The organism is Croceibacterium ferulae (genome assembly GCF_003660445.1).
GTDB lineage: Bacteria > Pseudomonadota > Alphaproteobacteria > Sphingomonadales > Sphingomonadaceae > Croceibacterium > Croceibacterium ferulae.
Window position 1 is genome coordinate 223,298 of the sequence record NZ_QZVQ01000006.1, and the last position, 55,683, is coordinate 278,980.

General features: G+C 66.6%; 55 protein-coding genes and 2 tRNA genes (2 of these 57 only partly in view). 40 read left to right on the plus strand and 17 right to left on the minus strand.

What is annotated here, in order from left to right; genetic code table 11:
* The 3 genes in view from D5S08_RS08545 to D5S08_RS08555 are tightly spaced (at most 58 nt apart) and all read left to right on the plus strand, a layout consistent with a single transcriptional unit that may run on beyond the window.
* Positions 1–643: the 3' portion of a hypothetical protein gene (locus tag D5S08_RS08545; protein ID WP_241557310.1), read on the plus strand. It extends 149 nt beyond the left edge of the window; 643 of the gene's 792 nt are visible here — the last part of the coding sequence; its start codon lies off the left edge, out of view; it ends in the stop codon at positions 641–643.
* 58 nt (positions 644–701) lie between these two features.
* Positions 702–1,703, plus strand: a complete 1,002-nt coding sequence (gene nadA, locus D5S08_RS08550; protein WP_175578906.1) for a quinolinate synthase NadA — start codon at positions 702–704, stop codon at positions 1,701–1,703.
* 16 nt (positions 1,704–1,719) lie between these two features.
* On the plus strand, positions 1,720–1,977 hold the full coding sequence (locus tag D5S08_RS08555) for a hypothetical protein (protein WP_121117503.1): 258 nt from the start codon (positions 1,720–1,722) through the stop codon (positions 1,975–1,977).
* 17 nt (positions 1,978–1,994) lie between these two features.
* Here the strand turns inward: D5S08_RS08555 and D5S08_RS08560 are convergent, their stop codons facing one another.
* The 4 genes from D5S08_RS08560 to msrA form a co-directional block, all read right to left on the minus strand.
* Positions 1,995–2,774 (minus strand): helix-turn-helix domain-containing protein, encoded by a 780-nt coding sequence (locus D5S08_RS08560; RefSeq protein ID WP_121117505.1) that lies wholly within the window; start codon positions 2,772–2,774, stop codon positions 1,995–1,997.
* 74 nt (positions 2,775–2,848) lie between these two features.
* Positions 2,849–3,865, minus strand: a complete 1,017-nt coding sequence (locus D5S08_RS08565; RefSeq protein WP_121117507.1) for a glycerophosphodiester phosphodiesterase family protein — start codon at positions 3,863–3,865, stop codon at positions 2,849–2,851.
* A gap of 11 nt (positions 3,866–3,876) precedes the next feature.
* Positions 3,877–4,233: an arsenate reductase gene (locus tag D5S08_RS08570; protein WP_121117509.1), complete on the minus strand. Its 357-nt coding sequence runs from the start codon at positions 4,231–4,233 to the stop codon at positions 3,877–3,879.
* A gap of 422 nt (positions 4,234–4,655) precedes the next feature.
* Positions 4,656–5,192, minus strand: coding sequence for a peptide-methionine (S)-S-oxide reductase MsrA (msrA, locus tag D5S08_RS08575; protein ID WP_121117679.1), 537 nt, complete (start codon positions 5,190–5,192; stop codon positions 4,656–4,658).
* A 103-nt stretch (positions 5,193–5,295) separates the two neighbouring features.
* Here msrA and D5S08_RS08580 point away from each other — a divergent pair, with 103 nt between their 5' ends.
* The 11 genes from D5S08_RS08580 (at position 5,296) to D5S08_RS08620 (ending at position 12,703) form a co-directional block, all read left to right on the plus strand.
* Positions 5,296–6,120: a class I SAM-dependent methyltransferase gene (locus tag D5S08_RS08580; protein ID WP_241557311.1), complete on the plus strand. Its 825-nt coding sequence runs from the start codon at positions 5,296–5,298 to the stop codon at positions 6,118–6,120.
* 5 nt (positions 6,121–6,125) lie between these two features.
* Positions 6,126–6,593 carry a DUF4440 domain-containing protein gene (locus D5S08_RS08585; RefSeq protein WP_121117511.1) on the plus strand — a complete coding sequence of 156 codons (468 nt, stop codon included), beginning with the start codon at positions 6,126–6,128 and terminating at the stop codon, positions 6,591–6,593.
* Positions 6,594–6,630: 37 nt separating this feature from the next.
* Positions 6,631–7,482 (plus strand): N-carbamoylputrescine amidase, encoded by an 852-nt coding sequence (gene aguB / locus D5S08_RS08590; protein WP_121117513.1) that lies wholly within the window; start codon positions 6,631–6,633, stop codon positions 7,480–7,482.
* Positions 7,479–7,970 (plus strand): 2-amino-4-hydroxy-6-hydroxymethyldihydropteridine diphosphokinase, encoded by a 492-nt coding sequence (gene folK, locus D5S08_RS08595; RefSeq protein ID WP_121117683.1) that lies wholly within the window; start codon positions 7,479–7,481, stop codon positions 7,968–7,970. Before aguB ends, folK begins: the two co-directional genes overlap by 4 nt.
* Positions 7,971–7,990: 20 nt before the next feature.
* Positions 7,991–8,066, plus strand: a tRNA-Lys gene (locus tag D5S08_RS08600).
* Positions 8,067–8,269: 203 nt separating this feature from the next.
* Positions 8,270–8,929: a hypothetical protein gene (locus D5S08_RS08605; RefSeq protein WP_126665519.1), complete on the plus strand. Its 660-nt coding sequence runs from the start codon at positions 8,270–8,272 to the stop codon at positions 8,927–8,929.
* A 42-nt stretch (positions 8,930–8,971) separates the two neighbouring features.
* Complete coding sequence (locus D5S08_RS08610) at positions 8,972–9,586, plus strand: hypothetical protein (protein WP_121117517.1); 615 nt, start codon at positions 8,972–8,974, stop codon at positions 9,584–9,586.
* 426 nt (positions 9,587–10,012) lie between these two features.
* The gene (locus D5S08_RS08615) at positions 10,013–10,606 is read left to right on the plus strand and encodes a hypothetical protein (protein ID WP_126665520.1); all 594 of its coding nucleotides are present in this window, start codon (positions 10,013–10,015) and stop codon (positions 10,604–10,606) included.
* Positions 10,607–10,629: 23 nt separating this feature from the next.
* A complete protein-coding gene (locus D5S08_RS16415; protein WP_126665521.1) occupies positions 10,630–11,202 on the plus strand; it encodes a hypothetical protein in 573 nt (190 codons plus the stop codon).
* A 2-nt stretch (positions 11,203–11,204) separates the two neighbouring features.
* Positions 11,205–11,867 carry a hypothetical protein gene (locus D5S08_RS16420; protein WP_126665522.1) on the plus strand — a complete coding sequence of 221 codons (663 nt, stop codon included), beginning with the start codon at positions 11,205–11,207 and terminating at the stop codon, positions 11,865–11,867.
* Positions 11,868–12,157: 290 nt separating this feature from the next.
* Positions 12,158–12,703: a recombinase family protein gene (locus D5S08_RS08620; protein ID WP_121117521.1), complete on the plus strand. Its 546-nt coding sequence runs from the start codon at positions 12,158–12,160 to the stop codon at positions 12,701–12,703.
* Positions 12,704–13,083: 380 nt separating this feature from the next.
* Here the strand turns inward: D5S08_RS08620 and D5S08_RS08625 are convergent, their stop codons facing one another.
* Positions 13,084–14,700, minus strand: a complete 1,617-nt coding sequence (locus D5S08_RS08625) for an MFS transporter (protein ID WP_241557313.1) — start codon at positions 14,698–14,700, stop codon at positions 13,084–13,086.
* Between the two features lie 444 nt (positions 14,701–15,144).
* Complete coding sequence (locus D5S08_RS08630; RefSeq protein ID WP_126665523.1) at positions 15,145–16,875, minus strand: tyrosine-type recombinase/integrase; 1,731 nt, start codon at positions 16,873–16,875, stop codon at positions 15,145–15,147.
* A gap of 150 nt (positions 16,876–17,025) precedes the next feature.
* On the opposite strand from D5S08_RS08630, the gene D5S08_RS08635 reads away from it, so the two are divergent.
* On the plus strand, positions 17,026–18,450 hold the full coding sequence (locus tag D5S08_RS08635) for a UvrD-helicase domain-containing protein (protein ID WP_121117525.1): 1,425 nt from the start codon (positions 17,026–17,028) through the stop codon (positions 18,448–18,450).
* A gap of 3 nt (positions 18,451–18,453) precedes the next feature.
* On the opposite strand, the gene pelA is transcribed toward D5S08_RS08635, so the two are convergent.
* Positions 18,454–19,743 (minus strand): pectate lyase, encoded by a 1,290-nt coding sequence (gene pelA / locus D5S08_RS08640; protein WP_206610304.1) that lies wholly within the window; start codon positions 19,741–19,743, stop codon positions 18,454–18,456.
* Between the two features lie 189 nt (positions 19,744–19,932).
* Between pelA and D5S08_RS08645 the strand changes: the two genes are divergently transcribed.
* The 4 genes from D5S08_RS08645 (at position 19,933) to D5S08_RS08660 (ending at position 28,822) form a co-directional block, all read left to right on the plus strand.
* A complete protein-coding gene (locus tag D5S08_RS08645; RefSeq protein ID WP_241557314.1) occupies positions 19,933–22,209 on the plus strand; it encodes a hypothetical protein in 2,277 nt (758 codons plus the stop codon).
* On the plus strand, positions 22,206–23,594 hold the full coding sequence (locus tag D5S08_RS08650; protein WP_241557315.1) for an oligogalacturonate lyase family protein: 1,389 nt from the start codon (positions 22,206–22,208) through the stop codon (positions 23,592–23,594). The genes D5S08_RS08645 and D5S08_RS08650 overlap by 4 nt, the downstream gene beginning before the upstream one ends.
* Positions 23,595–23,828: 234 nt before the next feature.
* On the plus strand, positions 23,829–26,561 hold the full coding sequence (locus D5S08_RS08655; protein ID WP_162301944.1) for a TonB-dependent receptor: 2,733 nt from the start codon (positions 23,829–23,831) through the stop codon (positions 26,559–26,561).
* 23 nt (positions 26,562–26,584) lie between these two features.
* Positions 26,585–28,822: a glycoside hydrolase family 88 protein gene (locus D5S08_RS08660; protein ID WP_206610305.1), complete on the plus strand. Its 2,238-nt coding sequence runs from the start codon at positions 26,585–26,587 to the stop codon at positions 28,820–28,822.
* 39 nt (positions 28,823–28,861) lie between these two features.
* Here D5S08_RS08660 and kduI read toward each other — a convergent pair whose 3' ends face one another.
* Both kduI and D5S08_RS08670 read right to left on the minus strand, forming a co-directional pair.
* The gene (gene kduI / locus D5S08_RS08665) at positions 28,862–29,698 is read right to left on the minus strand and encodes a 5-dehydro-4-deoxy-D-glucuronate isomerase (protein ID WP_121117533.1); all 837 of its coding nucleotides are present in this window, start codon (positions 29,696–29,698) and stop codon (positions 28,862–28,864) included.
* Positions 29,699–29,852: 154 nt separating this feature from the next.
* Complete coding sequence (locus tag D5S08_RS08670) at positions 29,853–30,566, minus strand: FadR/GntR family transcriptional regulator (RefSeq protein WP_121117535.1); 714 nt, start codon at positions 30,564–30,566, stop codon at positions 29,853–29,855.
* Positions 30,567–30,738: 172 nt separating this feature from the next.
* Here D5S08_RS08670 and D5S08_RS08675 point away from each other — a divergent pair, with 172 nt between their 5' ends.
* From D5S08_RS08675 to D5S08_RS08700, 6 genes are all read left to right on the plus strand, one after another.
* On the plus strand, positions 30,739–32,049 hold the full coding sequence (locus D5S08_RS08675) for a glycoside hydrolase family 28 protein (RefSeq protein ID WP_121117537.1): 1,311 nt from the start codon (positions 30,739–30,741) through the stop codon (positions 32,047–32,049).
* A 54-nt stretch (positions 32,050–32,103) separates the two neighbouring features.
* Positions 32,104–32,177 (plus strand) — tRNA-Gln (locus D5S08_RS08680).
* Between the two features lie 82 nt (positions 32,178–32,259).
* The gene (locus D5S08_RS08685) at positions 32,260–33,180 is read left to right on the plus strand and encodes an LOG family protein (protein ID WP_121117539.1); all 921 of its coding nucleotides are present in this window, start codon (positions 32,260–32,262) and stop codon (positions 33,178–33,180) included.
* A gap of 132 nt (positions 33,181–33,312) precedes the next feature.
* On the plus strand, positions 33,313–33,573 hold the full coding sequence (rpsT, locus tag D5S08_RS08690) for a 30S ribosomal protein S20 (RefSeq protein WP_121117541.1): 261 nt from the start codon (positions 33,313–33,315) through the stop codon (positions 33,571–33,573).
* Positions 33,574–34,014: 441 nt separating this feature from the next.
* Positions 34,015–35,496 (plus strand): chromosomal replication initiator protein DnaA, encoded by a 1,482-nt coding sequence (dnaA, locus tag D5S08_RS08695; protein ID WP_421757455.1) that lies wholly within the window; start codon positions 34,015–34,017, stop codon positions 35,494–35,496.
* Between the two features lie 23 nt (positions 35,497–35,519).
* Positions 35,520–36,269 carry a HesA/MoeB/ThiF family protein gene (locus D5S08_RS08700; protein WP_175578907.1) on the plus strand — a complete coding sequence of 250 codons (750 nt, stop codon included), beginning with the start codon at positions 35,520–35,522 and terminating at the stop codon, positions 36,267–36,269.
* Here the strand turns inward: D5S08_RS08700 and D5S08_RS08705 are convergent.
* Positions 36,258–36,959 carry an NAD-dependent deacylase gene (locus D5S08_RS08705; RefSeq protein ID WP_121117545.1) on the minus strand — a complete coding sequence of 234 codons (702 nt, stop codon included), beginning with the start codon at positions 36,957–36,959 and terminating at the stop codon, positions 36,258–36,260. The genes D5S08_RS08700 and D5S08_RS08705 overlap by 12 nt on opposite strands.
* A 35-nt stretch (positions 36,960–36,994) precedes the next feature.
* Between D5S08_RS08705 and dapB the strand changes: the two genes are divergently transcribed.
* Genes dapB through D5S08_RS08725 form a run of 4 tightly spaced genes read left to right on the plus strand, consistent with a single transcriptional unit; the run spans position 36,995 to position 39,921 of the window.
* Positions 36,995–37,723 carry a 4-hydroxy-tetrahydrodipicolinate reductase gene (gene dapB / locus D5S08_RS08710; protein WP_121117547.1) on the plus strand — a complete coding sequence of 243 codons (729 nt, stop codon included), beginning with the start codon at positions 36,995–36,997 and terminating at the stop codon, positions 37,721–37,723.
* Positions 37,720–38,400, plus strand: coding sequence for an endonuclease III (gene nth, locus D5S08_RS08715; protein ID WP_121117549.1), 681 nt, complete (start codon positions 37,720–37,722; stop codon positions 38,398–38,400). Before dapB ends, nth begins: the two co-directional genes overlap by 4 nt.
* A 28-nt stretch (positions 38,401–38,428) precedes the next feature.
* Complete coding sequence (locus D5S08_RS08720) at positions 38,429–38,851, plus strand: hypothetical protein (protein WP_126665525.1); 423 nt, start codon at positions 38,429–38,431, stop codon at positions 38,849–38,851.
* A gap of 59 nt (positions 38,852–38,910) precedes the next feature.
* A complete protein-coding gene (locus D5S08_RS08725) occupies positions 38,911–39,921 on the plus strand; it encodes a cation diffusion facilitator family transporter (protein ID WP_121117553.1) in 1,011 nt (336 codons plus the stop codon).
* Here D5S08_RS08725 and thiD read toward each other — a convergent pair.
* Genes thiD through glmM form a run of 3 tightly spaced genes read right to left on the minus strand, consistent with a single transcriptional unit; the run spans position 39,890 to position 42,227 of the window.
* Positions 39,890–40,663, minus strand: a complete 774-nt coding sequence (gene thiD, locus D5S08_RS08730; RefSeq protein WP_121117555.1) for a bifunctional hydroxymethylpyrimidine kinase/phosphomethylpyrimidine kinase — start codon at positions 40,661–40,663, stop codon at positions 39,890–39,892. The genes D5S08_RS08725 and thiD overlap by 32 nt on opposite strands.
* Entirely contained in the window at positions 40,660–40,890 is a 231-nt protein-coding gene (locus tag D5S08_RS08735) for a DUF1272 domain-containing protein (RefSeq protein WP_121117557.1), read from the minus strand. Before D5S08_RS08735 ends, thiD begins: the two co-directional genes overlap by 4 nt.
* Positions 40,887–42,227, minus strand: a complete 1,341-nt coding sequence (gene glmM / locus D5S08_RS08740; RefSeq protein WP_121117559.1) for a phosphoglucosamine mutase — start codon at positions 42,225–42,227, stop codon at positions 40,887–40,889. The genes D5S08_RS08735 and glmM overlap by 4 nt, the downstream gene beginning before the upstream one ends.
* 84 nt (positions 42,228–42,311) lie before the next feature.
* Between glmM and D5S08_RS08745 the strand changes: the two genes are divergently transcribed.
* The gene (locus D5S08_RS08745; protein WP_121117561.1) at positions 42,312–43,607 is read left to right on the plus strand and encodes a dicarboxylate/amino acid:cation symporter; all 1,296 of its coding nucleotides are present in this window, start codon (positions 42,312–42,314) and stop codon (positions 43,605–43,607) included.
* On the opposite strand, the gene D5S08_RS08750 is transcribed toward D5S08_RS08745, so the two are convergent.
* From D5S08_RS08750 to D5S08_RS08760, 3 genes are read right to left on the minus strand one after another with little or no spacing between them, the layout of a single operon-like run.
* Positions 43,604–44,782 carry an AI-2E family transporter gene (locus D5S08_RS08750; RefSeq protein ID WP_241557316.1) on the minus strand — a complete coding sequence of 393 codons (1,179 nt, stop codon included), beginning with the start codon at positions 44,780–44,782 and terminating at the stop codon, positions 43,604–43,606. The genes D5S08_RS08745 and D5S08_RS08750 overlap by 4 nt on opposite strands.
* A 19-nt stretch (positions 44,783–44,801) precedes the next feature.
* Positions 44,802–45,431, minus strand: coding sequence for a sigma-70 family RNA polymerase sigma factor (locus D5S08_RS08755; RefSeq protein WP_121117563.1), 630 nt, complete (start codon positions 45,429–45,431; stop codon positions 44,802–44,804).
* On the minus strand, positions 45,428–45,628 hold the full coding sequence (locus D5S08_RS08760) for a NepR family anti-sigma factor (protein ID WP_121117565.1): 201 nt from the start codon (positions 45,626–45,628) through the stop codon (positions 45,428–45,430). The genes D5S08_RS08755 and D5S08_RS08760 overlap by 4 nt, the downstream gene beginning before the upstream one ends.
* Before the next feature lie 242 nt (positions 45,629–45,870).
* Here D5S08_RS08760 and D5S08_RS08765 point away from each other — a divergent pair, with 242 nt between their 5' ends.
* The 9 genes from D5S08_RS08765 (at position 45,871) to yihA (ending at position 53,092) form a co-directional block, all read left to right on the plus strand.
* Positions 45,871–47,634, plus strand: a complete 1,764-nt coding sequence (locus D5S08_RS08765; protein ID WP_121117567.1) for a CHASE domain-containing protein — start codon at positions 45,871–45,873, stop codon at positions 47,632–47,634.
* A 44-nt stretch (positions 47,635–47,678) separates the two neighbouring features.
* Positions 47,679–48,455 (plus strand): molybdate ABC transporter substrate-binding protein, encoded by a 777-nt coding sequence (gene modA / locus D5S08_RS08770; RefSeq protein ID WP_175578912.1) that lies wholly within the window; start codon positions 47,679–47,681, stop codon positions 48,453–48,455.
* A gap of 7 nt (positions 48,456–48,462) precedes the next feature.
* A complete protein-coding gene (modB, locus tag D5S08_RS08775; RefSeq protein ID WP_421757457.1) occupies positions 48,463–49,152 on the plus strand; it encodes a molybdate ABC transporter permease subunit in 690 nt (229 codons plus the stop codon).
* Entirely contained in the window at positions 49,142–49,795 is a 654-nt protein-coding gene (locus D5S08_RS08780; protein WP_121117571.1) for an ATP-binding cassette domain-containing protein, read from the plus strand. Before modB ends, D5S08_RS08780 begins: the two co-directional genes overlap by 11 nt.
* Before the next feature lie 71 nt (positions 49,796–49,866).
* Positions 49,867–50,001: a 50S ribosomal protein L34 gene (rpmH, locus tag D5S08_RS08785; protein ID WP_039096731.1), complete on the plus strand. Its 135-nt coding sequence runs from the start codon at positions 49,867–49,869 to the stop codon at positions 49,999–50,001.
* Positions 50,002–50,021: 20 nt separating this feature from the next.
* Positions 50,022–50,402 (plus strand): ribonuclease P protein component, encoded by a 381-nt coding sequence (gene rnpA, locus D5S08_RS08790; RefSeq protein ID WP_121117573.1) that lies wholly within the window; start codon positions 50,022–50,024, stop codon positions 50,400–50,402.
* Complete coding sequence (gene yidD, locus D5S08_RS08795) at positions 50,399–50,632, plus strand: membrane protein insertion efficiency factor YidD (RefSeq protein ID WP_121117575.1); 234 nt, start codon at positions 50,399–50,401, stop codon at positions 50,630–50,632. The genes rnpA and yidD overlap by 4 nt, the downstream gene beginning before the upstream one ends.
* Before the next feature lie 52 nt (positions 50,633–50,684).
* A complete protein-coding gene (yidC, locus tag D5S08_RS08800) occupies positions 50,685–52,433 on the plus strand; it encodes a membrane protein insertase YidC (RefSeq protein ID WP_121117577.1) in 1,749 nt (582 codons plus the stop codon).
* A complete protein-coding gene (yihA, locus tag D5S08_RS08805) occupies positions 52,433–53,092 on the plus strand; it encodes a ribosome biogenesis GTP-binding protein YihA/YsxC (RefSeq protein ID WP_121117579.1) in 660 nt (219 codons plus the stop codon). The genes yidC and yihA overlap by 1 nt, the downstream gene beginning before the upstream one ends.
* A 10-nt stretch (positions 53,093–53,102) precedes the next feature.
* On the opposite strand, the gene D5S08_RS08810 is transcribed toward yihA, so the two are convergent.
* Positions 53,103–54,905 carry a bifunctional diguanylate cyclase/phosphodiesterase gene (locus tag D5S08_RS08810; protein ID WP_162301945.1) on the minus strand — a complete coding sequence of 601 codons (1,803 nt, stop codon included), beginning with the start codon at positions 54,903–54,905 and terminating at the stop codon, positions 53,103–53,105.
* 235 nt (positions 54,906–55,140) lie between these two features.
* On the opposite strand from D5S08_RS08810, the gene D5S08_RS08815 reads away from it, so the two are divergent.
* On the plus strand, positions 55,141–55,683 hold the 5' portion of the coding sequence (locus D5S08_RS08815; protein ID WP_121117583.1) for a glutathione S-transferase family protein. It continues 117 nt past the right edge of the window; only the first 543 of its 660 coding nucleotides appear in the window; the start codon lies at positions 55,141–55,143; the stop codon falls past the right edge of the window.

Genomic DNA, 55,683 nt, shown 5'->3' on the forward strand with positions numbered 1-55,683 from the left:
GCCACCCTATGTCCATGCCCATGCGCTGCTGTTCATGGGTTGGGTGTTGCTGTTCGTGACGCAGGCCTGGCTGGCGGCGAGCGGGCGGGTGACGCTGCATCGGCCGCTCGGCTGGGTGGCGGTCGGCTGGGCGCTGGTGATGGTGGTGGTCGGCACGACGACGACGATCTTCTCGGTGCAGCGTGGCTTTATCCCGTTCTTCTTCACGCCGGCGCAGTTCCTGGTGCTGAACCCGCTCAGCGTGCTGGTGTTCGCCGGGCTGCTGGTCGCGGGCTTCGTGAAACGGCGGGACCGGCTGTGGCACCCGCGGCTGATCCTGTGCGGGATGGCGGCGATCATGGGCCCCGCCTTCGGTCGCCTGCTGCCGGCGCCTTTGTTCATGTATTCGATGGTGTGGGCGATCTTCATCGGCATGATCGCCTTTCCCCTGATCGGCGCCGCGCGCGACCGGATCAAGCGCGGGCGGGTGCATCCGGCCTGGCTGGTCGGGCTGGCGGCGCTGGTGCTGATGCAGCTGGGGATCGAGACGATCGGCCACAGCGCCTGGGCCGCCGGATTGCACGGGCAGGTGACGGCCGGCACGCCTGGCGCCGCGTTGGACCCGCTCGACTATCCGCCCCCACCATTCCCCGTCGCGCCGTGATGCGGCGGCACGGCAAAGCCGCATTGCCGCCGCCCCCTGCGCACCCTATCTGCCGGGCATGAGCCTGCTGACCCCCATGCCCACCGGCACCGATTTGCGCGCCGAGATCGAACGCCTGCGCAAGGAGCGCAACGCCGTGATCCTGGCGCATTATTACCAGAAGCCGGAGCTGCAGGACCTGGCCGATTTCGTCGGCGACTCGCTGGAGCTGAGCCGAAAGGCGGCGGACACCGATGCGGAGGTGATCGCGTTCTGCGGCGTGAAGTTCATGGCGGAGACCGCCAAGATCCTCAGCCCCGACAAGATCGTGGTCCTGCCCGACATGGAAGCCGGCTGCAGCCTGGAGGATTCCTGCCCACCGGAAAAGTTCGCCGCCTTCCGCGCGCAGCATCCCGACCATATCGCGCTGACCTACATCAACTGCTCGACGGAGGTGAAGGCGTTGTCCGACATCATCGTCACCTCCTCCAGCGCGGAAACCATCCTGTCGCAGATCCCGCGCGACCAGCCGGTGATCTTCGGGCCGGACCGGCATCTGGGCGGCTACCTGAACCGCAAGTTCGACCGCGAGATGCTGCTGTGGCCGGGCGTGTGCATCGTGCACGAGGCCTTCAGCGAGCGCGAGCTGCTGAAGCTGAAGGAACAGCACCCGGACGCGCCCGTCGCCGCGCACCCGGAATGTCCGCCGCATATCGTCGACCATGCCGACATCGTCGGGTCGACCAGCGCGATCCTGCAATATGCCAAGACCTTTGCGGGCGACACGCTGATCGTGGCGACCGAACCGCACATCATCCACCAGATGCAAAAGGCGCTGCCGCACAAGAACTTCATCGGCGCACCGGGGGCGGACGGGAACTGCAACTGCAACATCTGCCCCTACATGGCGCTGAACAACCTGGAGAAGCTGTACCTCTGCCTGCGCGACCTGACCCCGCGCGTGGAGATCGAGGAAGGCTTGCGGATCAAGGCGAAGCGCAGCCTCGACCGCATGCTCGACATGGCCAGCGGTACGATCGGCCTGGGTGATCTGGGTCGCGTAGGCGTCCCGCTGCCCTGAGCGGCGGAAGCCGGCGATGTCCGACGACTACGCGCATGGTCAACGCGACGGGCTCCGGCTGGCCCTGTCCATCCTGGCGGCCGAGGAGGCCAAGTGGGAGGCGCTGCTGGGCGAAAGCCGGTCGTGGAGGACCAACGCGACCCGGCAGGTGCGGCACAAGACCCTGCAGGTGGCGCAGACCCGGGTGCAGACCGCACTGAACCGCCTGCAGCCGAAGCAAGACGCTTCGATGAATGACGAGCTTGCGTCGGCGCTGGAGAAGGTCGGGCTATAAATCGCTCGACCGGCCGATCAGTCGATCATCACGCCCACCACATACCAGCCGCCATTCTCGCGATTGAGCGTGACGGTCTCGGTCCGGGTTTCCCCGTCGGCGAAGCGCGTGCGGAACTTGACCATCTCCACCCCCTGTGGTGGCGTGGGTACGTTTTCCTGGCTGAGGAATGTCCGGGAGATCGCCTGGCCGAGTGGCGCGCGGACATCGTCGGACACGGCGGCCCAGCTTTCCAGGCTGTTCAGCCCGCGAAACGCCGCCCCGAACGCGCGATAGCTTTCGTCCCAGCGACCCTGATCCAGCAGCACCAGGAACGCCTGCGCGGTGCTCACCACTTCAGCGTCAGGCGCCTCCTGCTCTGCCGTTGGTGGTGGTGCCTGCGTCGAGCCGGCAGGGACAAGGGTGGCGAGGGCCAGCAGGGCAAGAGCAAAGGTCATGAGCAGCACTCCGATAGTGACCGGGCGCAGACGGCGCGCCCGAGCGCCGCCAACCGGCGCTGTCTGCTGATCACCTGCGGATGGGACGGGGTCCTCCCCGATTTCGTTGTATCCATCCGAATTGTCTGTCGGCCGGGCGGGATCGGCGCCTTCGGCCTGCAGCAGCAGGCGGGCGGCCTCCCGGCTGCTGGACACCGCCAGCTTGCGCCGTGCGGCACGCAGCCGCTCGTTGATCGTGTGGACCGACAGATCCAGGCTGCGCGCGATGGATTTGGCATCATGACCGCGCACGATCAGGCGCAGGGTCTGCTTCTCCTTCTCGGTCAGCGTCGCGAAGCCGTCATTCACCTGCGTGCCCATCCGCTCCGGGGTATGTCAGCCGCATCGGCGCAGCTACCCCCAAAAACTTGTACTCGCAGGTGCAGGGTCCGGTCTTACCGTCTGGCCGCCAGCGCCTCGGCCGGATTGTCGGTGAACACCGCATCCACGCCGGCGGCCGCCAGCATCGCCCACAATGCCGCCAGATTGCCCGCCGCCGCCGGATCGTCGCCCCGGCGCAACGCCGTTGGCAGGAACTGGTTCTCCCGCCGCAGGGTCCAGCCATGCACCGCCAGCCCCGCCTCGTGCGCCGCGGCCACCAGCGGGGCCGGGGTGCCATCCGGCTGCAGCAGCAGCGACAGCTCCGCCCCCAGCACATCGGCATGGCGGGCCACCTCGGCCAGGCCCTCCGGCGTCAGCATGGCGGCATAGGGCCGGTCGGGCCGATCCGCCGGCGCGCCGCTCGCGCTCACCAGCTGCACCAGCCTCAGCCCGGTCAGCCCGTCCAGCCGCGCGATCGGGCCGACCTCGAAGCACTGGATCAGCGCCGCATCATCGGCGTCGCTATATCCTGCGCCGGCCAGCTCCGCCGCCGCCAGCGCGGCGATGTCGTGGCCCTGCGTCAGCAGGAAGCCGGGATGCTTGATCTCCGGTACCAGCCCGATCGTGCGCCCGGTCTCCGCCTCCCGCGCGCGAACCAGCGCGATGATCTCGGCCAGGGTGGGTATCTGGTACAAGCCGTCGAAGCGCGCATTGGCGGGGCGCAGCTGCGGGATCCGTTCGCGGGCGCGCAGGGTGCGCAGCTCCGCCAGGGTGAAATCCTCGGCGAACCAGCCGGTCAGCTCCACCCCGTCGATGACCTTGGTGGTGCGCCGCGCGACAAATTCGGGGTGGTCGGCCACGTCGGTCGTGCTGCCGATCTCGTTCTCGTGCCGGGCGACCAGCACGCCATCGGCCGTCACCACCAGGTCGGGCTCGACGAAATCGGCGCCGGCATCGATCGCCCGGTCATAGGCGGCCAGCGTGTGTTCCGGCCGTTCCCCGCTGGCGCCGCGATGGGCGATGATCAGCGGTGCTGCCGTTCCTTGCGCCTGTGCGGCACCGGGCAGCATGGCGCTGGCAGCCAGGATCATCGCCGCTATCCTCAAGTGTCACCGGTGTCAGGAAAGGCCCGTTCCCATTCGACCGGATCGAAGCCGACCAGCACCTTGCCGCCATGCACCGCCACCGGCCGGCGGATCAGCGAAGGTTGCGCGGTCATCAGGCCCAGCACCTTGCCATCGTCCAGATCGGCACGCGCCGCCTCGTCCAGCTTGCGGAAGGTGGTGCCGCGGCGGTTCAGCAGCGCATCCCAGCCGACCTTCGCCGCCAGTTCGGTCAGCAGCGCCGGGGGCGCCCCTTCGCGCTTGTAGTCATGAAAGGTGTAGCCGATCCCACGCGCGTCCAGCCAGGCGCGCGCCTGCTTGACCGTATCGCAATTCGGAATTCCGTAGACAATCATCGTGCGCCCTCCTGCCCGGCCACTATGGCCTCTGCGTGACACCGGCAATCCGGGAAGATTGCGGATGCGCGGAACTTCCGATCCATTTTCCTACAACCCCCCGGTTGGCCTATCACCGGCCCATGCCCGGATGCCACGCCCTGTTTGCCGCCACACGCAGGCGGCCCGCCATGACACGCCTGTCCGCCAGGCTGACGGATCGGGCGTTCAAGGTGACAGCTTGCGCGGCCACGATGACGCATCGCCGCGCGATAACGACACTGGCGTTCCGCAAAGATGACAGCGCCTGTCCGCTAGGCGTCAGTATCATGCGGCAAGTTCACGCGCCCCGCCGCCAAGGGAACGCCGGAGCCGGCCAAGATGGCGGCGTACGGCGTCACCCCTGTAACCCCCGGCCGTCCGGGCCAGGGGTTGGCGATGATTCAGGCTTCCGTCTTCACCCGGTTGGCGAAGCTCTTGCGCAGCTTGGCCAGCTTGGGCGGGATCACCGCCTGGCAGTATGGATTGCGCTGGCCTTCGCCGTCCCAATATTCCTGGTGGTAATCCTCCGCCGGGTACCATTCCGCCGGGCCTTCCAATGTGGTCACCGCCATGGTGCCGTGGCCGGCATTCCAGCGGCCGATCGCGGCCTCCGCATCGGCGCGCTGGGCATCGTCCAGCGGGAAGATCGCGCTGCGATACTGGGTGCCGACATCGCCGCCCTGCCGGTTCAGCTGGCTGGGATCATGCGTTTCCATGAACATGTCCAGCAGCTGGGCATAGGACAGCACGGCGGGATCGTAGGTCACGCGGATCGCTTCCGCATGCCCGGTCGTGCCGCTGCACACCGCCTTGTAGGTGGGATCGGCCACCGTGCCGCCGATATAGCCGCTTTCCACTTCGCTGACCCCGATCACGTCGCGGAACACCGCCTCCGTGCACCAGAAGCAGCCGCCTGCCACGATCGCCGTCTCGCTCATAACCTTGTCTCCTTGCATTCCTCCCGCAGATGGGGGGCGCCAAGCCGCTTGTCATCTGTCCGGCGGCGGGTAGTTTCGCGCCACGCCTTTGGGGAGCTGCCTGATGAAGAACCTGATGCTTGCCGCACTTGCCGGCCTGATGCTGCCTTCGCTGCCAGTCATGGCGCAGGGCACCCCGGCCATGGAACAGGTGCTGGCCGATGCCCGCCGGGCAGAGGACACGGCACGCGACCGCTATCGCCATCCGGCCGAGACGCTGGCGTTCTTCCAGGTGCAGCCGGGCATGAGCGTGATGGACTTCATGCCGTCCAGCGGCTGGTACTCGCGCGTGCTGATCCCCTTTCTGGGGCCGCAGGGCACCTATATCGGGCTCGATCCGCGGATTGCGCCCGATGCCACCGGCTACATGGCGACGATGCGCGACACCGCCACGCGGCTGCCGCGACAGGCGGCGGAATGGACGGGCGAGGGCGGCGCCCGCGTGGTCGGCGCCAATCTGGACACCGTCCCGGCCGAACTGGACGGCACGGTGGACCGCGTGCTGGTCTTCCGCGAACTGCACAATATCCGCCGCAACGACTGGACGCACCAGCTGCTGAGCACCGCACGCCGGCTGCTGAAGGATGACGGCATGGTCGGCATCGTGCAGCACCGGGCAAAGGCGGACGCGCCGGCCGAATATACGCAGGGCGCAAACGGCTATCTGCGCGAAAAGGACGTGATCGCGCTGATGGATTCCTACGGCTTCGACCTGGTCGCGCAGAGCGAGGTCAACGCCAATCCCAAGGACAGTGCCGACTGGGAAGGCGGCGTGTGGACGCTGCCTCCCTCCTATCGCGGTGCGGGCGAGGATGCGGCGCGGCGGGCCGAGCTGGATGCGATCGGCGAAAGCGACCGCATGACCCTGCTGTTCCGCAAGCGGGCCTGACGGCGATGCGCGCACTCCTGCCCCTCGTTGCCGCCCTGCTGCTGCCCGGCTGCGTGATCGCCAGCGAAACGGTCAACGCCCCCGCGCACCTGTCCGACGCCACGGTGCTGGATGCGATCGAGGCGGAGATGGAGCGCACCGCGGCGGGCTGGAACAGTGGCGACATGGACCTGTTCCTGTCCGTCTATTCCCCGTCGCGGCAGACCAGCTTCGTCACCGACAAGGGCCTGCTGCGCGGCGTGCCGGCGATGCAGGCCATGTATGAACAAGCCTACGATTTCAGCGACGTGGCGAAGCGCGGCACGCTGTCCTTCGAACGGCTCGACTTCCGCCCGCTCGGCCCGTCGCATGCGCTGTATGTCGCCCGCTACACGCTGACGAAGCCCGGTGCGGCGCCGGCCAGCGGCGTGACGAGCCTGGTGTGGGAACGCTATGCCGAAGGGTGGCGGATCATCGCCGACCACAGCGGCTGACTTGCCTGGAACGGATGCTCCACCTACCTGCGCGCCCATGACCAGCATCACCGTCGCCGCCCTGCAATTGCAGCTCGATCTCGAGGCCGAGCAGGACAACATCGCCGCCGTCTCCGCCCTGGTGGAACAGGCGGCCGGTGAAGGCGCGCAGGTGATCCTGCCGCCCGAACTGTTCGCCGGCGGCTATTTCTGCCGGGAGGAGGACGAACGCTTCTTCGCCCTGGCGCGCCCCACGGCGGAGCATCCCAGCGTGAAGGCCATGCAGCAGCTGGCCGCGAAGCTGAAGGTGGCGATCCCGACCAGCTTCTTCGAGCGGGACGGGCACCACCATTACAACACGATGGCCATGATCGATGCGGAGGGGCAGATCATGGGCACCTACCGCAAGAGCCACATTCCCGACGGGCCGGGATATGAGGAGAAGTACTATTTCCGCCCCGGCAACACCGGCTTCAAGGTGTGGGACGTGTTCGGGACACGCATCGGCGTGGGCATCTGCTGGGACCAATGGTACCCGGAAACCGCGCGCTGCATGGCGCTGATGGGGGCAGAGCTGCTGTTCTACCCCACGGCGATCGGCAGCGAGCCCTATGATGCCAGCTTCGACACCAGCCGCATGTGGCGCCGGGCGATGGTCGGCCATGCGGTCAGCAACTGCATGCCGGTGATCGCCGCCAACCGGATCGGCTGCGAGGCGGGGCAGACCTTCTACGGCCATTCCTTCATCACCGACGAATGGGGCGATCTGGTCGCATCCTACGAACGGGAGGAGACCGGCGTGCTGGTGGCGGAGCTGGACCTGGCGCGCGCGGCGAAGCACCGGGCGGGCATGGGCTTCTTCCGCGACCGGCGACCGCAGCTGTACGGCCGGATCGCGGAGGACGTCTGAACCACACCTACCTTCTCGCGCTCGGTTCCAACCAGCGCCATGCGCAGATGGGGACCCCGCGCGCCGTGCTGGCTGCGGCGATGGAGGAACTGGCCGCGCTGGGCACCGTCACCGCGCGCTCGGCCGTGATCGACAGCGCGCCGGTCGGCCCGTCGCAGCGGCAATATGCCAATGCGGCGCTGGTGCTGGAGACGGAGCGGCTTCCGCCGGCGCTGCTGATGGTGTTGCAGGCGATGGAGCAGGATTTCGGCCGGGTGCGCCGGGGCCAGCGCTGGCGTGCCCGCGTGCTGGACCTGGACATCGTGCTGTGGAGCGGCGGAGCCTGGAACGCTCCCGGCCTCACGGTCCCGCACCCGCTGTTTCGGACCCGGCCGTTCGTGCTGGCTCCGGCGTTGGCGATCGCCGCCAGCTGGCGCGATCCGGCGAGCGGCCTGACCTTGCGCCAGCTGCACGCCCGCTTGACCCGCCCCCGCCCCCTGCCTAGGTGACGCAGCCGCCCAAGCGGAGCGGGCCCTTAGCTCAGTCGGTAGAGCAACTGACTTTTAATCAGTAGGTCGCTGGTTCGAACCCAGCAGGGCTCACCATCCGTTGTTTTTCAACAACTTAGGCGACAAGCGCAACCCATTGTCACGCACCTTTGTCTCGCACTGCTATGGCGACTGCACCTAATCGAAAAACCAGCCCCCGTCGGCGAGTCACACGCGAGAACAAGCGACTAAGCCGCGACCGCAAAATCTTCGGAATTCTGCGACGTTCGGTAGCGATCGCCGAGCACAAACACGCGGTCGTGAACGAGCCTGTCGAGCCCCTATCAGTATTCTATGGGAAGCAAGAGCTGCCATGGGACCTGACGCCATTCCCCATAGGGATACAGGAGAACGGCAAACCTATGCCTCAATGGGAAGACCTGTCCCAGTGGATGAAGGTAATGGTAGCCACCATGCTTGGTCACCAATGGGACCTGCTCACTTTCAACATCCACCTGCACCCTGAACTTGAAGCAAAGCTCGTTGCCTCCGGTCGGCTGCGTGAGAAACTGGCGGAGCGGGTAAGAAAGCAGCTCACCAGGGCGGTGGGCAAGCGTGAGTTCTTCTTCGTCATCGAAGGAGCAAGGAAAGGGACAGGGCAGCCGGTCATTCTGCACATGCATGGCGCGGTGTGCGCATACAGCCCCAGAGAACAGCAAGTGCTTGAGGAAGCGCTCGCCCGTGCGGCTGGTCACAACATCGCTGGCCGTGCACAGACGTTCAGGGCAGTAAACACCAAGTGGTTCGAAGTGATCAGGGTCGCATATGTTGATTACCTGTTTAAGTTCGGAAACAAGTTTGACTCGCGGCTTGATGAGCGCCGACTGGTCATGTCGCAGCCTATGACCGCTGCGGCGCGCGGACTATGGGTCGACATAACCCGACCCGAGCTCCGCTGCGGCACAGCGGCAATGCCGTAACGTTCACAGCCCGAGATCTTCCACCGCGATCCAAAGTTCCCCATGACGAACCCACCCGCGCTCAGCGCAGCGCTCAGTTACACCTTGTGTATCAGCAAGCAGCACAGGGAGCGCATGATCTTGGAAATGAACCTCTACGAAGCAGAGATGGTGACCGAGAACGGCAGCGAGCAAATCAACGTCGTTGCTCCGTCGCACGAAAGATCGATCGACTTCATCAGGGAATACTATAGACAGACCGGCGTGCGAGTGACCAAGATTGTCACGCGGCGTATCGACACCGAGCTGAAGGGGCGTGATCGACTGCGCCTCGACGACCTGCTTCACACGGCTCCAATTTGTTTCGCCGCCTACTGTCCGCCCATCGGCTGGTTGGCTGACCAGACGGCCACGTTACCGCTCCGCCTCTTCAAGATTGAGGTCTCCGGTAAGCTCGCCGATTTCGTGGTCGCGCCCAACACGGACGTCGCGTCGGCTGTATGGGCAGCATCGCTTATGCCCTTCGAAGGTGAAGTCCGCCAGTTTAACATCCTCGACGGTGCCCTCGGGCTGACGGAGCACCAGCGGAAGTGCCTCAGTTCGGTGCTGGGGTTCGGCCCCGCTGGCATCGCGACTTGGGACGGAGAGGAAGGCTGGACGGTCAGGTCACCAGGTTGATCGGTCGACCGTGCCGTAAATTCAAAGACCACTTCACGACGAGGCGGTCAGTCGCGCTTGGCACCGTCTCCTGGTGGGGGGGCAGCGCCGGCATCTTGGCAGCTATGAGCGCACGGCTGCCTGGTGTGCTCTCGAACTGGCGCAGCAGCTTATTCTTGCTATCCTACTCTATCGCGTAAGGAGTTTGACCTAGGCGGGGCTGCGCTACGATGGAACATTGGCTCTTGGCAGCCGTGCTACTAAGGACCAGCTTGGGTCAGCAGATCCCCGGGGGAATAACCGTTGATAAAGTTGCAGGCAGACAGCGTTCAGGCAGTTGCGTTCCTCCAGCCAAACGCACCACAGGATGACGCGCTTCGGCTCTGGGAGAGGGTATTTCCAGGCGACAGCCCAGATGGTTTTCAGCGGGCAGCAAGCTCTCCAAGCTTGGAGACCAATGCTTCGGGTCAACGAGATAACCATTCGGTCATGGTGAAGTCGCAAGTTGGTCGAATCGACTGCGTCCTTACCGCGACGGGTGAACATGCGAATGTCCCTTCCGGCGGGCCGCCTCGAATCAATGATGTAGAAGCCGCCACCGCATTAGCATCGAGCTATCTCTACAAATTAACTGGACACTTGAAGGTGATCCGGGTTGCGCTGGTGCTCGATCTGGCCACCACTGTGCAGCGTGGCTCTGAAATCGCTGCTATGAAGGACTTGGTTCACCCGCTTCATCTGCCAGACCAGTCGATCGATGTTGTCCTGCAATTCAATGTTCGTAGGCCGTTCGAACTAGCACCGGGTCTTATGAACCGGCTGGTCACCTGGACGTCTGGTCAAGTTGGATACGTGCAAGTGACGCCAGGTGTTATGATGGGCACACCCATGGTCATGACACCTTACGTCGGACTAAAAATCGATGCAAACTCGGCTCCTGAAACTCCTTTCGACCAGTCGCACTTAGAAAAGGTCATTGAGGAGCTGCAAAGCGAGTGCCTAGCTATTTATGTCGAAGGTGCGTCGAGGTTTCTGACATGACACAGGAAGCTATCAGCTCAAGCATGAGTGCCTTCATTCACTCGGTAAGCGCCTCCCAGAAAACTACGGGGTCGGCTCGCCCGTTCATTCGGTCTGCGCGAGAAGTCTTGTCCAAGGACATAGAGATCCTCTCCGGCACTTACCGCGTGCATAAAAGAATGCTCGATGCGACGTCGAACTCTTCAGAGAGTGCGCGTCCGGTGTGCTTCATCGTTATGCACGAGTCTCCCCTCGTCAAGAATTTTAGCAGCTCATCCAGCAACATGTCTCTGATTGCGGCTCGATACTATAACCATTTAGAAGGCCAGCTTCAGCAACTTTCTACAAATGCTGATCCAGATGCGGCAATCGATAGGGGTGCTGTCTCTTCGGCTATCGAGGTTTTGGCCGAGCTGAAAAATCGCGATTTGGCGCCACCTGCACTTTCCTGGCACGGCGGTGACGCGGTTGTCATGCTATGGGCCTTAGGAGATACTACTTACGCTATTACTGTAACCGATGACGAAGTAGGTTACACAGTTCGACGAAATAGAAAAACTTTGAAATTGGCTGACTCGATATCTTTGGCGCAGTTTAAGCTCGAAGACCTGCGATAAGAATGACTGTTGAGATAAATGACGGCGATGAGCTCGCGCGCTGTATTATATTTGATCGAGCATTCGAAAACGACATCCATGTCGACGAACTCCTCTGGCAGTTTGGCGCAACAAAGGCTGATGGTGCCTCTCACGAGTCAGCCGTTCTGCGGAGACTGGCCCCTTATCCTGAGGATGTTCATCGAATAGGGTGCCGAATTGCCGCCTTCCAGAACGAACGAAAAGGCAACCCTCCGCCGGGCCCTGGGCGGCGCTACTACTGCGGGTTCCGTGAGGCATCCTTCGCCTCCTTGCCGAAGGGCGGAGATGGCTACCGCATCGAATACTTGAACGTGCCTGAGAACGGTGAGAAGGCGCACGTGGACGTCGCCCTTTACATCTTAGTCGAGGGAAGGAGCGCGAAAGCGGTGCGACGGACTGAAGCTGGGCTCGCGATTGCCGAGCACTTTGGTCCGCCAGCCCCGCACCAGTGCGAAGTTGACTATGAGGATGCGCAACACCCGTTCGCCTTATATGGCCGCGACTGCCTTGTCTCTGGCCTGAGAGACAGATGGCCGTCGCTGTCACTCCAGGAGAATTCCTCCGTGAGTTCTTCTGACGCAGGAGGCTCTGTCCCAATTTTCGGCGAGCTTGGCTTCGGTGACGGCGAAGCCTCCCCTTTGTAAGCGCCTCGGAGATATGCTCGTCAAGCGCCGATCAGCATTGCCCGCGAGACCGCCGGCATCAGCGCCTCCATCGGCGACGGCACGCTGGTGCTGGCATAACCAGAGTTCAGTGCGCGCCCCTGTTCATGGTCACCCACCATTGCACAAACAAATAAGTTCGTCTGAGTCTCAGCCGAGTATACTCCACTGAGATGATGTCGTGAGACACGGATTGTGTCTCAATAGGGTTGCTTTGATAAACCGGGACAGCTAGAAGCAAAACCTCTAGAACCTACTGAGACACAGGCTTCATGACGACCATCATAGGATACGCTCGCGTCAGCAGCGACGACCAAGATTGCACTATCCAGGAAGAAGCTCTTCGTGCGGCCGGTTGCACTACCGTCCGTAGCGAGAAGCACACCGGAACGACCACAGCTGGCCGTGACGAGCTTGAAACCGTTCTGTCTTTCATGCGGAGTGGTGACACTTTGATGGTCACGAGGATAGATCGGCTCGCCCGGTCAGTCGCTGACCTGGAGCGCATCGTTGCCCAGCTCCGCGAAAAGGGAGCGCATTTGCGTGCCACCGAGCAGCCGATAGATACGTCCACGCCGGCTGGTGTTGCGTTTCTACAAATGCTTGGTGTGTTCGCTCAGTTCGAAACTGCAATCCGGCGTGAGCGACAGATGGAAGGCATCGCTAAGGCGAAGGCCGCTGGCGTCTACAAGGGCCGTAAGTCTTCAGTCGACCCGGTCGCCGTGCGTGCGCTCCATGGTGAAGGTATGGGTGCGACCGAGATTGCCAATCGGTTGGGGATAGGTCGGGCAAGCGTATATCGAGCATTGAATGGTTGACTAGCACCCTGGAGACATTCCCAGCCGGTCCACCTTGGAGGTCCTAGGAGTTGCCGAACACTCCCACCCGGATGGAGCCGAACTGCCGGGGGCGGCGCCTCGATGCCATCCACCGGCGTCAAAGGGCCTAACTTGAACAAACTCTCGTCACCGGTAAGCGTCCGGCCTGACGCGTGTTGCTGACGTTGCATTGAGCGCTGGCCCGATGTCCGCTTTCCGCTCCAACGATCTGTAACCTGCCTTTGCTTCCGTCCCATTGCCACCCATCATGCTTCATTGTCGACTTCCCGTAAGCTGCCAATCGCTCATGTCGCCAGCGCCGCCGGTCGAAGCGTAATGATTGGCTGGGATGGGGCCACCCTGCCGGCCTTGGCCGCTCGCTACACTTCTGCTTCCAACTCCCGTAAGCTTCGACCGCGTGTCTCACGCCCGGCATAGCCGACTAGCCCTGCCGATGCGGCCATGGGCACCAGCAAAGCGAGAGCGGCCCCACCGAGCGTCGGGATAAGGCCGATGAGGGCGAAGCCCTGCACCGCAACGCCACCAAATTTGCTACTGGCCGCGATCAACCCAGTCGCACGGCCACGCACGCCAAGGGGGTAGTTCTCCGCCGCATACGGTAGCAGCACCGCAATCATGCCGTTGCTGCCGACGACCAGCATCGCGATGACCGCGATCAGAAGCGGTGGTGACGAGAGTGTGGTGGCGGGAAGCAGCGCTCCGCCAAGCCCCACCAGCGTGAGCACGATTGTTCCGACCAGCGTCCATTTGCTGCTCCATCGGCTGTAGAGCAGCGCTGCAACCATGATCGTTGGTAGCGCTACGAGTGCAGAACTGGCGATAATCCCGCTGGCGAGCTCCGCGGTAAAGCCGCGATCCTGGAGATCGGACGGGAGCCAAAGCAGCAGTCCGAAAGTCACAAAGCTCCACGAGAGCGCGGAGATCACCAGCGCTGCCGTCAGTTGTCCGTGATGCTGAGCTGCGGAAGCGGCGTCCTGCGGCACCGGGGCCGCCGGACGCCGCACAATGCCGAACCGGTGCGCCATCTGCGCCAGCTCCGCCTCGCGCCCTTGCTCCAGCAGAAAACGTGGGGACTCTGGGATCCACCTTGCCAGCGCTAGGAGCAGCAGCCCGGTCGGAAATCCCTGCAGCCACAGGCTTCGCCAGCCAAACGCCGGCTCAAACAGGTGAGCTGCTCCGCTGGCGGCAAGGTAGCCGCCGACCAGTCCGGTGCCGCCCACCAGCACAAGCACCCAGCTGCGATGTCGCGGTGGCATCACTTCGGCCAGCAGGGTGTAGACAACCGGCAGCATGCCCCCGGCAGAACAGCCCATCAGGAAGCACATCAGCAAGTTCCACTCGAACGAGGGCATCGCCCCGCAGATGGAGGTGGAGACAAACAGGATCGTGGACAGCAGAATGGATACGCGCCGGCCATAGATGTCCGCCAGCCAACCCCATACAAACGAACCAATGGTGGTGCCGAGCAGGGCGACGAATGGCAGCATGGCCGCGGACGCCGGAGGGATACCGTATTCGTTGCGCATGCCAGGGAGCACGAAACCGAGCGTCGCAGGCTTCATCGTGTCGATGACAAGGCCCAGCGTCAGGACCAGGAGCACCGTGCCATGCCAGCGGCCAAACGGTGTCTCGTCCGGGGCTTCAAACATTGTTCCGGCATGTGCATCATGCCGGACCCGGTGCTTTGGAAGCGCACCGAAGATCGCTGCAGGCACGCCTAAAAGGATCAGGGCCATGCCAGCATACATCCAACCGTCCATCGGCATGCCGGCTAGGTGATTGCCCATCTGGTGCGCCATAGCGAGCATCGGCAGGTGCAGCGCCACACCGATGCTGATCGCCGCGCAGCCCGCCCAGAATATCGGCCATCGTTCGCCGATTACCGATGCGCGACGCACCGCGTGATTAGATTTCGTCATCATGCTCCCCCCAAGGCGCACTCCTAGCTTGCGAATATCAGCGCGCAAACTGCTCATCGGTTTTACAACAGAACCATGGGCAGCTGGCTGAACGAAGACCAGATCTTACGACTATAAGCAGGAACTGCCTTGGGAGGTTTGGGAGGCAAGGGCCAGGATCGAACGACCTACGCTAGGTCTCGCAAGGCAGCTATGACGTTCAAAGCGCTCAACACCGGACTGTCGGCTAACCAACCAAACATCGCTGTGAAGCTGGCGCTTCGGGTGACCAGGAAGCGGATATACGATTGGGGTGCCTGCCGCAGGACGGTCGTGGGCGGACGCTTACCGTGACCGCGCCTGATGTTCTTTAGCTCCAAGCGGCTGGTTGAAAAATGTTGTGCTGTTGTTGACGAAATCCGCCGGATATTTTCTGCCCATCACTAAGAGCTCGCGAACTCCGCAGAAAACGGCCACTTATGGCTTGCCGCGGAGAATGGCTGCGGTTGAAAACAACAATTTTTAACTTGGCGCTGGTGGTAGCTGCAGTCCATTATAGCGGCATCCGTGCATAGCTGGGTAAGTGTCCGCGATCGGGATCTCGCCGATGTAACGCTGGTCGAGCCCGAGCTTCGCATGGCCAACCACCTCGTGGATGTAGTTCGGGTTTAAGCCATACTCAATCCGCGTCAGGAGCGTCTTGAACGCACCTCTGAACCCGTGGAAGGTGACCTCTTGACGGGCACCAGAGACTAGAATTGCCCCTAGCTGCTGACGCACGACAGTGCGATTGAACGACCGGATGATCCGTCCGTTTGACCAAGCCGTCGCGTTTGCATCCACCTTACCGGCCGGAGGCTCCCAGTCCGCGAAGAGTCGATCGTGACCGGCGGTTGCCTGTCGCTCGACAAAGTCACCAAACCCATGTTCGAGTAGCACATCGAGGATTGGCACGCGGCGCGTGTAGGAGCCCTTCGTCGTCCGGTAGACGTTATCCCGGATCACGATATGAGGATGCTGGTGATCGAGCCGGATCTCAGCGATGCGAAGGCCGCCAAGCTCTCCCGCCCGACATCCGGTGTGCATTGCTAGAACGGGTGCCCAATAGTGCGCTCCCGATAAGCGGTGACTCCCAGCTTCATGTATTTTGGACTGGCTCTCGCATCCGGTGAACCAAGGATGCTGGAGAATCAGCGTCAGCTCGTGAACGTCGAAGCCCCGCTTCGCTGGCATCACAGCTGCCGAGACCGGCTTTGTGAATTTGGTCGCGTCTATGTTGGCCGCGGGATTGGGGCCTGGAACCCTATCGGTCTGGATCGCTAGGTTGATTGCAGCACGCAGGAGACCGATCTTCTTCTTCAGCGTTTCTGGCGAGATCGGACGAGCTACACTGTCGCTGGCCTTGCCGCCCACGGTTCGAGCGCCTTCCGCTCGGCAGAACGCGATAAAATCCTGCCGTGTGAGCTCGTCGAGCGGCATGTCACCGATGATGGCGACGAAGGACGCAAGGGCGCCGTTTGCTTCTCTTATGGTGCGCTCCGCCCGCAGTTGGCCGGTGTAGTCTGCCACTACGTCAGACAAACGCGGTGCAGTCGAGGTCCTGATGCGCGGCCTGTTTGGCAGGGCGCGTCGCTTCCCAGACAGGATGTCGTCGACGTCGTTGTGGCCCGCCAGCAGCCCGTCCCGGACCGCTCTTACAACGAATGCGCGCACTGGTGACCCAGGTGGCGCATCCAGTCTCTCTTGTCGGATCAAAGCCGCTGCACTGTGTTCGACATCCGGCAGGCGTGGGTCGTCAGAGGCTTTTCGGTCGCGCAGAATGGCGCCCATCTCTTGAGCGTCGAAGTCTCGACGTTGCAAAGCGTCCTCAAGCTCCTCGGCGTGGACGCCTCCGAGCTCCGCCAGAGTCATCCTCTGTTCCCAAGGCCGGACGATCGTGTCGCGCATGAAAGCGGTTATTTTAGTGAGCACGGCGGGCGTAACGGGGCGCGTCGCATCGTCCTGCTCTTGGGTGATGAGCGGTGCCACCCCAAGGGCGCTCGCAACCAGCAGCTCGAATCGATTGTGCGCTTCCTCGCTCGACCTCATGGCGACTGCCTGGCTCCTGGTGTCGAGCGATGTTCTGAACAACCTCCGACCGCCAAACTGTCGTTGCCACTCATCCGGCCTATCGATGACCGCCTGCGGCACGCGACGCTCGTAATAGTAGACGCCATTGTCTCTACGCCGGATATAGCGCACGTGATTCGCCAACAGTCCCCTCCTTGTCTCACAGCAATGTCTCGCACTGCGAGACAGAAAGCAGCCACATCTCGGTAGCTTACCGTATTTTTCCCGTCAAATGACGGCGGTGACGAACCCAGCAGGGCTCACCATTCCGGATATGGAGGGCGCGTGGCAGCCATGACGCCCACCGACGAACAGCAAGCCATTCTGGACCGGGCGCCCACCGGCACGATCAAGGTGCTGGCCGGCGCCGGCTGCGGCAAGACATCGACTCTGGTGCGCTATGCGGAGCGATGGCCGGGCAAGGGGCTGTATCTCGCCTTCAACAGCGCCATTGCGCGCGAAGCCGGGGCGAAGTTCCCCCGCAACATCGAGGCACGCACCGCCCATTCCTTCGCCTTTCGCCAATTGGGTCTGGGCGGGCGCAGGCCGGAGCTGGCGAACCGATACCTGGACAAGCACCTGGACGCGTTCGACCCGCTGATCCGCGCCGTGCCGGGCGTGCCGCCGGCCAAGCTGCGCGGCCTGATCCTGGGCACCATCGAGCGGTTCCTGATCGACGAGGGCACCCGGATCAAACACCGGCATTGCGAACTGACGGACAAGGCGCAGAACCGCGCCGTGCGCGAGATTGCGGGGGCGATCGCGCTGAAATTGCTGAATTTTGCCAGGCACGACCTGCCGATCACCCACGACACCTATCTGAAACGGTTCGAGATGAAGCACCGGATCGAAGGCTTCGACTACCTGCTGCTGGACGAAGCGCAGGACCTGAACCCGGTGCTGATCTCCATCGCCCGCAAGGCCGGCATCCCGACGATCGTGGTCGGCGATCCGTACCAGTCGATCTACCGCTTCCGCGGCGCGGTGGATGCGATGAATGCCTTCGAGGCGGACGAGCTGACACTGACGCAGAGTTGGCGCTTCGGGCAGGAGATCGCGCAGGTCGCCAACCGCATCCTGCGGCACAGTTCCAGGCCGCCGCGCCACCGGCTGACGGGCAATCCGGCGATCACGAGCACCATCACGCGCTATGGCGGCCGGGTGGCGATGCAGCCGGGCACCGCGATCCTGGCGCGCACCAATGCGCGCCTGTTCCAGAGCCTCGCCTCCATCGACCGGCCGTTCCATCTGGTGGGCGGCATTCGTGACCTGCACCGGCAGCTGACATCGGCGCATGCGCTGTCGCAAGGGCAGCGCTTCAAGGTCACGGACGAGTCGATCGGCCGGTTCGGCAGCTGGCGGAACCTGGAATATGCCGCCGACCACGGCGATGGGGAAATGCGCCGGGTGCGCGACATCGTCGACCAGCATGGCCACCGATTGCCCGGCCTGCTCGACCGACTGGACGGGCTGCATCGCGATGCCGAGAGCGACGCCCAGATCGTCGTCTCCACCGCGCACAAGGCCAAGGGCCGCGAATGGGACAATGTGATCGTGCTGGACGATTTCGACCCGCCGGCGGATCTTGCGGCCCGGCGGCGGGGCGATGCGAAGAAGACGGTCGATACCGACCAGCAGATCAACCTGCTCTATGTCGCCTGTACCCGTGCGCGGCGGCGCCTGTACCTGGCGCCACCGCTGCATGATGCGCTGGCCTGAGGCTTACTTCCGCCAATCCTCATAGGCGTCCAGCGCGCGCTGCGGCTGCGTGACCCACCAGCTATAGCCGTTGCGGCGCCCTTCGGAGATGTTGTTAACATCATCGTGAATGGTGCGGTCCTTGTCGCCGAAGATCGGCTGGCCCGTCACGATGTCGTAATTGCGTGACCACAGCGGCCCGGCGCCTTCGCGCGGGAACAGCTTGCGCCCTTCATTGCCCACGCGCTCCCACGCATAGCCCCGCACCGCGGCGGATTTCAGCCAGGCGATACCTCCTTCGATCGCCGCGCGGATCTCCGGGGTGGGGTCGGGCCGGCTCATCAGGAATTCCAGGATGTCCGTCGTTTCGCCACTCGCGATGGAGCGCGGCTCGTAATTGCGGGCGGAGATCGGCTCCAGCGTCAGCGGATCGACCTGCTGCGGCCAGCCCAGCAGTGCGCCATCACGGCGCACCTGCGCCGCCAGAATCAGGTCGATCCCCTTCTGAACGGCGATGCCAGCCTGCTGGCGCAGGCGCTGCGGCACGAAGTCATACTGGTCCTGCTGCGCCACTTCGCCCAGCAGCGACGCCGCCTTGGCGACCGCATTGTCGTTGAAGGTGATGCCGTCGTGGAAGCCGCCTTCCAGCGGCCAGTTCTGCGGCCAGCCCCCATTGGGATATTGCGCCGCCAGCAAATATTCGACCCCGCGCACGAAGCTGGCGCGATAGACGTCGCCGTCTGCCCGCGGCAGCGCGGCGGCGACGTGCTGGAGGAAGCGCATTTCCGTGGTGGTGGCATCATTGTCGAGCGAGCCGACAAAGGTCCAGAAGCGGTCCGTCGGCGCATCGAAATTGGCCGGATCCTGCGCCATCGTCTCCGCATCATTGGCGTAGCGCTGCCCGGGCAGGCGCGGCGGGCCGGTGCGGTCCTGGTTCTTGCTCCACCCGCCGGCAGGGGTCTGGAAGCTGACGATCGTGTCGGCGATGGCCCGCGCCTCGGCCGAGCGGTACCAGCGCGCAGGCTGGTCCAGCGGCATGGTCTTGCTGCCGCCGCCTGCGGCCACCGGCGGGGGCGGCGGGGTCTGGCCCGGGGCCAGCTCGGCAGGGAGCGACTGCCGGTCGATCTCCATCTGCAGGCGCGATCGCAGCAGATAGGCGCGCCAGACGGCCTGCTGGTCATCGGGCAGGGTGCTGATCCGCGCTTCCGTCAGCGGCAGGGCCGGCTGGTTGATGGCGATGACCTCCGCATGCGCCACCCCGCCCGTCAGGGCGGAGGCGGCGAGGCAAAGGGCGATCAAGGGGCTTTTCTTCAAGGCTCTCTCCACATGGCAGTCCGGCGAGCGAGCGGTTCCCCCGCTACTTGTCTGATCGGATCCGGATGGTTCGGACCCGAAACAAGACCACCGGTGTCAATCAGGGTCTTACATGTCATATAACTTGATGCAATAGTGCGTGCTGTATTCAGGATGCGGCAAGCGACCGTGCACGAACAAGGGAACAGGATGCCGGCAAGACAAGCGATCTCCCGTCCGCTGTGGCGCAGTATGGTGAAGCTGACGGTGTGGGCCGCGCTGGTGTTGGCCGTGCCCGCCGATGCGCAGCCGATCGACCGGCAGGCGCTGGTCCAGCGGCATGATGTGACCCTGACGGAGGTCGATCCGCACGCGCCGGTGATGCTGGGCAATGGCGAGCTGGGTTTCACCGCCGACATCACCGGGCTGCAGACCTTTCCGGAGCTTTATTCGGAGATCGCCCCCCTGTTGACCATGGCGCAATGGGGCTGGCACAGCTTTCCCGAAGGCGCGGCAGAGGAAGCCGCCGGGCTGGTGCAGGTGCCCGTGCCGGGCCGGGGCGAGCAGCCCTACGCCTGGATGCGCAGCTGGGCCGATGCGGAAAGCAATCCGGCGCTGAACTGGCTGCGCGCCAATCCCCACCGGATCGCTCTGGGTCGCATTGCCATGGTGGTGGACGGTGCCGCGCCGGACTTCGCGCAGGTCAGCGGCACGCACCAGCATCTGGACCTGTGGACCGGCACGCTGACCAGCCGCTTCGCCTACGCCGGGCAGCCGGTGACGGTGGTAACCCGCGTGCTGCCCGGCCGCGATGCGATCGCGGTGGAGGTGACGTCCCCGCTGGTGCAGGCCGGGCGTCTGGCCCTGTCCGTGCGCTATCCGGGCGTCGACCCGCAGATCAATCCCGATCCGGCCAGCTGGAATGGTGGCGGCACGACAGAAATCGTGGCGCAGACGCCACGGCGCGTGCACCTGCGGCGCGACATCGACGCCACGCGCTACTGGTCCGTCGTGGAGAGCGACGGTATGCTGACGATGGCTGGCGATGCAGGCGTGCTGGCCACCGGCGAGGGCGCAGCGCTGCATCTGCAGGTCGGCTTTGACCGGACGGCCGAGGCACGCCCCCTGCCGCCATTCGCGCAAGGCGCCGAAGCGGTCGCCGGGCATTGGCGCAGCTTCTGGACGGAAGGCGGTGCGGTGGACTTCACCGGCAGCACCGATCCACGCGCCGCGGAGCTGGAGCGGCGAGTGGTGCTGTCGCAATATCTGTCCGCCATCAACGGCGCCGGCACGCTGCCGCCGCAGGAAGAGGGGCTGTTCTCCAACAGCTGGTTCGGCAAGTTCCACCTGGAGATGCACCCGTGGCACGCCGCGTGGCAGGCGCTGTGGGGCCATCCCGACCTGCTGGAGCGCAGCCTGCCCTGGTATGTGGCGCATCTGCCCAACGCGCGGGAGGAAGCCGCGCGGCACGGGGTAGAGGGTGCCTGGTGGCCCAAGATGGTCGGCCCGGAAGGACGCAACAGCCCCAGCCTGGTGTCTCCCTTCCTCATGTGGCAGCAGCCGCACCCGATCCTGCTGGCCGAACTGGTGCGCCGCGCGCGGTCCGGTTCCGGCGAGGAGGCGGGGGTGCTGCAACATTATGGCGAGCTGGTGGAGGCGAGTGCTAACCTGCTGGCATCCTGGCCGCTGGAGCAGAACGGACGGCTGAACCTCGGGCCGCCGCTGATCCCCGCGCAGGAGAACTATGACCCGCTGACCACAGTCAACCCGACCTTCGAGCTGGCCTATTTCCGCTGGGCACTGAACGTGGCGCAGCAATGGCGGGAACGGCAGGGGCTGGCGCCCAAGCCGGCCTGGGCCGATGCGTTGCGCAAGCTGGCCCCGCTGCCGATGGCTGACGGGCGCTATCTGCCCGCGGAGAGCGAGCCCGATTTCTGGGAAGTCGCCGCCTCGGCAGCGTGCAGCGGCGCGGCCGATGCTGCCCAATGCAAGAACCGCGATCACCCGTCCTTCCTGATGGCCTATGGCTTCATTCCGGGCGAGGAAGTCGACCCGCAGGCGATGGGGCGCACCCTGTCGGCCGTCAGCGAACATTGGGATCTGCGCCAGACCTGGGGCTGGGACTTCCCGATGCTGGCCATGGCCGCCGCCCGGCTCGGCCGGCCGGGGGAGGCGATCGACTGGCTGTTCGCGGACCGCAAGAACAACCAGTGGGGCGTGACCGGCATGACGCCGCGTGTGCATCTGGATGCCCATGCGGAAGACCTCGTGCCCGTCTCCGGCGGCGCCGGCGGCGTGGCGATGGCGGAGAACCCGGACGGCGCGGGCTACCGCCGGGCGGCGGAAACCTATTTTCCGTCCAACGGCGCGCTGCTGTGGGCGGTCGGGATGATGGCAGCCGGATGGGACGGGTCGGAGGGGCGCGCCCCCGGCTTTCCCGAGGAGGGCTGGAACGTGCGGGTCGAAGGCATCGCCCCTGCACCATGATGGAGAGTGACATGATTGACGGGCAGACACGCCGCGGCCTGCTGAAGGGCATCGCGGCTGGGACGGTGGCCGCCAGTGCCCTGCGGGCAAGCGCGGCAATGGCGCAGGCAGACGCATCCGCGCCGGCGTCGGTTTCCACCGGCCCGGCTCCGCGCGAATGGACCGACGCTACGACCGGCTACCGCGTCCGGCGGCTGAGCCCGGACGGAGGTGGCGGCAAGCTGTATTTCTACAAGAACAGCTTCACGCCCGCAGGCGACCTGATGGTGATGAGCACCCCGGACGGGATCTCCACGGTCAACCCCGCCACGGGTGCGCTGCGGGTGCTGGTGGCCGACCCGCATGCCGACCTCATGTTCACCGCCCGCAGCAATCGCGACGTCTATTACAGCGTCAGCGATCCCGGCGAGGCGCAGCCGATGGATCGCCCGCGCACGATCTACGCCATCTCTGCCGACGGCGGGGACGCGCGGCGGATCGGGCGGATCGACAACGGCCAGCTCAATGCTGCCAACGCGGACGACACGCTGCTGCTGGGCTTTGTCGCCTATGGCTCGCAGCCGCTGCAGCCCGGCGTGACCGATCCGCGCAACCGCCGGTTCGATCAGGCCGAATATGCGGCGGTGGGGCCGGACGGCAAGCCGCTCAACTTCGCGCGGGCCAAGGGCGTGCGCATGCTGGAACGCTGGGCTGCGCGCTATCCGATGGAGATCTTCACGCTCGATATCCGGACCGGCGAGCGGCGGGTGCTGCACAGCACGAATGAATGGATCGGCCACACGCAGTTCTCCCCGACCGATCCGCAGCGGATCATCTTCTGCCATGAAGGGCCGTGGCACCGGGTCGACCGGATGTGGACGATGAAGACCGACGGCACCGACCTGCGACGTACGCACGAGCGGACCATGAATTTCGAGATCTTCGGCCATGAATGGTTCGGGCCTGACGGGAAGGAGATCTTCTACGACCTGCAGACCCCGCGCGGGCAGGTGTTCTGGGTCGCCTCCGTCAATCTGGAGACGGGGCAGCGCATCTGGCGCCGGGTCGAACGCAACGATTGGGGCGTGCATTTCAACCAGTCGCCGGATGGCACCCTGTTCGCCAGCGATGGTGGCGACGCCGACATGGTCGCCCATGCGCCGGACGGCAAATGGCTGGCGCTGCTGCAGCCCGAGACGGTGCCCGATGCCGATCCGGAAAGCGACAAGGCGGAACTGATCACGGCACAGATCATGCGGCCTACCCGCCTGGTGGACATGCGCGCCCATGATTATCGGCTGGAGCCGAACCTCACCTTCACGCCGGACGGCAAGTCCATCGTGTTCTGTTCGAACATGCACGGGCTCAACCACATCTATGTGGTCGACCTCGACAGCAAGGGCTGACTCGCCGCGACATGTCATACAGGCGGGCGCGGTTGGCTGATGACCTGCCCGCCACGTGCGACAAACCGTGGCGAAGCTGCGCGACAATCCGGTCAGCTCGGCTTGCCACCGGTGTCATGTTGTCATACAGCTTCGGTCAGAACCAGCCCGACAGGCTGGCGGTCGGAGAAGTGATTTATGTCTGAGGTTAGCCGTGCGCGGGCGGGTTTGTGCCTGCGCGCTTCCGCCATTGCGATGATGATCTGGTCTGCGCCGACGCTGGCGCAGGTTGCCCCTCTGCCGGGCGGATCGTCGTCGCCGCCGGCCACCCCTTCGGCTGCGCAGCAGGGTGATACGGCGACTGGACAGGCTGCCGGCACGACCGGCGACGCAGCTGCCACCGGCGCAGGCGGTGAGATCGTCGTCACCGGTTTCCGCGGCAGCCTGGACCGCGCGCTGGACATCAAGCGCAACGAAGCCGGTGCGGTCGACACGATCCTGGCCGAGGACATGGCCGACTTCCCCGACCTGAACCTGGCCGAATCGATCCAGCGCCTGCCGGGCGTCACGATTGAGCGTGACGGCGGGCAGGGTCGGACCATCAGCGTCCGTGGCCTCAGCGCCGATTTCACCCGCGTGCGGATCAACGGGCTGGAAGCGCAGGCGGCCGCCGGCGGCAATCGCAGCCGCGGCTTCGACTTTTCCATCTTCGCATCCGAGCTGTTCAACTCGATCACCGTGCGCAAGACGCAATCGGCGGAGATCGAGGAAGGCTCCCTGGGCGCGACTGTCGACCTGCAGACGGGCCGCGCGCTCGACTTCGGGGGTGGCATCCACGGCGCCCTGTCGACGCAGGCTTCGTACAACGACCTGTCCGAGAAGGTCCTGCCGCGGATCGCCGGGCTGCTCAGCTGGGCGAATGACGACGAGACGTTCGGCGCGCTGGTCTCTGTTGCCTATAGCGAGCGGCGCCCGACCAGCGAGAGCTTCAACACCACGCGGTGGCAGAGCGGCGACCCGGCACTGCCCTATGGCCAGGGCAACAACTTCGCGGACTGCCTGTCGTGCACCACGGATGCCGAACGGACAGAGGCGCTGTCCGCCTATTATCCGCGCATCCCGCGCTACACGATCGGCTCCTTCTCGGAAAACCGGCTGGGCCTGACCGGGTCGCTGCAGTGGAAGCCGACCGAGGATACCGAGATCATCCTGGACGGGCTGTATTCCCGCTTCAACCAGGAAGCCGAAAGCCCGAACATCGAGGCGATCAGCTTCAGCCGCGCGGCCGGCGGCGTGCGGGATACCGTGCTGCGCGAATATGCGATCGACCCGGAGACCAACACGCTGTCCTACGGCGTGTTCGACAATGTCGATGTCCGCAGCGAAAACGGCTTCTCGCGCGATGAGAGCACCTTCCTGCAGGTGTCACTGAATGCCCGGCACGCATTCACCGACCGGTTCCGTGGCCGGCTGAAGCTGGGCCAGTCGCATTCAAAGGCCCGGACGCCCTTGTCGGTGTCCTACATGTTCGATGCGCTGGATGTGGACGGCTACACTTACGACTTCCGCGGCAACGACCGCACGCCGCAGATTTCCTACGGCTTCGATGTCACGGACGGGCGCAACTTCACGCTGACGGAATGGCGGCGCAGCACCGGCGGCGCGGATTACCGGCTGAAGACTGCGGCGGGTGCGCTGGAATATGATCTGACGGACGAGCTGACCATCAAGGCCGGCGGCGAATATCGGACCTACAATTTCGACACATTCGGCTTCCAGCAGGCGGTGTCCACCCTGTCGGGCGCAGACCGGGCGACCGACGTGACCAATCTGGGCAAGATCGAAACCATCGCCGGCAAGCTCGACATCCCGGCCGGGACCGATCTGAACTACATCACGCCCGACATCTTCGCGATCAATGACGTCCTGAGCGTCTACAACGACCCGCTGGTGCCCAGCTTCAACGGCACCCGCGAGGTCAAGGAGAAGGACAAGGGCGCCTTCATCCAGGCCGATTTCGACACGATGCTGGCCGACCTGGTGGTCCGTGGCAATGTCGGCCTGCGCTACGCCCATACCGACACGACGTCGTACGGCTTCCTCAGCGAGGCCCAGGTGGAGGTGGACAACAGCTACAGCAACTGGCTGCCGTCCTTCAATCTGGCGATCGAGCCGGCGAGCGATCTGGTGGTCCGCCTCGGCGCGGCCAAGGTGATGTCACGCCCGGCGCTGGGCGATCTCACCCCCGGCGGCAGCCTGTCCACGCCGACCCGGCGGGTGTCCTACGGCAATCCGCTGCTCGATCCCTTCAAGGCGACCAATTACGACGCGTCGATCGAGTGGTACTTCGCGCCGGAGGCACTGGTGGCTGCGGCGGTCTTCTACAAGAAGATCGACAGCTTCATCACCACGGTCACCGATGTGGTGCCGTGGCGGAGCCTGGGCCTGCCCGACAGCCTGCTGGTCGGCACGCCCGCATCGCCGGACGAGGATTTCGAGGTCACCCGCAGGATCAATGGCGAGGGCGGCACGCTGAAGGGGCTGGAGCTGCAGTATCAGCAGCCCTTCACCTTCCTGCCCGGCGTGCTGAACAATATGGGCTTCATCGGCAACATGACCTTTGTCGATTCCGATGTCAGCTATGGTGATTATGGCCGCAACCGGCTGACCGGGCAGTCCAAGTTCATGTACAATGCCACGCTGTATTACGAGGACGACAAGTTCAGTGCCCGCGCCTCGGCCGCCTATCGTGACCAGTACCTGCTGGCGTTCCCGGGCGGCAACAACAACACGGAAGAGGGCATCAATGGCACGCTGAACATCGACGCCTCCATCTCCTACGAGGTGGCCGAGAATGTGCGTCTGTCGATCGAGGCGGTCAATTTGACCGACGAATATAACGATCGCTATGTCGATGCGACCAACAGGGTGTCCAATTACCGGCATTTCGGGCGCGAGTTCCTGTTCGGTGCGCGGGCATCGTTCTGAGGCAAATATTGGAGGGCAGGGTGATGCGGGCGAGCCGTCGACGCGGAATGCGGGTGCTGGGTGCGATGCTTCTGGCCGGCGCGATCCCGCTGCCCGCCATCGCCCAGACGGACCAGCCGGTGGTGGCCGGGGTCGAGGCGGCATGGCTGGATGCCCTGCCGCGCCCGGCGCTGGACACCACCGGCGCCCGCCTGCCGACCCGGGCGGAGGCGCTGGCGGCGGCCGAATATGTCAACTCGGCGCAGATCGCCGACATGGCGCGCCAGCCGATCCCGCTCTCCACCGGCGGCGCGCTGGACAGCATGGCGCCCAACTGGGTGGCGGCGATCTACTACACGGGTGCGGCGCGGCTGGCCCGCGTGTCTGACCGGCCGGAAACGCTGCGCTTCCTGACCATGGTGGCGGACCATTACAATTACGCGGTGCGCGGCGCGAAGTCCGGCCCGACGATGCTGAATGCCGATGATATTGCCGTGGGCGACCTGTACGAGGAGCTCTATTCCCGGCGCCGCATCGAAGGCACGCTGCTGCCATTGCAGCAGCGGCTCGACTGGCAGGTGCCGCACCTTGCCCGCGCCGACTCTGCCGACGGTTCGGGTCCGCTGATCTGGTGGTGGGCGGACGCGCTGTACATGGCGCCGCCGGTCTTGGCGCGTATGTCGGCGATCACCGGCAATCCGAAATATCTGCAGGCGGCGGACAAGGAATGGCGCCGCACCGCCCGGCGGCTGTGGGTGCCCGAAGACCGCCTGTTCCTGCGGGACGAGCGTTTCGCCGGCCGAACGGGGGCGGACGGCCAACCGGTCTACTGGTCGCGCGGCAATGGCTGGGTGCTGGGCGGCCTGGCCCGCTTCATCGAGGCGATGCCGGCCGATTTCGCCGGACGTGAGTACTACCTGGACCTGTTCCGCCAACTGGCGGGCCGGGTGGTCGAGCTGCAACGGCCTGACGGGTTGTGGCCGGCCAGTCTGCTGGCGCCCGACGCCTATCCGGAACCGGAGACATCCGGCTCTGCGCTGTTCACCTATGCGCTGGCCTGGGGCGTCAATCACGGGCTGCTGGACCGCGCAACGGTGACGCCGCATGTCCAGCGGGGCTGGGCCGCGTTGAACCGGCACATTCTTCCCGATGGCCAGCTGGGCCATGCGCAGCGCACGGGCGACCAGCCGGTGAATACCTCGGCCGAAGATACCGGCCCCTATGCCAACGGAGCCTATATCCTGGCATCGCTGGAGTTGGCCGATCTGGCGAGCGGGAAGCAGCAGCCTCTGCCGGAGCCGGAGCCGGAGCGCGACAGTGCCGAGTGGATTGCCGCAACCATGCCGGCCCCGCCCGCGCCAAAGACGGTGGTCGGCGACGCGGAGATCGCCCGGCGCCGGGCGGAGATGCAGGCGGTCGAGGCGCTGTCCTATGATCCCGCCGCATCCGGCCGGCCGCAATCGGTCGAGCCGCTGACACCGCCGCCCCCGGCGGAACGCACCCCGCGCGCCGTGGCCCGCTTCGCGCCTGACCGGCTGGACGACCTGTTGTGGGAGAACGACCTGGTCGCTCACCGCATCTACGGCCCCGCGCTGCAGGTGAAGGAGGCGCCGTCCGGCTCCGGCATCGATGCCTGGGCCAAGCGGGTGCGCTACCCGTTCATGGACCGGCAGCTGAAGTTCCCCAATTACCACATCGATCGCGGGGAAGGGCTGGACTTCTACGATGTCGGCCGGTCGCGCGGCACCGGCGGACTGGGCATCTGGTACGACAACAAGCTGTGGACCAGCCGCAACTTCGCGACCTATGACATCGCGGAGACAGGCGGCGACGTGGCGCGCTTCACCGCGACCTATCGCCCGTGGCCCGTGGATGTGGTGCGGACCGTGGCGGAAACGCGCGAGTTCACCCTGCCGCTGGGCACCCACTTCACCCGCATGCGCTCCACCATGACGTCCAGCAGTGACGAGCCGCTGATCGTGGGCATCGGCATCGGCAAGGCCAATGGTGCCGGCACGTTGCGGACCGACCAGGCGACCGGGCGCATGATTTTCTGGGAAGCGGAAGATGCCGACCATGGCGCGCTGGGCATCGCCATCGCGGTCGATCCTGCGATGGTGGTCGGCTTCACGCAGGATGCGGAGAACTACCTCGTGCTGGTCCGGGTGCAGCCCGGCACGCCGTTCACCTACTACATGGGTTCCGCCTGGAACCGTGGCGGTGATGTGCCCGACCAGGCCGCTTGGGAAGCGCTGGTTGCACGCGAAGAGTTCGAGTTCTGACCGAAGATGGCGGCGCCTTCCCGGGCGCCGCCGCCTGCATCAGCGCAGCTGGCAGACGTCCAGCACGTCCATGTCCTCGTAATCGAGGTTCTCGCCCGCCATGGCCCAGACGAAGCTGTAATTGCGGGTGCCCGAACCCATGTGCACGGACCAGGGCGGGCTGATCACCACATCGCCATCGCCCATCACGATATGGCGCAGATCCTCCGGCTGTCCCATGAAGTGGAACACGCGGCCGTCATCCTCCAGGTCGAAATACAGGTAGATCTCCGACCGGCGCTCGTGAATGTGCGGCGGCATGGTGTTCCACACGCTGCCGGGGTCCAGCCGGGTAAGGCCCAGGCACAGCGAGGCGCTCTGCACCGTATGCGGCAGGATCAACTGGTGAATGGTGCGGGCGTTGGCTGTCTCCAGGCTGCCGCGCTGCATGGTGGCCGCGTCGTCCAGCGTCACGCGGCGCAGCGGGAAGGCGGCATGGGCCGGCACGCTGAGCAGGTAGAACCGGGCGCCTTCGCCGGAAAAGCGCACGTCCTGCGTGCCCATCGGCACGTACAGGGCGTCGTAGCGCTCCAGCGTGATGGGCGTGCCGTCCACGGTCACTTCGCCCGTGCCCCGGCCGATATTGACCACGGACATCTCCCGCCGTTCCAGCAAGGGGTGCCCGGCCGCGCTGGGCGGTTCGCTGTGGCGCGGCAGGTCCAGCACGCCGGTGCCGGGAACGGCGCCGCCGATGATGAAGCGTTCGCCATGCGAGTAGGTCAGCACGATCTCGCGGTCACGGAACAGGCCCGAGACCAGGTAACGGTCACGCAGATCCTGCTGGCTCGCCCCGTCCATCATCTCGGGATGGGTGGCGTAGTAGGTCTTCTCGAACAAGGGTGCTGTCTCCTGCCGGAAGGCCCCGGCGCTGCGCTTTGTGTCCGGCCCGCTGCCGGCCTGAAGCGGCAGTTACGAACCGGGGATATCAGGTGCCTCTCCCCCGACAGGAGAAGTTATCATACATCTTCGTTGCAGTGTCAAACCGCTCTGATCAGGCGGCTGGCAGGTCGCCGCTCAGTTCCGAATGGCGCGACAGGCTCTCGGTCATGTGATGGCGCGCCGCTTCCCGCGCGCCGGTGATGTCCATGCGCACGATCGCGGCCAGGATCGCATCATGCTCGGCCCGGACCTTGGCAACATATTCGTCATGCGCCTCGCCCGGCTTGTCGCGCAGATACATGCTGCGTGGCGGCACCAGCCGGACGCCCAGGAAATCGATGAAGCGCGCGAAATAGGCGTTCTTGGTGGCATGGGCGATCGCCAGGTGGAACTGCGCGTCGGCCAGCGCCGATGCGGCCGGATCGTGGCTGACCTCGGCCATCTGCCGCAGCGCCGCGCGCATCGCATCGATATCGGTCTGGTCACGCCGCGCAGCCGCAAGGCCCGCCATCTCCGCCTCGATCGCCAGGCGCATTTCCAGCAGCTTGAGGATGTCGCTCAGCTCGCCCAGCTCCTCGCGCGTGACCTGGAATGCCCGGTAGCGCGCGCCCGGCGCGACATAGACGCCCGATCCCTGGCGCGATTCCGCGAAGCCCTGCGCCTCCAGCCGCGCGACGGCTTCCCGCACCACCGTGCGGCTGACCTCCTGCGTGATGGCGATGTCCTTCTGCGAAGGCAGCCGCGATCCGGGTGGTATGGTGCCGTCGATGATCTCGGTCTTCAGCTTGTCGTAGAGCGCGTCGGCAAGCGAAGCGGCCTTGGCCATGGACGTTTCCTCTGCAAGGGCACCCGCGGCGCCGGGACCATTCCCTACCGCATCGCAGGCCCCGCAAACAATGCCTGTTGCGCTTGTCATACCACCGGCGGTTCCATAGGAAACGGCCGGGCGGGCGCCCGCCGGCCGGTCCGCCTGTGCGATGCCTGCAAGGATGTGACCGATGCCCGATCTGCCCATGAACCGCCGCCGCGTCGCCCAGGCCATCGCATCCATGCCCCTGTGGCCCGGCCTGGCCCGCGCCGCGGAAGCGGGCAAAGCCACGCGGCTGTCGATCACGGACACGGGCGCGGTTGCCGATGCCAGCACCGTCAACACCGCTGCGATCCAGCAGGCGGTGGACCGGCTGGCAGCAGGGGGCGGCGGCACGGTGGTGGTGCCAGCCGGCATCTTTGTCAGCGGGGCGCTGGACCTGGCGCCTGGGGTGCACCTGCATCTGGAAGAAGGCGCGGTGCTGCGCTGCTCCACCGACATGGTGCATTTTCCGCCGCGCCGCACCCGGATCGAAGGGCATTTCGAAGACAGCTTCACCCCCGCCCTGATCAATGCCGCCCGATGCGACGGGCTGCGGATCACCGGCTCCGGCACGCTGGACGGGGCGGGGCGGCCGATCTGGGACCGGTTCTGGGAAGTCCGCAACGCCGCCCCCGTGCCGTGGGAGTTCCCCAATCTGGGTGTGCCCCGCGCGCGGCTGGCGCTGATCGAGGACAGCGCGGACGTGTTGGTGGAGGGCGTCACCTTCCGGGACTCGCAGTTCTGGAACCTGCATCTGTACAAGTGCCGCGCCGTGACCGTGCGCAATGCGCGGTTCGAAGTGCCTGACGATTACAAGCAGGCCCCCAGCAGCGACGGCGTCGATATCGATAGCTGCCAGGATGTCACGGTCGAAGGCTGCCACTTCTCCGTCACGGATGACTGCATCGCCTGCAAGGGCTCCAAGGGCGTAAACGCGCTGGCCGACAAGGACAGCCCGCCGGTGGAGCGGATCCGGGTGCGGGGCTGCACCTTCCGGCGCGGCCACCATGCATTGGCCTGCGGCAGCGAGGCGACGATCGTGCGCGACGTGGTGGTGGAGGATTGCCGCGTGACCGGCGACATGGTGCTGCTGCGGCTTAAGCTGCGCCCCGATACGCCCCAGCTCTACGAGAACATCCGGATCCGCTCGGTCGTGCTGGACAGTGCGGAGGGCGAGATCATCTCGCTGGTACCGTGGAGCCAGTACACCGACCTGCAGGGCCAGGCGCCGCCGCAATCCGCTGTGCGCAACGTCGTGCTGTCGGACATCACTGGCCGCTTTGGCGCCTTTGGCGCGATCCGCCCGGACCTGGAGCAGACCGATCTGGCCGGGATCATATTCCGCGACATTGACGTGCAGCTGGGCGACGCGACCCCGGACATCGATGTTGGCGCGGACACGAATGCCGTCACTTTCGACAATGTGGTGCTGAACGGAACGCCGCTCGAACTGGGCTAAGGTGCGTTTCTCACCTTGACCTCGGCGCCGGTACCGTTAAGGGGGCGCCTCCATTGCCCCGTCGTCTAAAGGTAAGACTACGGACTCTGACTCCGTCAATCGAGGTTCGAATCCTCGCGGGGCATCCATTACCTTTCCGCATCAGGCGCTGTTCCCACCCATGTACCGGCCGAGAACAGGCTGGTCCGGCGGGGCGGCACTAGGATCGGTATGGCACGCGAGCAATCGGATACGGACGAAACCCCCGCAACGCGCGCGGTGGACGAGGCGGCGCTGGGCGACCGCAAGTTCTACCGGGCCGAGCAGGAGGCGGATTTCGCCGACAAGCAGCCGCAGCACACGCCCCAGACCGCGCACCCGGCCTACCGGCTGGCCTTCCGCGATACCGACTTCCTGCTGCGCGACGAGCTTCGGCCCGTGCGCTTCCAGCTGGAACTGATGAAGACCGAGATGCTGCTGGACGAGGCGCGTGTCGGCTCGACCCTGGTGATGTACGGTTCCGCCCGCATCCCGCCGCCCGAAGCGACCGAGATCGCACTGGCCGGCGCCAAGGACCTGCCCGCGGAAGAGCGCGAGGTGGTGGAGCGGCTGGCCGCCAAGGCCAAGTTCTACACCGAGGCTTATCGCCTGGCGCGGCGCGTGACCGAGCTGTCCATCATCGAGGATGGCCGCCGGCAATTCGTCGTCTGTTCGGGCGGGGGCCCCTCCATCATGGAAGCGGCCAACAAGGGCGCGTCCGATGCCGGCGGCGAATCGATCGGCCTGAACATCGTGCTGCCGCACGAGCAGGCGCCCAATCCCTATGTCACGCCCTACCTGGCGTTCCAGTTCCACTATTTCGCCTTGCGCAAGATGCACTTCCTGCTGCGCGCAAAGGCGGTGGCGGTGTTCCCCGGCGGTTTCGGCACGTTTGACGAGTTCTTCGAACTGCTGACCCTGATCCAGACCGGCAAGATGAAGCCGATCCCCGTGCTGCTGTTCGGGCGCGAATTCTGGACGCAGGTGATCGACTTCGATGCGTTGGCGCGCGAAGGGGTGATTTCCCGCAAGGATCTGGACCTGATCACCTGGTGCGAGACGGCCGAAGATGCCTGGGCCAAGATCTCCGATTTCTATCGCCTGGACCGCTGATCTTGACCTGAAAGCGGCATCCGGCTAAGCGCGCCGCTTTCCTGCGGGCCATTGGTCTGCTGCGATTCTGTAACCCGAACACCATGCTTATCCGGCCCGCGCCCGCGCGCCGGCAGGAACACAAGGACGAACATGGCCAATACGCCGCAAGCCCGCAAGCGCATCCGTCGCAACGAGAACCGTGCAGAGATCAACGGTGCACGCGTCAGCCGCATCCGCAGCTTCGTGAAGAAGGTGGAAACCGCGCTGGCGACCGGCGACCGGGCCGCCGCCCAGACTGCCCTGCAGCAGGCGCAGCCGGAACTGGCGCGTGGCGTGGCGCGCGGCGTGGTTCACAAGAACACTGCCGCCCGCAAGATGAGCCGGCTGAGCAAGCGCGTCGCCGCGCTCTGATCCAGGTGATTCGGCGCCGCGCGGACCCGCGATCGGCGCTGTCACGGAACGGAAATGGAACGAGGTCGGTGGGCAACCATCGGCCTTTTTTCTTGCGTGGGGCCGGGCCGATCGGCCGCCGCTCCCGACTCCGCACAAATCCGCGATTCGCGTAAGTGTCACACTGAAAACTGTGCAAAAACAATGCATTGAACGCAGCCCTGCGGCTTTGCAGGTGGTCAATGGCCAATTTTTGCATTTATTTGACCGGGGCCACTTGCCCGTTTCGGCCCTCCCTTCATAACAGCGCCACAAGGCCGCAGCGGTGCTGTGGTCTGATCATGGGAATCACTGTTCGGTCCTCCGCCGCTGCATGCGCGGTTTGCGGCGGGGCGAAGCTGTGCCTCCATTTGACCGGACTCCCGACCTGGGGCCTGAGTGACACAAGGGACGATAGCAGCAATGATCAGGATGGGACCGCAGACGGGCCGTTCCGCACGGGACGGGGCCGATCGGGCCGCGGCCGGGGGAAATGCGGTGGAGGATGCCGAGACTGTCGCCCTGGCAGCCGACTGGGCCGACATCGTGTCCGGCCTGCGCAAGGATCTGGGCCACCAGCTGTTCACCCAGTGGATCCGTCCGATCGAGCTGGGGCCGCTGTGCAAGGCCACCGGCACGCTGGACCTGTACCTGCCGACCGAATTCTCCGCCAACTGGGTGCAGGATCGCCTGCAGGACCGGCTGGCGCTGGCATGGAAGATCGCCCGCGCCGAAGTGCGCACCGTGCGCATCGCCGTGCATCCCGGCCGCCGCAAGCCGGTCGACCTGGAACTGCGCACCGGCGATGACGGCCTTGGTCATCGCGCGGCCAACGACGGCCTGCGCATGGTCGAAGGGGCCGGGGCGGATCCGCTGCCGGCGCCTGTCGGGTTGGATCCCACTCTGACCTTTGCCGCCTTTGTCACCGGCACCGCCAATATCCTGGCGCGCAATGCGGCGGAGCGGATGGCCGCGGCCGAGCAGCCGCAATTCTCGCCCCTCTACCTCAAGGCCGCGACCGGGCAGGGCAAGACGCACCTGCTGCACGCGATTGGCCATGCCTTCACCCAGACGCATCCGCGCGGGCGCATCTTCTACTGCTCCGCCGAACGCTTCATGGTGGATTTCGTGCAGGCGCTGAGAAGCGGCGAGATGATCGCCTTCAAGGGCCGGCTGCGCGGCTTCGACCTGCTGCTGGTGGACGATCTGCAGTTCATCATCGGCAAGGCTTCTGCGCAGGAAGAACTGCTCTACACGATCGACGCGCTGCTGGCCGAAGGCAAGCGCCTGGTCTTTGCCGCCGACCGCGCGCCGCAGGCGCTGGACGGTGTGGAGCCGCGGCTGCTGAGCCGGCTGTCCATGGGTCTGGTCGCCGACATCCAGCCGGCCGATATCGAGCTGCGCCGCCAGATCCTGCATTCCAAGCTGGCCCGATTTGCGCCGCTCTCCGTACCGGAGGATGTGATCGAGTTCCTCAGCCGCACGATCAGCCGCAATGTGCGCGAGCTGGTGGGCGGGCTGCACAAGCTGATCGCCTATGCTCAGCTGACCGGTCAGGAAGTGTCGCTGCAGCTGGCCGAGGACCAGCTGACCGACATCCTGTCCGCCAATCGCAAGCGCATCACCATCGACGAGATCCAGCGGACGGTGTGCTCCTTCTACCGCATCGACCGCAGCGAGATGGCCAGCAAGCGCCGGGCGCGTGCGGTGGTCCGTCCGCGTCAGGTGGCGATGTATCTGGCCAAGGTGCTGACGCCGCGCTCCTATCCGGAGATCGGCCGCAAGTTCGGCGGGCGCGACCATTCCACCGTGATCCACGCCGTGCGCCTGATCGAGGATCTGCGGCAGCGGGATTCGGAGATGGACGGCGATGTGCGCAGCCTGCTGCGCCAGCTGGAAGATTGAGCGCGTTCGTCTAAAGCAGCCGCATGCTGTCCCCTGATCGCCTGGAGCGCTTCGCGCGCCATATCGTCCTGCCCGAATTGGGCGGTGTGGGGCAGCAGCGCCTGGCGGATGCGCGCGTGGTGCTGGTCGGGCTGGGCGGGATCGGCAGCCCGGCGCTGCAATATCTGGCGGGTGCCGGCATCGGCCATCTGCTGCTGGTCGATGACGACCGTGTCGATGCCAGCAACCTTCAGCGCCAGACCATCTATGCCGAACGCGATATCGGCCATCTGAAGGTCGTCGGCGCCAAGCGCTGGACCACCAATTTCGATGCGGCACTCGATATCCAGCTGAGCGACGAACGGATCAGCGCGGGCAATGCCGCGGCCCTGGTCGCAGGCGCCGATCTGGTCGTGGACGGGTGCGACAATTTCGCCACCCGCCTGGCCGTGTCGGATGCCTGCGTTGCGGCCGGTGTCCCGCTGCTCTCCGCCGCCGTAGGCCGGTTCCAGGGGCAGGTGGCGGCCTTCAAGGGCGCACCCTGCTATCGCTGCTTCGTGGGCGATGCCTTCGATGCCGAGGATTGCGACAGCTGCGCGGCTGACGGCATGCTGGGCGCGATGGCCGGCTGGGTCGGCACCTTCGCCGCCATGCAGGCGGTGCGCATTCTGACCGGCACGATGGGCGATCCGCAATGGGGCCGGCTGCACCTGCTGGACGGGCTTGCGCCCGGCATGCGCACCATCACCATCGCCGCCGACCCGGCCTGCTCCGCCTGCGGGTCAGCGCGCTAGCACTTCCTCCACCCAGGCCGGCACCAGCGTGCTGGCAGGGCCAAGTCGCGTCTCGTCGAACAGCCGCGATCCCAGCGATCGGTCGAGATTGAGCTCCAGCGTCCGGGCACCGGCTTCGGCCGCCGCCTGCACGAAGCCTGCCGCCGGATAGACTGCGCCCGAGGTGCCGACCGACACGAACAGGTCGGCATCGGCCAATGCGGCGAAGATCCGCTCCATTCCGTACGGCATTTCCCCGAACCAGACGATGTCCGGCCGCAGCGCACCTTCGCTGCAGGCGGGGCAGGGCGGGTTGTCCGACAGCGGCTCCGTCCAGCGATGGCGGGCATCGCAGGCGGTGCACCAGGCGCCCAGCGCCTCGCCATGCATGTGCAGCACGCGGTGCGCACCGGCGCGTTCGTGCAGATCGTCGATGTTCTGGGTGACGATCAGCAGATCGCCAGTCCAGTCCCGGTCCAGCCGGGCCAATGCATGGTGCGCGGCGTTGGGTTGGGCGGCGAGCACGCCTGCGCGGCGCATGTCGTAGAAGCGCTGCACCAGCACCGGATCGCGGGCGAAGGCCTCCGGCGTGGCGACATCCTCCACCCGGTGTTCCTCCCACAACCCGTCCTCTGCCCGGAAGGTGGCGAGTCCCGATTCGGCGCTGATCCCGGCGCCGGTCAGGATCACGATATTGCGTGTGGCGTCCATGCCCCCCATGAAGCACGGCAAAGGGAGACAGGGCAATGGCGCGGATCGGCATCATCGGTAGCGAGGGACGCATGGGGGAAGCGCTGCGACGTGCCATCGCAGCGGCCGGGTTCGAGCTGGCGGGCGGCGCCGACCGGGGCGACGATCCCGCGCGGCTGGCCGATGGCAGCGATGCGCTGGTCGATTTCTCCGCCCCGGCCGCGCTGGAGGGGACCATCCATGCCGCCGTCGGCGCGGGCGTGCCGATCCTGATCGGCACCACCGGGCTGGAGGCGGTGCATCATGCGATGATCGACAGCGCGGCGGGCGCGATCCCCGTATTGCAGACCGGCAACACCTCGCTCGGGGTCACGTTGCTGGCGCATCTGGTGCAGGAGGCGGCGGCGCGGCTGGGGCCGGACTGGGACGTGGAGGTGCTGGAGATGCACCACCGCATGAAGGTCGATGCCCCCAGCGGCACCGCGCTGCTGCTGGGCGAGGCTGTCGCCACCGGCCGTGGCATCGTGCTGGCCGACCACAGCGAGCGCGGGCGCGACGGCCAGACCGGCGCACGCGCATCCGGCGCGATCGGCTTCGCATCGCTGCGCGGCGGCACCGTCGCGGGCGAGCACAGCGTGACCCTGGCCGGCGAGCAGGAGCGGATCGTGCTGAGCCACATGGCCGAGGACCGCATGATCTTCGCCCATGGTGCGATCCGCGCCGCCGCCTGGCTGATCGGCCGCGCGCCAGGCCGCTACACGATGGGGCAGGTGCTGGGTCTGTGACCCGCGAGCAGATCTTCGACTTCTTCCGCCGCCTGGCGGAGGCCGACCCCGACCCGCAGACCGAGCTGGAATATGGCAACACCTTCCAGCTGCTGGTCGCCGTGGTGCTGAGCGCGCAGGCGACCGATGCCGGCGTCAACAAGGCGACGCGTGCCCTGTTCGCAGAGGTGAAGACGCCTGGGGACATGCTGGCGCTGGGGGAGGACGGGTTGAAGGCGCATATCCGCACGATCGGCCTGTTCAATGCCAAGGCGGCCAATGTGATGATCCTGTCGCAGCAGCTGGTCGACCGCCACGGCGGCGAGGTGCCAGAGACGCTGGACGAGCTGACGGCGCTGGCGGGCGTCGGTCGCAAGACCGCCAATGTCGTGCTGAACTGCGCCTTCGGCGCGGAAACCTTCGCGGTCGACACCCATGTGTTCCGCGTGGGCAACCGCACCGGCCTGGCGCGCGGCAAGACGCCGGAAGCGGTCGAGGCGAAGCTGCACAAGCGCGTGCCGCAGCCTTTCCGCCGCAACGCGCACCACTGGCTGATCCTGCATGGCCGCTACACCTGCAAGGCACGGCTGCCGGAATGCTGGCGCTGCCCGGTGATCGAGCTGTGCGCGTTCCGCCCCAAGGTGCTGGAACGGCCGGCCAGACGCGCCGTTGGCAAGAAGCTGGGGGCTGCTGCCTGAGCCGCACCAGCGCCGGAAAGGAATGCCGATGCGTATGCTCGCCCTCTCCCTGCCGATCCTGCTGCTGTCAGCCTGCGTTTCGAGTGAGGACCGGGCAACGGACACGATCGCGGATGCAGACCAGGTTCCGGCCGCCCGGGTGCTTGGCCCGGCACAACGCTGTCTGCCGACCAGCCGGATCCAGAACACCCGGGTGCACGGATCGCAGGTGATCGACTTCCTCGCGTTGGGCGGCGAGACGTGGCGCAACACCCTGCGCGCCCCTTGCCCCGGCCTCGCCTTCGAGCAGCGCTTCGCTCACGAAACCAGCATTGGCGAGCTGTGCCGCACTGACACGGTCCAGGTGCTGCGAACCGGCGGCGGGGGCCTGATCCCCGGCGTCCGGTGTCAGCTGGGCGAGTTCGTGCCTGTGGAGCCGGTCGACGCACGGCGGGACAGCACGCCGGATTGAGGCGCCCGGCTTGGCCGCGGACCGGATCGGCGCTAAGGGCGGCGGTCTCGATATCGACCATGACCAACAGCGAAACATTCCCGAATGGCGCCGAGCGCCCGTCCCTGACCGTCGCCGAATCGGCGCGGCTGACCGCGCGCATCACCTGGCTGTCCGTCGGCGTGGGCGGTACCCTGATGCTGCTGAAGGCTGCTGCCTGGTGGGTCAGCGGCTCCGTCGCGCTGCTGGCCTCGGCCGGCGACTCGGCGCTCGATTTCGTGGCGGCGCTGGTCACCTTCTGGGCGGTGCGCGTGGCCGTGCTGCCCGCCGATGCGGAACATCGCTACGGCCACGGCAAGGCCGAGGCCTTCGCCAGCCTGCTGCAGGCGGGCCTGGTCTTCGCCTCCGCCGCGCTGATCGGACAGCAGGCGGTCCATCGTCTGCTGCACCCGGAAGCCGTGTCGCAGGAGGGGCTGGGTATCGCGGTGATGGGCATCTCCATGCTGCTGACGCTGACGCTGGTGCGGGCGCAGGCGCTGGTCATCGCCCGCACGCGATCCGTGGCGATCAAGGGCGACCGCGCGCATTACTTGGCCGATCTGGTGTCCAATGCCGCCGCGATCGCGGGCCTCGCCCTGGCGCACTGGTCCGGCGATCCGCGCTGGGACGCGGTGGCTGGCCTGCTGGTCGCGCTGTGGCTGGTAAAGGGCGCGGTGGAGGTGCTGCGTGCCGCGGCGGACGAGCTGCTGGACCGGGAGGTGGAGGATGGCGAGCGCAACGCGCTGCTGCAGCTGGCGCTGGACGATCCGCAGGTACTGGGCGTGCACCAGTTCCGCTCCCGCCGCGCTGGCCCGACCCTGCATGTCCAGATGCACATGGAGCTGGAACCGGAGCAATCGCTGGCCGAGGCGCACGAGATCGTCGAAGGGGCCGAGCAGCGCATCCTGGCAGCCTTCCCCGGCACCGACCTGGTGATCCATGCCGATCCGTTCGGCATGTCGGAGGATCACGACCACGATTTCGACGGGCTGACAGTGGGCCATGCGGCGGACCGCGTGGTCAATCCGAAGGCGCGCCTGCCGCAGGTGTAGCGCCGGCGAACAGGCCCAGCGGGCCGTTGCCGCGGCCCAGCCCCGGCGCGGCCAGCAATCCATTGCGCACGAAGATGCGCGCCTTGCTCACCGCATTCTCCAACGGCAGACCACCGCCCAGCAGCGTGGCGATAGCGCTGGCGAGCGTGCAGCCGGTGCCATGCGTATGGCGGGTCTCGATCCGGCCGTCCTGCCAGATGCGTGGGGGCTGGCCGGGGCGGACCAGGCGATCCTCCACGATGGCGCCGGGCGCATCGCCGCCCTTGGCCAGATAGGCGATCCCGCGCGCCGCCATGCCCTTGGCTCCGCCTAAGGCGGCAAGCTCGGGCACGTTGGGCGTGGTCAGCGTGGCGAGCAGCATCAGCCGTTCGAACGCCTCGATCGTGGCAGAGTCGGCCAGCGCCGCGCCGGTCGTCGCCACCATCACGGGATCGAACACGATCGGCAGGCCGCTGCCTTCAAGCCTGTCGGCCACCGCATGGGCGATGGCCGGGCTGCCCAGCATGCCGATCTTCACCGCATCGGCGCCGATATCGTCCAGGCAGCTGGCGATCTGCGCCGCCACGAAGGGGGCGGGCACGACCTCGACGCCCTGCACGCCGGTGGTGTTCTGCGCGGTCAGCGCGGTGATCGCGCTCATGCCATAGCCGCCCAGCAGCGTGATCGTCTTGAGATCCGCCTGGATGCCCGCGCCGCCGGACGAGTCGGAGCCGGCGATGGTAAGAATACGCGGCGGTGTCATGCCGGATCGTGGCGGCGCTGCGTGGAGGGCGGATGCGCGTCCAGCCAGCGCTTGGCGCGGGTCGGCCGGTCGGTCAGCTCGCCCGCGCAATTGGGGCAGCGATCGTCCAGCGCGTCGGCGCACTCCGCGCAGAAGGTGCATTCCAGCGAGCAGATGAAGGCGCCGGGCGCCTGCGGCGGCAGGTCCGTGCCGCAGCGTTCGCAATCGGGGCGCATCTCCAGGCTCATGCGGCGGCGGCCTTCACCGCGGCGCAGATCGCATCCACCACCTGTTCCACCGCGCGGCCATCGTCGCCTTCCGCCATGACGCGGATCTTGGGCTCCGTACCCGACTTGCGGATCAGCACGCGTCCGCTGCCGGCCAGCCGCGCCTCGCCCTCGCGGATCGCCGCCTGCACCGCCGGCTCCGCCAGCGGGTCGCCCCCTGCATAGGTCACGTTCTTCAGCACCTGCGGCACGGGATCGAACAGATGCAGCAGGCGGCTGGCCTTCTGCCCGGTCTGCACCAGCGCACCCAGCACCTGCAGCGCGGCGATGCAGCCATCGCCGGTGGTGGCGTGATCGGTCAGGATCATGTGGCCCGACTGCTCGCCCCCGACATTGTAGCCGCCGCTGCGCATCGCCTCCAGCACATGGCGGTCGCCCACCTTGGTGCGGATCAGCTGCAGTTCGTGCCGGGCGAGCAGGCGCTCCAGGCCCAGATTGCTCATCACGGTGGCCACCACCCCGCCGCCGCGCAGGGTTCCGGCTTCCTGCAGGCGCAGGCCGATCAGCGCCATGATCTGGTCGCCATCCACCGGCACGCCCCGCTCGTCGATCACGATCAGCCGGTCGGCATCGCCATCCAGGGCGATGCCGATATCGGCCCGCTCCGCGATCACCCGCTGGCGGATCGCATCCAGGCTGGTGGAGCCGACGCCGTCATTGATGTTGAGGCCGTTGGGCGCGACGCCCATCGCCACCACGTCCGCGCCCAGTTCCCAGAAGGCCTCGGGCGCGACGGTGTAGGCGGCGCCATGGGCGCAATCGACCACGATCTTCAGCCCGTCCAGCCGCACATCGGATGGCAGCGACTGCTTGATCGCGTGGATGTAGCGGCCCCGGGCATCCTCGATCCGGCGGGCACGGCCGATCGCGTCGCCGGTTGCCAGCGGCTGGTCCTCGGCCATTGCCGCCTCGATCGCGGCCTCGTCGGCATCGGACAGCTTGAAGCCGTCGGGACCGAACAGCTTGATGCCATTATCGGCATAGGGGTTGTGGCTGGCGGAGATCATCACGCCCAGATCGGCCCGCATCTCCCGCGCCAGCAGCGCCACGGCGGGGGTGGGCAGGGGGCCGGTCATGATCACGTCCATGCCCACGCTGGTGAAGCCGGCCGCCAGCGCGGTTTCCATCATGTAGCCGGACAGGCGCGTATCCTTGCCGATCACCACCCGGTGCCGATGGCTGCCGCGCAGGAAATGGCGGCCCGCCGCCTGCCCCACCTTCATCGCGGTGGCCGCGTTCAGCAGCCCGCCATTGGCCCGCCCGCGAATACCGTCTGTCCCGAAATATACGCGTTCCATGCCTGGCCGTGCTCAATAAGGTTGTTCTGCGATCCGCTGCCATGGCGCTTGCGCGGACCATTGTCACGCTTACAGGATGGGGGAATGCCTGCCGAAGACGCCCCAGCGAACCCGACCGCACACGAACCGGCTGCTCCGCAGACGGCGGAAGGGCCCATCCTGCGCCTGCCCGCCGGGTGGACCTTCGCCGCGCTGATCGGCGGCTGGGCCATCGGCTGGCTGCTGGCGGACAGCCCGGCGGCGGGGCCGCTGCAGGCGGTGGCCGGGCCGGTCGGCAGCATCTGGCTGAGCGCGTTGCAGATGACCATCATCCCGCTGGTCGCCGGCCTGCTGGTAACCGGCGTCACCGGCATGGTCGCCACCGCCCGGGTCGGCGCCACCGCCCGACGCACGCTGCTGGCTTTCTGGAGCGTGCTGGCGGGCGGCACGCTGATGGCGGCGCTGTTGACGCCGGTGTTGCTGGAGGCATTCCCCATCCCTGCGTCGGCCGGCGGCGCGCTGCTGGCCGGAGGGGTGTCGGCGCCGCAGGAAGTGCCCAGCATCGGCGACTTCTTCGAATCCCTGGTCACCCCCAACGTGGTGGCGGCGGCGGCGGACACCGCCATGCTGCCGCTGATCGTGTTCTTCGTGGCGCTGGCCTTCGCGATCACGCGCCTGCCAGCCGCCCGGCGCACGCCGCTGATCGACCTGTTTGCCGGGCTGGGCGATGCCATGCTGGTGATCATCGGCTGGGTGCTGTGGCTGGCGCCGGTCGGCGTGCTGGCGCTGGCGATCGGCGTGGGCCTGCGCAGCGGCGGCGGCGCGCTGGCGGCGGTGGCGCATTACATCGTGGTCGTGTCCTCGATGGGGCTGATCGTCATGCTGGCCGGATACGTTCTGGCGGTCGCCGGCGGGCGGGTGCCACTGGTCCGCTTCGCCCGCGCGATGATTCCCGCCCAGACGGTGGCGCTGTCGACCCAGAGCTCGCTCGCCAGCCTGCCCGCCATGCTGGGATCGTGCCGTGACCTGGGCCTGCGCGAGACGAGCGGCGACTTCGTACTGCCGCTGGCCGTCGCCCTGTTCCGCGCCACGGGGCCGGCGATGAACCTGGCGGTGGCGATCTATGTGGCGCATCTGGCGGGTGTGGAGCTGACGCCCGTGATGCTGGTGGCCGGCTTCGCCGTGGCGCTGCTGACCACGGTCGGTTCCGTCAGCCTGCCCGGCGCGGTCAGCTTCGTCACCGCGATCGGCCCGATCGCGATCACGATGGGTGTGCCGGTGGAGCCGTTGGCCCTGCTGGTGGCGGTGGAAATGGTGCCGGACCTGATCCGCACGATCGGCAATGTCACCATGAACGTGGCGGTCACCGCTTTCGTCGACCGGTCGGACCGGGACCGCTAGCCGTTCTCGTCCAGCGGCGGCACCGTTGTGGCGAATAGCGGCTCGCCGAACAGGAAGCCCACGATGTTGGGCCGGCCCAGATGGTCGAACAGCGCCGTCAGCGCCAGCAGGATGGGGACGGACAGCAGCGCCCCGAAGACGCCCCAGATCCATGTGAAGTAGCTCAGTGCCAGCAGGATCATCACCGGGTTCATGGTGAAGCGCGCGCCCAGGATCGCCGGCGTCACCACATTGGCCTCCACCGCATGCAGCCCCAGATAGGCGGCGGCGGGGATCATCCCGACCAACGGCGCTTCCGCCGTGCCCAGGCCAAACAGGCTGAGCAGCGCCACCATCGCCAGCGGGCCGATATAGGGGATGAAGTTCAGCAGCGTGGCGAGGCCGCCCCACATCACCGGCGCGCCCAGGCCCAGGGTCCAGGCGCCCAGCGCAACCACCACGCCGACACCCAGATTGATGATGGACACGGTCAGGATATAGGCTGCAACCCTGTCCTGCACGTCGCGCATCACCCGCGCGGCCTTCAGGCTGGCGCCGAAATGCTGGCGGTCCAGCAGCAGGCGGCGGCGCAGGCGCACGCGCGCCTCGATCATGAAGAACGCCATCAGGAAGGTCAGCAGCACCTCCAGCAGCACGGAGGGCGTGGCAAAGGCGACCTCCTCCAGCATGGACGGGCCAGCCAGCACCACCTGCTCGCCCTCCGTTTCGCCGATGATGCGTGCGATCCGGTCGTTCAGCCGCCCGACCCAGACCAGATTGCCCTGGAAGTGGCGGAAATGCTCGCCCACCCGCTCCACCATGGCAGGTGCGGCCTCGAACAGGGACATGGCCGGGCGCAGCACGGCGGTCAGTGCGGTGGCGACCACGGCGAAGAACAGCAGCAGCGCGGCGAAGCTGGCCAGCGGATTGGGCAGGCCGAACAGCGCCAGCCGGTCCGCCACGGGCGAGAGCACGATGGTCAGCATGATGGCCGTGACCAGCGGCAGGAATACCACCGATCCGATCGACAGCACGAAAGGCAGCGCCAGGAACAGCCCCGTGGCGAGCAGCACCACCAATGCGGAGATCAGCCGCAATTCCTGCGCGGCGAAGGTCATGCGGTTGCCGCTGCCATCGCCATCCGCGGCCGGCGGCGCTGCCGGCCCGGGCGGCAGATGCGGATCGGTGCCGATCATGCCGCCCTGTGTCCTGTCGCTACTTGGTGGGAACGGCGTGGCCGCGCCCGGCGGCGACCTCGTCCAGTTCTTCCAGGATCGCGCGATGTGCGATCGGATCGCTCACCGACCGGTCGGGAATGGCGCCATCCTCGATCATCGCGGTCAGCGCGGCGCGGGCGCGGCCCACGCGGCTCTTGATCGTGCCCACCGCACAGCCGCAGATGGAGGCTGCCTCTTCATAGGAAAAGCCGCCCGCACCCACCAGCAGCAGCGCCTCGCGCCGTTCCGGCGGCAGGGTCAGCAGCGCCCGGTGCATGTCGGACAGATGGATTGGTTCCTCCTGACCCGCAGGGGCGGTCAGGATGCGTTCGGCCGCGGTCTCGTCATATTCGCCGCGGAAGCGGTTGCGGCGCATGTCGGTGAGATAGGCGTTGCGCAGGATCACGAAGGTCCAGGCGCGCATGGATGTGCCCGGCTCGAACCGGTCCTGCGCGGCCCACGCCTTCAGCAGGGTCTCCTGCACCAGATCGTCGGCCATGTCGGGCCGGCCGCACAGGCCGCGGGCAAAGGCGCGCAGATGCGGAACCACGCCCGTCAGGTCGCGCTTGAAGGCACGCTTGTCATCGGCGCTGCGCTGCGGCGGCGCCGGCCTGTCCAGTGTGCTCATCTGCCGGCATCATCCAGCTTGGAAAGCAGGTCCATGAAACTGTCGGGAATGGGTTCCTCCACCACCTGGTCGTACAGGCGCTTCAGGCCGGACGCCCATTCCGGCCCCGTCCCATTATTGTTCGATACAATGCGTGTGGCCGCCTGTGTCGCGGCCTGGCCCGCCGCCAGCGGACCCTTCTTCTCAGCGCCAACCATGCTCTTTATTCACCCGCCCCAGCCAAAGGATCAACCCCAGTGCCCCGCAAGCCTGCCGCACCGGCCAGATGGCAGGCAGGCGCAGGCCCCATCAGCGGACAAAACTTTCCGCTGACGGTCTGGAACGGAATGGTACCGATCCGGTTCCCATACCCGTCGGGATGCCTGCAAGCCGAATGCTTGGGGCCCGTACCATCCCGCAGCTTTGACAGGCGGCTTGCAAGGATTGCCAACGCGGTGCGATGATCGGTTTGTGGAACAGCGCCATCGCGGACCTGCAGAAGCGGCTCGGCTTCGGGGGTGACACCCGGACGTCGCTGCTGTCGTCGCATACGCGTCGGCAGGCGGCGCGACGCTGGTTGATCCGTTTTCCGCGGGCAGTGCCGCTGGCCATCTTCCTGCTGATCGGCACCATCACCTTCATCGCCGTCGTTTCAGTCCAGCGGGGCGAGGACGGCCGTGCCGCGGCGCAACTGCGCGTGCGCGCCAGCAGCATCGCGGCAGCGCTGGAACGGCGGGCCAATGCCAGCAGCGCCTATCTGCGCGCCGGCGCGGCCCTGATGGCGAGCATGGAGGATGCCGCTTCCGCCCAGCGGTTCCGCCGCTTCGTCAGCGAATTGCGGCTGGATGCCGATTACCGCGGGGCCGAGGGCATCGGCTGGGCACAAGTGGTGCGCCGACAGGACATCCCGCAGTTCCAGCAGATGCTGGCGATGCAGACGCCCGGCGCCACCGGCATCACTCCGCCACTGGCCTATGACCAGACCTTTGCCATCCCCGTGACGTTCCTGCAGCCCGATACCGAACGCAACCGGCGTGCGCTGGGCTTCGACATGTATTCCGACCCGATCCGCCGTGTCGCCATGCTGGAGGCGGAGCGGACCGCCCGGCCGACCGCCACCGACAAGGTCGTGCTGCGGCAGGAGCAGGCCGGATCGAGCGCCCCCGGCTTCCTGATCTACATGCCCGTCTTCGAAGGAACGGTGGGCGGGCGCCGTCTGCGCGGCTTCATCTACAGCCCGTTCAATGCCGAGGATTTCCTGGAAAGCGCGCTGGAGATGGAGGATGCCGGGATCACCAGCGTGCGGCTGTATGACGGGACCGCCGCGCCCGATCGGCTGCTGGCCAGCAGCGGCCCGACCGACGATGAAGGGGAGATGGTCACCGAACTGATGTCCATCGCCAACAATTCGTGGGTGCTGCAGGTCAGCGCGGCGAAGGAGCGCGGCCTGTCCGTCCTGTCCATGGTGACCATCATCTTCGGCCTGGTGATCGCCACGATGCTGGTGCAGCTGGTGCGGCTGCTGACGAAGCAGGCACTGGAGGACGAGACGCGGCTGCAATGGTTCGAGGAACAGTCCTCCATCCGCATGTCGCTGACGCGGGAGCTGAACCACCGGGTCAAGAACACGCTGGCCAATGTGCTGTCCATCATCGCGCTGACCCGCCGCCGCGCGACGCAGCTGAACGACTTCGCGGACGGGCTGGACGGCCGTATCCGCGCGCTGTCCGCCACGCATGATCTGCTGACGCAGTCCGAATGGGGCACCACGCCCGTGCGCGCGGTGATGGAGGCGGAACTGTTGCCCTATGCCGATGCCAGCGATCACGAGATCGACCTGGCCGGGCCCGATGTTGCGCTGGCGCCGAACGAAGCGCTGTCGCTCGGCCTCGCCACCCACGAACTGGCGACCAATGCCGCCAAATATGGCGCGCTCAGCCAGGCTGGCGGCAAGGTGACGCTGCACTGGCGGCTGATTTCCGAATCGCTGATCCGCATCGACTGGCAGGAGAGCGGCGGTCCGCCCGTTCCGCAGCAACGCAATCGCGGCTTCGGCTCCGACCTGATCGAGCGGATCGTGGCGGCGGAGCTGAAGAATCCGGTCAAGCTGACCTTCGATCCCGCCGGCGTGCGCTGCATGCTGACCATCCCCGTGCGCCAGCCTACGGAATTCGCCATGCGCGCGGCACGTGCGATGCGCTCCCAGGCGCGCGCCAACGGCTGACCGGCTGGACCTGCCATACCCTGCCGGATAGAGCATCGCCGGTGATGCACCTGATCTTGCGCCCGAAAGGCGCCGCGCAGACACTGGCGATCCTGCTGGCGGCCATGCTCGGCCTGCTGCTGGCGGCGTGCTCTGCTCCGGCGGACGGCGGTCCGACGGTCCTGGCGGCCGCCAGCCTGCAAGAGGCGCTGTCCGATGCCGGCAAAGCCTGGACTGCCGCCGGGCACCCCGCGCCGCGTCTGTCCTTCGCGGGCTCCAGCGCCCTTGCGCGGCAGGTGGAGGCGGGCGCCCCGGCGGACCTGTTCATCTCCGCGGACGAGCAATGGATGGACTACCTGGCCGAACGCGGCCTGCTGCGGCCCGGTACGCGGCGCCTGATCGCCACCGGCGATCTGGTGCTGGTGGCGCCGCTGTCCAGCGATGCCGCGGGGATCACGGCGCTGAACCAGGGGCGGCTCGCCCTGGCGGACCCCGATGCGGTGCCTGCCGGCCGCTATGCCAAGGCGGCGTTGCAGAATCTCGACCTGTGGGCCGGTGTCGCATCGCGCGTCGTGCCAGCGGAGAATGTCCGCGCGGCGCTGGCGCTGTTGGAGCGGGGGGAGGTGCCGCTGGCCATCGTCTATGCAAGCGATGCGCGCGTGTCCTCCGCGGTCAAGGTGATCCACCGCTTCGCCGCCGCCGACCATCCGGCCATCCGCTATCCGGCGGCCGTGCTGGAGACGGCCACTCACCCGGACGCCGCGGCCTTCCTGGATTTCCTGGGCTCGCCCGAAGGCCAGCGCATCCTGGCCGCGCGCGGTTTCGGGCCGGCGGGCGGATAGGTTGGGCCTGACTGCCGCCGAATGGACGGTGATCGGCCTGTCGCTGCGCGTCAGCCTGACCGCCGTGGCGCTGACCCTGCCGGTCGCCTGGCTGCTGGCCTGGGTGCTCGCCCGCCGGCGCTTTCCCGGCAGCGTGCTGCTGGACGCGCTGGTCCATCTGCCGCTGGTGGTCCCCCCGGTGGTGACCGGCTGGCTGTTGCTGCTGCTGTTCGGCCGGGCCGGGCCGATCGGCGGTTGGCTGGAGGCGACCTTCGGCATCAGCCTGGTGTTCCGCTGGACCGGCGCGGCGCTGGCGGCCGCGATCATGGCGCTGCCGCTGATGGTGCGCGCCATGCGCCTGTCGATCGAGGCGGTTGACCGGCGGCTGGTGGAAGCCGCGCGGACGCTTGGCGCCTCGCCTCTGCGGGCGCTGCTCACGATCACCCTGCCGCTCAGCGCACCCGGCATCGCTGCGGGCACGATGCTGGGCTTCGCGCGCAGCCTGGGTGAATTCGGCGCCACCATCACCTTTGCCAGCAATATTGCGGGCGAGACGCGCACCCTGCCGCTGGCCATCTATACCGGGCTGCAACTGCCCGGCGGCGACGGGGCCGTGGCGCGGCTGGCGACCATCTCCATCATTCTGTCGGTCGGTGCGCTGGTTGCGTCCGAATGGCTGGTGCGGCGCGGCGGCAACGGGCAGGCCCATGCGCTTTGACGTCACGCTCCGTCACCCGTTCGGCGCACTCAGTTCCGGCATCCGCCTGCACTCCGACGCGGCGCTCTGCGCCATCACCGGGCCGTCCGGTACCGGCAAGACGACGATCGCCCACTGCATTGCCGGGCTGCGGCGCCCGGCGGCGGGGCGCATCGTGGTGGACGGGGCGGTGCTGTTCGACAGCGATGCCGGCATCGACCTGCCTGCCCATCGCCGCCGCGCCGGCTATGTGTTCCAGGATGCCCGGCTGTTCCCGCATCTGAGCGTGGCGGGCAATCTTGCCTATGGCGAGCGGCTCGCCCGCGCTGGCGATGGCTGGATCGGCCGGGCGGAGGTCGTGGAGCTGCTCGGCATCGGGCATCTGCTGGACCGCCGGCCTGCCACCCTGTCGGGCGGGGAGGTGCGCCGCGTGGCGATCGGCCGCGCGCTGCTGAGTGCCCCGCGCTTCCTGCTGCTGGACGAACCGACCGCATCGCTGGATGGCGCGCGGGTGACGGCGCTGCTTGCCTTGATAGAGCGTATCCGCGATACCCTGCCCGTACCGATCCTGCTGATCAGCCATGCCGCGGCGGAGGTGGAGCGGCTGGCCGGGCATGTGCTGGATCTGGCTCCCGCGCTTGACTCCCGCGCCCCCTTTGCGTAACCGCCCGCGCCTGTCCGGCCGCCATCCGTTTGGCGGCCCCCAGCTGTTTTGCAAGATCGGGATTACTTGAGATGAAGCGCACTTTCCAGCCGAGCAACCTTGTGCGTGCGCGCCGTCACGGCTTCTTCGCACGCAAGGCGACCCCTGGTGGCCGCAAGATCCTGGCCGCCCGCCGCCGCCGCGGCCGCAAGGTTCTCTGCGCCTGAACGGGGGCGAGCGGGGCGATATGTCCCGCTCCATCAGCATATTGACGCGGCGGGCGGATTTCGTCGCCGCCAACCGGGGCCTGCGTGTCGCGCGCCCCGGTTTTGTGCTGCTCAGCCGGCCCAATGGCGGGCTGGGTATCCGCTATGGCATCACGGTCACCAAGAAGATCGGCAATGCGGTGGTGCGCAATCGCATGAAGCGCCGCTTCCGCGAATTGCTGCGCGCCGCTCTGCCCGAAGCCGGCCTGCCGGATCACGATCTGGTGCTGATCGGCCGGGATGGCGGGGTGGAGCGGGACTTCACCCAGCTCGGCGCTGAACTGCGCGTGGCGCTGGATCGCGCGGCAAACGGGAAGGGCGATCCGCCTCGGCGGCCCCGTGCCGGCAAGCCGCGCCGATGACACACACGGTGAACCGCCTGTTTGCCCGCCTGCTGATCCTGATCGCGCGCGGCTGGCAGCTCGGCCCTTCACTCATCCTGCCGCCCACCTGCCGCTTTCAGCCATCCTGCAGCCAGTATGCGATCGAGGCGCTGACGCGCCATGGCGCGATCAAGGGTGGATGGCTGGCGGCCAAGCGGCTAATGCGCTGCCATCCCTGGGGGGGTCACGGCCACGATCCGGTGCCCTGAGGCATCGTGCAGGCCCGATCGCCGCCATCACAAGTGAAAGCGATTCAACGTCTTGGACAATCAGCGTAACCTGATCATCGCCGTGTTGCTGAGCCTGGTGCTGTTGCTCGGCTTCGATTTTGCGATGGGCCGCTTCTATCCGGAACCGGCCAACCCGGTGACCCCGGTGGCCGATACGCCGGTGCAGCGCGCCGCGGTCGAGGCCGGCATGCCCGAGCCCACGACGGGCGAGATGCGCGTGCAGGATGTGCAGACCGCACTCGCCAGCGCCAACCGCGTGCGAATCGATGCGCCGGAAGTCGCCGGTTCGATCAATCCGGTCGGCGCGCGGATCGACGACATCCAGCTGAAGACGCACCGGCAGACGGTCGATCGCGACAGCGGTCCCGTGCGCCTGTTTGCTCCTGCCGGTACGCCGACACAGCAATTCGCGCAGTTTGGCTGGGTCGGCGCAGGCGTGGCGGTACCGGGTGCCGAGACGGTGTGGCAGACGAGCGGCGACCCGCTGGCGCCCGGCCGCCCGGTCACGCTGACCTGGAACAACGGGCAGGGGCAGGTCTTCACGATCCGCTTCGACATCGACGAATTCTACATGCTGACTGTGCGGCAGACGGTCGGCAATGCCGGTGCCGGAACGGTCGCACTGCGGCCTTACGCGTTCATCAATCGTACCAGCCGCACCGCCAGCGCAAGCACGTGGAATGTCCATTCCGGCCCGATCGGCCTGTTCGGCGGATCGGTCGATTTCGCCTGGGACTATGACGATGTGGACGAGGCCGGCACCGCCAATCCGGCTGGCGCCACCGGCTGGATCGGCTTCACCGACATCTACTGGCTGTCCGCGCTGATCCCGCAGGATGGCGCGCGCGTCACCGGCACCTACCGGGCGCTGGGCGATGCCGACTACCGCGCCGACCTGATCTACGATCCGGTCACGCTTGCCACGGGCCAGCAGGCCAGCCGCACCACCCGGCTGTTCGCCGGCGCCAAGGAAAGCGAGGTGCTGGACCGGTACGAGGATGGGGGCGTCACGAATTTCGGCCTGGCGATCGACTGGGGCTGGTTCCGCTGGTTCATGAAGCCGATCTTCTGGCTGCTGCGCACGCTGTTCGATGCGACGGGCAATTTCGGCGTCGCCATCATCCTGCTGACGGTGATCATCCGCGGCCTGATGTTCCCGATCGCGCAGAAGGGCTTTGCCAGCATGGCGCAGATGCGCGCGGTGCAGCCCAAGATGAAGGCGCTGCAGGAACGCTACAAGGATGACCGCGCGCAGCTGCAGCAGGAGATCGGCAAGCTGTACCGGGCGGAAGGGGTCAACCCGCTGGCGGGCTGTCTGCCGATGTTCCTGCAGATCCCGGTCTTCTTCGCGCTGTACAAGGTGCTGCTGATCGCGATCGAGATGCGCCACAAGCCGTTCGTGCTGTGGATCCGCGACCTGTCCGCTCCCGATCCGGCCACCATCCTGAACGGCTTTGGCCTGCTGCCCTTCGACCCGCCCAGCTTCCTGGCGATCGGCGTGCTGGCGGTGCTGCTGGGCATCTCCATGTGGCTGCAGTTCAAGCTGAACCCGGCCGCGATGGACCCCACGCAGCAGCAGATATTCATGATCATGCCGTGGGTGCTGATGTTCGTGATGGCGCCGTTCGCCGCGGGCCTGCTGATCTACTGGATCACCAGCAACATCCTGACGGTGGCACAGCAGCGTTACCTGTATGCGCGCCATCCGCAGCTGAAGGAGGCGATGGAGCGGGAGCGCGAGGAAAAGGCCCGTGCCGCAGAAGCGAAGAAGGCGATCTGATGGAAACGCTCGTTCCCCCCGAACTGCCGCCTGAACTGCTGGAACAGGCGCGAATCCTGTTCGCCGGCAAGATCGAGTTCCTGCTCTCCGCCCCCGAGCTGCAATTCCTGCCGGACGGCGACTTTCCGGAAGTCGCCTTCAGCGGCCGGTCCAATGTGGGCAAGAGCAGCCTGATCAATGCTGTCACCGGGCGGAAGGCGATCGCCCGCGCTTCCGTCACGCCGGGCCGCACGCAGGAGCTGAACTTCTTCAATGTGGGCGAACCGGTGCAGATGCGGCTGGTCGACATGCCCGGCTACGGCTTCGCCAAGGCGCCGGTGAAGGTGGTGGAACGCTGGAAGCAGCTGGTCCGCACCTTCCTGATGGGCCGCACGGTGCTGCGCCGGACGCTGGTGCTGATCGACAGCCGACACGGCGTGAAACCGCCTGACCTGGAAATGATGAAGATGCTGGACGAGGCCGCCGTCGGCTATCGCCTGGTGCTGACCAAGGCGGACAAGGTGAAGGCCAGCGAACTGGAGGCGACCCGCGCTTCTGTCGCGGCGGAGGCGCGCAAGCATTCGGCCGCCTATCCGCAGCTGCACGTCACCAGCGCCGAGAAGGGGATGGGCATTCCGGAACTGCGCGCCGCCATCCTGGCGGATGCGATGCAGCGCTGATCGCCCGGGTCTAGCGCCGCGCCTGCGCCAGGGCCGGTGCCGGCGGGAATGCGACCACCGGTGCTTCGGCCAGGAAGCTTGAGCGTGGACCATGCCGGCTGGTCGTCGGCCATTCCCCTGCGCGCGTGTCGCGACTGGCCAGCAGGGCGTCCAGGCTGATGCGGTGCAGCCCTTCCACGCTGGCCTTGGCGGCGCTCTTGCCTCGGGCCAGCGCGGCGACGATCTCGTCCGGCTCCAGCTCCTGACGGTCGGCCGGCAGATGCAGCAGCACCGCGGCGGCGCGGATCAGCGGGAAGAAGCGCTGTTCGCCATAGCGGTCCTTGCCGCGGAAGCCGCCGGCGGCGCGGTGTTCCGGACTGTAATGCGCCTCCGCCCGCCGCCGGAACGTGTCCAGCAACCGGCGCGTGACCAGGTCCGCGGCATGTTCTTCCAGCGGGAAGCAGGCAAAGAAGTCGTCTCCGCCCACATGGCTGACAAAGCCGCCATGCTCCCGCCCGGCCGCCTGCAGCACATCGGCGAAATGCAGGATCACCCGATCCCCTTCGGCAAAGCCATAGGCGTCGTTGAACGCCTTGAAATTGTCGAAGTCGAAGAAGATCACCGTGTGCGGATGCCCCACGCCGGATCGTGACAGATACCGCCGGATGGAAGCGTTGCCCGGCAACGCGGTCAGCGGGTTGCGGTCCTGCGCGTCGGCGACGGCGCGTTCGCTGGTCAGCTGCAGCACATTGTGGCTGCTCATCATGCCGGCCAGCCGACCGTCCAGCGTCAGCACCAGGCCGCGCGCATCGGGCGCAATCATGTAGCTTTCGACGATCGCCTCGATCGCGGCGGTCGCCTCCGCCACCGGGCAGGGGCGGATCAGTTCGACCACGTTGCGGCGCAGCCCGCGATTCTCGATCAGCGCCGCGCCGAAATCGCTGAACAGATAGGTGCGCAAATCCCGTTCGAACACCGCACCCAGAACCTGGCCGGCATCGTCCACCACCGGCAGCATGCCCAGCGGCACGCCCTGGCGGAAGCGGGTGACCACGTCCGTCAACGTGTCGCTGGCGGTCAGCGGCTGCACGATCATCATCAGGTCGGCGATGCGCGGTGGGATGGCGGAACCGCGCCCCAGCCGCTTGGCCAACTCCGGAATGCCGCCAGCCGAAGGGACGGAGGTGGCGGTGCCGATCAGATCACCTTCCGCCATGTTGCAGCCCAGTTCGCGCAGCAGGCGGAAATCGGCCTCCGCCACGACCTGCGTGGCAATGGCCGGCACTCCCAGCGCATGGCCGAGCCCGATCAGCTTGGCCATCACGGCCTGTGCGCGCGTGTTGTTGGCGATGCCGGCGGTGAACCGGGGGCCCAGCTTCAGGTAATCGGGACGGGCATCGACCAGGCACTCCAGCCCGCTCTGCCCCCGTCCGAAATCGGCCAATGCCACGCGCAGGCCGCGTTCGGTCAGGCTGTGGACCAGGGCGGGCGACAGAGTCTGTTCCGTACTCGCCAGTTCCAGCACCAGGTCGCCCGGCGCCATGCCGTGCTGCGCCATCAGCGCCGCCAGGCGGGCGGGCAGGGTGTCGTCGGCGTGGCTAAGCGGATCGAGGCGGCAGAACAGGCGCCGCCCGCCGGACTGGCCATGCACCGCCGCGAAGCTGCCGAGCGCCTGCGGCAGCCACGCGGTCAGCGCGATGCCGGGCAGCGGCGGCAGCACCGTAAAGCCGTGAACAGCCAGCGCGCCCATGGCGGCAACCGGCCGGAACAAGGCTTCCGCGGCATGGCTGTCGGCTGCCGGCGCATCGGCCGCCGCAGTTCCCCCATCGATCATAAAGCCCCCAATGGCCTGTCCGCCACATTGTTGCCGCCGCTGCAGTAAAGACGGCGTTAGCGGGGGATCAAAAAACGCGATTGTGCAAGTTGTGCCGGTCAATGCCTGTCCCCGCGACACTGTTCCGCCTCGACAAGGAGCAACCGGAGTGATTAGGAAGTCCCACACAGGCCGGGCTGACCCGGACAGGTGCGCGCGATTGCGCGGGGGACGCGAACTTGCAGCGGAGGCCTGCGTGAAGCTGATCATCGGCAACAGAAATTATTCCAGTTGGTCGCTGCGTGGCTGGCTGGCCGCGCGCCAGTCCGGCCTGCCGTTCGAGGAGCTGACCGTCCATATCGACGGGGATGACTGGCAGACGACCAAGCGACTGGATGGCGAGTTCCAGCCGTCCGCCGGCAAGGTGCCCGTCTTGTGGGATGACGAGGTGGTCGTGTGGGACTCGCTCGCCATCCTCGATTATCTCGGCGACAAGGTCGGGCGCGACCGCTTCTGGCCCAAGGATCCGGCCGCGCGCGGCATGGCCCGGGCGATGGTGGCCGAAATGCACAGCGGATACCTGCCGCTGCGCCGGCTGTGCCCGATGAACATCCGCCGCCGCATCACCGGCCTGACCCTGACGGAGGACGCGCGGGAGAACATCGTGCGCATCCTGGGCCTGTGGGCGGAGGCGCGCGCGCGCTTTGGCGCCGGCGGGCCGTTCCTGTTCGGCTCCTTCGGCGCGGCCGACATCTTCTACGCGCCCGTGATCAGCCGCTTCGTGACCTATGGCATCGGC

What these genes read in the sequence shown, in the direction of transcription:
- nadA (WP_175578906.1), top strand. Translation starts at nt 702, where the DNA reads ATGAGCCTGCTGACCCCCATGCCCACCGGCACCGATTTGCGCGCCGAG.
- D5S08_RS08555 (WP_121117503.1), top strand. Translation starts at nt 1,720, where the DNA reads ATGTCCGACGACTACGCGCATGGTCAACGCGACGGGCTCCGGCTGGCC.
- D5S08_RS08560 (WP_121117505.1), bottom strand. Translation starts at nt 2,774, where the DNA reads ATGGGCACGCAGGTGAATGACGGCTTCGCGACGCTGACCGAGAAGGAG.
- D5S08_RS08565 (WP_121117507.1), bottom strand. Translation starts at nt 3,865, where the DNA reads ATGATCCTGGCTGCCAGCGCCATGCTGCCCGGTGCCGCACAGGCGCAA.
- D5S08_RS08570 (WP_121117509.1), bottom strand. Translation starts at nt 4,233, where the DNA reads ATGATTGTCTACGGAATTCCGAATTGCGATACGGTCAAGCAGGCGCGC.
- msrA (WP_121117679.1), bottom strand. Translation starts at nt 5,192, where the DNA reads ATGAGCGAGACGGCGATCGTGGCAGGCGGCTGCTTCTGGTGCACGGAG.
- D5S08_RS08580 (WP_241557311.1), top strand. Translation starts at nt 5,296, where the DNA reads ATGAAGAACCTGATGCTTGCCGCACTTGCCGGCCTGATGCTGCCTTCG.
- D5S08_RS08585 (WP_121117511.1), top strand. Translation starts at nt 6,126, where the DNA reads ATGCGCGCACTCCTGCCCCTCGTTGCCGCCCTGCTGCTGCCCGGCTGC.
- aguB (WP_121117513.1), top strand. Translation starts at nt 6,631, where the DNA reads ATGACCAGCATCACCGTCGCCGCCCTGCAATTGCAGCTCGATCTCGAG.
- D5S08_RS08610 (WP_121117517.1), top strand. Translation starts at nt 8,972, where the DNA reads ATGACGAACCCACCCGCGCTCAGCGCAGCGCTCAGTTACACCTTGTGT.
- D5S08_RS16415 (WP_126665521.1), top strand. Translation starts at nt 10,630, where the DNA reads ATGAGTGCCTTCATTCACTCGGTAAGCGCCTCCCAGAAAACTACGGGG.
- D5S08_RS16420 (WP_126665522.1), top strand. Translation starts at nt 11,205, where the DNA reads ATGACTGTTGAGATAAATGACGGCGATGAGCTCGCGCGCTGTATTATA.
- D5S08_RS08620 (WP_121117521.1), top strand. Translation starts at nt 12,158, where the DNA reads ATGACGACCATCATAGGATACGCTCGCGTCAGCAGCGACGACCAAGAT.
- D5S08_RS08625 (WP_241557313.1), bottom strand. Translation starts at nt 14,700, where the DNA reads ATGAGCAGTTTGCGCGCTGATATTCGCAAGCTAGGAGTGCGCCTTGGG.
- D5S08_RS08635 (WP_121117525.1), top strand. Translation starts at nt 17,026, where the DNA reads ATGACGCCCACCGACGAACAGCAAGCCATTCTGGACCGGGCGCCCACC.
- D5S08_RS08645 (WP_241557314.1), top strand. Translation starts at nt 19,933, where the DNA reads ATGCCGGCAAGACAAGCGATCTCCCGTCCGCTGTGGCGCAGTATGGTG.
- D5S08_RS08650 (WP_241557315.1), top strand. Translation starts at nt 22,206, where the DNA reads ATGATGGAGAGTGACATGATTGACGGGCAGACACGCCGCGGCCTGCTG.
- D5S08_RS08655 (WP_162301944.1), top strand. Translation starts at nt 23,829, where the DNA reads ATGATGATCTGGTCTGCGCCGACGCTGGCGCAGGTTGCCCCTCTGCCG.
- D5S08_RS08660 (WP_206610305.1), top strand. Translation starts at nt 26,585, where the DNA reads ATGCGGGCGAGCCGTCGACGCGGAATGCGGGTGCTGGGTGCGATGCTT.
- D5S08_RS08670 (WP_121117535.1), bottom strand. Translation starts at nt 30,566, where the DNA reads ATGGCCAAGGCCGCTTCGCTTGCCGACGCGCTCTACGACAAGCTGAAG.
- D5S08_RS08675 (WP_121117537.1), top strand. Translation starts at nt 30,739, where the DNA reads ATGCCCGATCTGCCCATGAACCGCCGCCGCGTCGCCCAGGCCATCGCA.
- D5S08_RS08685 (WP_121117539.1), top strand. Translation starts at nt 32,260, where the DNA reads ATGGCACGCGAGCAATCGGATACGGACGAAACCCCCGCAACGCGCGCG.
- rpsT (WP_121117541.1), top strand. Translation starts at nt 33,313, where the DNA reads ATGGCCAATACGCCGCAAGCCCGCAAGCGCATCCGTCGCAACGAGAAC.
- dnaA (WP_421757455.1), top strand. Translation starts at nt 34,015, where the DNA reads ATGATCAGGATGGGACCGCAGACGGGCCGTTCCGCACGGGACGGGGCC.
- D5S08_RS08700 (WP_175578907.1), top strand. Translation starts at nt 35,520, where the DNA reads ATGCTGTCCCCTGATCGCCTGGAGCGCTTCGCGCGCCATATCGTCCTG.
- D5S08_RS08705 (WP_121117545.1), bottom strand. Translation starts at nt 36,959, where the DNA reads ATGGACGCCACACGCAATATCGTGATCCTGACCGGCGCCGGGATCAGC.
- dapB (WP_121117547.1), top strand. Translation starts at nt 36,995, where the DNA reads ATGGCGCGGATCGGCATCATCGGTAGCGAGGGACGCATGGGGGAAGCG.
- D5S08_RS08720 (WP_126665525.1), top strand. Translation starts at nt 38,429, where the DNA reads ATGCGTATGCTCGCCCTCTCCCTGCCGATCCTGCTGCTGTCAGCCTGC.
- D5S08_RS08725 (WP_121117553.1), top strand. Translation starts at nt 38,911, where the DNA reads ATGACCAACAGCGAAACATTCCCGAATGGCGCCGAGCGCCCGTCCCTG.
- thiD (WP_121117555.1), bottom strand. Translation starts at nt 40,663, where the DNA reads ATGACACCGCCGCGTATTCTTACCATCGCCGGCTCCGACTCGTCCGGC.
- D5S08_RS08735 (WP_121117557.1), bottom strand. Translation starts at nt 40,890, where the DNA reads ATGAGCCTGGAGATGCGCCCCGATTGCGAACGCTGCGGCACGGACCTG.
- glmM (WP_121117559.1), bottom strand. Translation starts at nt 42,227, where the DNA reads ATGGAACGCGTATATTTCGGGACAGACGGTATTCGCGGGCGGGCCAAT.
- D5S08_RS08745 (WP_121117561.1), top strand. Translation starts at nt 42,312, where the DNA reads ATGCCTGCCGAAGACGCCCCAGCGAACCCGACCGCACACGAACCGGCT.
- D5S08_RS08750 (WP_241557316.1), bottom strand. Translation starts at nt 44,782, where the DNA reads ATGATCGGCACCGATCCGCATCTGCCGCCCGGGCCGGCAGCGCCGCCG.
- D5S08_RS08755 (WP_121117563.1), bottom strand. Translation starts at nt 45,431, where the DNA reads ATGAGCACACTGGACAGGCCGGCGCCGCCGCAGCGCAGCGCCGATGAC.
- D5S08_RS08760 (WP_121117565.1), bottom strand. Translation starts at nt 45,628, where the DNA reads ATGGTTGGCGCTGAGAAGAAGGGTCCGCTGGCGGCGGGCCAGGCCGCG.
- D5S08_RS08765 (WP_121117567.1), top strand. Translation starts at nt 45,871, where the DNA reads ATGATCGGTTTGTGGAACAGCGCCATCGCGGACCTGCAGAAGCGGCTC.
- modA (WP_175578912.1), top strand. Translation starts at nt 47,679, where the DNA reads ATGCACCTGATCTTGCGCCCGAAAGGCGCCGCGCAGACACTGGCGATC.
- D5S08_RS08780 (WP_121117571.1), top strand. Translation starts at nt 49,142, where the DNA reads ATGCGCTTTGACGTCACGCTCCGTCACCCGTTCGGCGCACTCAGTTCC.
- rpmH (WP_039096731.1), top strand. Translation starts at nt 49,867, where the DNA reads ATGAAGCGCACTTTCCAGCCGAGCAACCTTGTGCGTGCGCGCCGTCAC.
- rnpA (WP_121117573.1), top strand. Translation starts at nt 50,022, where the DNA reads ATGTCCCGCTCCATCAGCATATTGACGCGGCGGGCGGATTTCGTCGCC.
- yidD (WP_121117575.1), top strand. Translation starts at nt 50,399, where the DNA reads ATGACACACACGGTGAACCGCCTGTTTGCCCGCCTGCTGATCCTGATC.
- yihA (WP_121117579.1), top strand. Translation starts at nt 52,433, where the DNA reads ATGGAAACGCTCGTTCCCCCCGAACTGCCGCCTGAACTGCTGGAACAG.
- D5S08_RS08810 (WP_162301945.1), bottom strand. Translation starts at nt 54,905, where the DNA reads ATGATCGATGGGGGAACTGCGGCGGCCGATGCGCCGGCAGCCGACAGC.